The sequence below is a fragment of the Neorhizobium sp. 2083 genome (assembly GCF_031455615.1).
Lineage (GTDB): Bacteria > Pseudomonadota > Alphaproteobacteria > Rhizobiales > Rhizobiaceae > Neorhizobium.
Window position 1 is genome coordinate 1,059,408 of record NZ_JAVDTC010000001.1, and the last position, 56,513, is coordinate 1,115,920.

The 56,513-nt window shown below is 62.0% G+C and carries 55 protein-coding genes (2 of these 55 cut by a window edge); 20 read left to right on the plus strand and 35 right to left on the minus strand.

Annotated elements, in window-relative coordinates; all coding sequences use genetic code 11:
• On the minus strand, positions 1-1,911 hold the 5' portion of the coding sequence (locus J2X76_RS05455; RefSeq protein WP_113125596.1) for a methyl-accepting chemotaxis protein. The gene continues 132 nt to the left of window position 1, outside the view; the window shows 1,911 of its 2,043 coding nt (coding positions 1-1,911); its start codon is at positions 1,909-1,911; its stop codon lies off the left edge, out of view.
• 484 nt (positions 1,912-2,395) lie between these two features.
• On the opposite strand from J2X76_RS05455, the gene rpmH reads away from it, so the two are divergent.
• The 4 genes from rpmH to yihA all read left to right on the plus strand — a co-directional run bounded on the left by rpmH (position 2,396) and on the right by yihA (position 5,557).
• Complete coding sequence (gene rpmH / locus J2X76_RS05460; protein WP_080719113.1) at positions 2,396-2,530, plus strand: 50S ribosomal protein L34; 135 nt, start codon at positions 2,396-2,398, stop codon at positions 2,528-2,530.
• A gap of 28 nt (positions 2,531-2,558) precedes the next feature.
• On the plus strand, positions 2,559-2,951 hold the full coding sequence (gene rnpA / locus J2X76_RS05465; protein WP_113125595.1) for a ribonuclease P protein component: 393 nt from the start codon (positions 2,559-2,561) through the stop codon (positions 2,949-2,951).
• Positions 2,951-4,756: a membrane protein insertase YidC gene (yidC, locus tag J2X76_RS05470; RefSeq protein WP_310213898.1), complete on the plus strand. Its 1,806-nt coding sequence runs from the start codon at positions 2,951-2,953 to the stop codon at positions 4,754-4,756. The genes rnpA and yidC overlap by 1 nt, the downstream gene beginning before the upstream one ends.
• 153 nt (positions 4,757-4,909) lie before the next feature.
• Complete coding sequence (gene yihA, locus J2X76_RS05475; RefSeq protein WP_113125593.1) at positions 4,910-5,557, plus strand: ribosome biogenesis GTP-binding protein YihA/YsxC; 648 nt, start codon at positions 4,910-4,912, stop codon at positions 5,555-5,557.
• 83 nt (positions 5,558-5,640) lie between these two features.
• On the opposite strand, the gene J2X76_RS05480 is transcribed toward yihA, so the two are convergent.
• Complete coding sequence (locus J2X76_RS05480; protein WP_113125592.1) at positions 5,641-6,198, minus strand: fasciclin domain-containing protein; 558 nt, start codon at positions 6,196-6,198, stop codon at positions 5,641-5,643.
• Between the two features lie 351 nt (positions 6,199-6,549).
• Here J2X76_RS05480 and argB point away from each other — a divergent pair, with 351 nt between their 5' ends.
• Positions 6,550-7,437, plus strand: coding sequence for an acetylglutamate kinase (argB, locus tag J2X76_RS05485; RefSeq protein ID WP_113125591.1), 888 nt, complete (start codon positions 6,550-6,552; stop codon positions 7,435-7,437).
• 19 nt (positions 7,438-7,456) lie between these two features.
• Here argB and J2X76_RS05490 read toward each other — a convergent pair whose 3' ends face one another.
• Both J2X76_RS05490 and J2X76_RS05495 read right to left on the minus strand, forming a co-directional pair.
• Positions 7,457-8,230, minus strand: coding sequence for an isocitrate lyase/phosphoenolpyruvate mutase family protein (locus J2X76_RS05490; RefSeq protein ID WP_310213901.1), 774 nt, complete (start codon positions 8,228-8,230; stop codon positions 7,457-7,459).
• A gap of 71 nt (positions 8,231-8,301) precedes the next feature.
• A complete protein-coding gene (locus J2X76_RS05495) occupies positions 8,302-9,204 on the minus strand; it encodes a DMT family transporter (RefSeq protein WP_113125589.1) in 903 nt (300 codons plus the stop codon).
• A 105-nt stretch (positions 9,205-9,309) separates the two neighbouring features.
• Between J2X76_RS05495 and J2X76_RS05500 the strand changes: the two genes are divergently transcribed.
• A complete protein-coding gene (locus J2X76_RS05500; protein WP_113125682.1) occupies positions 9,310-10,023 on the plus strand; it encodes a pyrimidine 5'-nucleotidase in 714 nt (237 codons plus the stop codon).
• A 109-nt stretch (positions 10,024-10,132) separates the two neighbouring features.
• Positions 10,133-10,783 carry an EF-hand domain-containing protein gene (locus tag J2X76_RS05505; RefSeq protein WP_113125588.1) on the plus strand — a complete coding sequence of 217 codons (651 nt, stop codon included), beginning with the start codon at positions 10,133-10,135 and terminating at the stop codon, positions 10,781-10,783.
• Positions 10,784-10,874: 91 nt separating this feature from the next.
• Here J2X76_RS05505 and J2X76_RS05510 read toward each other — a convergent pair whose 3' ends face one another.
• The gene (locus J2X76_RS05510; protein WP_037079371.1) at positions 10,875-11,183 is read right to left on the minus strand and encodes a hypothetical protein; all 309 of its coding nucleotides are present in this window, start codon (positions 11,181-11,183) and stop codon (positions 10,875-10,877) included.
• A gap of 57 nt (positions 11,184-11,240) precedes the next feature.
• The gene (locus J2X76_RS05515; protein ID WP_113125586.1) at positions 11,241-12,101 is read right to left on the minus strand and encodes an LOG family protein; all 861 of its coding nucleotides are present in this window, start codon (positions 12,099-12,101) and stop codon (positions 11,241-11,243) included.
• Positions 12,102-12,237: 136 nt separating this feature from the next.
• Between J2X76_RS05515 and dapD the strand changes: the two genes are divergently transcribed.
• Genes dapD through J2X76_RS05535 form a run of 4 tightly spaced genes read left to right on the plus strand, consistent with a single transcriptional unit; the run spans position 12,238 to position 15,532 of the window.
• Positions 12,238-13,092 (plus strand): 2,3,4,5-tetrahydropyridine-2,6-dicarboxylate N-succinyltransferase, encoded by an 855-nt coding sequence (gene dapD, locus J2X76_RS05520; RefSeq protein ID WP_310213911.1) that lies wholly within the window; start codon positions 12,238-12,240, stop codon positions 13,090-13,092.
• A 9-nt stretch (positions 13,093-13,101) separates the two neighbouring features.
• Positions 13,102-14,298 carry a succinyl-diaminopimelate desuccinylase gene (gene dapE, locus J2X76_RS05525; RefSeq protein WP_310213913.1) on the plus strand — a complete coding sequence of 399 codons (1,197 nt, stop codon included), beginning with the start codon at positions 13,102-13,104 and terminating at the stop codon, positions 14,296-14,298.
• On the plus strand, positions 14,282-14,902 hold the full coding sequence (locus J2X76_RS05530; protein ID WP_310213915.1) for a hypothetical protein: 621 nt from the start codon (positions 14,282-14,284) through the stop codon (positions 14,900-14,902). The genes dapE and J2X76_RS05530 overlap by 17 nt, the downstream gene beginning before the upstream one ends.
• Positions 14,903-14,935: 33 nt before the next feature.
• Positions 14,936-15,532 (plus strand): hypothetical protein, encoded by a 597-nt coding sequence (locus tag J2X76_RS05535; RefSeq protein WP_310213917.1) that lies wholly within the window; start codon positions 14,936-14,938, stop codon positions 15,530-15,532.
• Between the two features lie 23 nt (positions 15,533-15,555).
• Here the strand turns inward: J2X76_RS05535 and truA are convergent, their stop codons facing one another.
• From truA to def, 3 genes are read right to left on the minus strand one after another with little or no spacing between them, the layout of a single operon-like run.
• Positions 15,556-16,311 (minus strand): tRNA pseudouridine(38-40) synthase TruA, encoded by a 756-nt coding sequence (truA, locus tag J2X76_RS05540; protein WP_310213919.1) that lies wholly within the window; start codon positions 16,309-16,311, stop codon positions 15,556-15,558.
• Positions 16,311-17,246 (minus strand): methionyl-tRNA formyltransferase, encoded by a 936-nt coding sequence (gene fmt, locus J2X76_RS05545; protein ID WP_310213920.1) that lies wholly within the window; start codon positions 17,244-17,246, stop codon positions 16,311-16,313. The genes truA and fmt overlap by 1 nt, the downstream gene beginning before the upstream one ends.
• Before the next feature lie 59 nt (positions 17,247-17,305).
• A complete protein-coding gene (gene def, locus J2X76_RS05550; protein WP_113125579.1) occupies positions 17,306-17,821 on the minus strand; it encodes a peptide deformylase in 516 nt (171 codons plus the stop codon).
• 111 nt (positions 17,822-17,932) lie between these two features.
• On the opposite strand from def, the gene J2X76_RS05555 reads away from it, so the two are divergent.
• From J2X76_RS05555 to J2X76_RS05565, 3 genes are all read left to right on the plus strand, one after another.
• Entirely contained in the window at positions 17,933-19,138 is a 1,206-nt protein-coding gene (locus tag J2X76_RS05555) for a DNA recombination protein RmuC (RefSeq protein ID WP_310213923.1), read from the plus strand.
• 49 nt (positions 19,139-19,187) lie between these two features.
• Complete coding sequence (locus tag J2X76_RS05560) at positions 19,188-20,087, plus strand: ribokinase (RefSeq protein ID WP_310213925.1); 900 nt, start codon at positions 19,188-19,190, stop codon at positions 20,085-20,087.
• 190 nt (positions 20,088-20,277) lie between these two features.
• Positions 20,278-22,644, plus strand: a complete 2,367-nt coding sequence (locus J2X76_RS05565; protein WP_310213926.1) for a methyl-accepting chemotaxis protein — start codon at positions 20,278-20,280, stop codon at positions 22,642-22,644.
• A gap of 70 nt (positions 22,645-22,714) precedes the next feature.
• Here J2X76_RS05565 and J2X76_RS05570 read toward each other — a convergent pair whose 3' ends face one another.
• Positions 22,715-23,656, minus strand: coding sequence for a nucleoside hydrolase (locus tag J2X76_RS05570; protein ID WP_310213928.1), 942 nt, complete (start codon positions 23,654-23,656; stop codon positions 22,715-22,717).
• Positions 23,657-23,853: 197 nt separating this feature from the next.
• Here J2X76_RS05570 and J2X76_RS05575 point away from each other — a divergent pair, with 197 nt between their 5' ends.
• Both J2X76_RS05575 and J2X76_RS05580 read left to right on the plus strand, forming a co-directional pair.
• Entirely contained in the window at positions 23,854-24,282 is a 429-nt protein-coding gene (locus tag J2X76_RS05575; protein ID WP_113285360.1) for an Hsp20 family protein, read from the plus strand.
• A 44-nt stretch (positions 24,283-24,326) separates the two neighbouring features.
• The gene (locus J2X76_RS05580; protein ID WP_038539224.1) at positions 24,327-24,584 is read left to right on the plus strand and encodes a DUF1150 family protein; all 258 of its coding nucleotides are present in this window, start codon (positions 24,327-24,329) and stop codon (positions 24,582-24,584) included.
• Positions 24,585-24,588: 4 nt separating this feature from the next.
• Here J2X76_RS05580 and trmB read toward each other — a convergent pair whose 3' ends face one another.
• The 16 genes from trmB to J2X76_RS05660 all read right to left on the minus strand — a co-directional run bounded on the left by trmB (position 24,589) and on the right by J2X76_RS05660 (position 38,674).
• Positions 24,589-25,290 (minus strand): tRNA (guanosine(46)-N7)-methyltransferase TrmB, encoded by a 702-nt coding sequence (gene trmB, locus J2X76_RS05585; RefSeq protein ID WP_113125574.1) that lies wholly within the window; start codon positions 25,288-25,290, stop codon positions 24,589-24,591.
• An 84-nt stretch (positions 25,291-25,374) separates the two neighbouring features.
• Positions 25,375-26,634: a methionine adenosyltransferase gene (gene metK / locus J2X76_RS05590; protein ID WP_113125573.1), complete on the minus strand. Its 1,260-nt coding sequence runs from the start codon at positions 26,632-26,634 to the stop codon at positions 25,375-25,377.
• A gap of 186 nt (positions 26,635-26,820) precedes the next feature.
• A complete protein-coding gene (locus J2X76_RS05595; RefSeq protein WP_113125572.1) occupies positions 26,821-27,240 on the minus strand; it encodes a helix-turn-helix domain-containing protein in 420 nt (139 codons plus the stop codon).
• Positions 27,241-27,392: 152 nt separating this feature from the next.
• A complete protein-coding gene (lnt, locus tag J2X76_RS05600) occupies positions 27,393-28,994 on the minus strand; it encodes an apolipoprotein N-acyltransferase (RefSeq protein ID WP_310213933.1) in 1,602 nt (533 codons plus the stop codon).
• Between the two features lie 95 nt (positions 28,995-29,089).
• Positions 29,090-30,277 (minus strand): hemolysin family protein, encoded by a 1,188-nt coding sequence (locus tag J2X76_RS05605; RefSeq protein WP_310213935.1) that lies wholly within the window; start codon positions 30,275-30,277, stop codon positions 29,090-29,092.
• A 9-nt stretch (positions 30,278-30,286) separates the two neighbouring features.
• A complete protein-coding gene (gene ybeY, locus J2X76_RS05610; protein ID WP_113125569.1) occupies positions 30,287-30,796 on the minus strand; it encodes an rRNA maturation RNase YbeY in 510 nt (169 codons plus the stop codon).
• Positions 30,797-30,814: 18 nt separating this feature from the next.
• On the minus strand, positions 30,815-31,870 hold the full coding sequence (locus tag J2X76_RS05615; protein WP_113125568.1) for a PhoH family protein: 1,056 nt from the start codon (positions 31,868-31,870) through the stop codon (positions 30,815-30,817).
• A gap of 24 nt (positions 31,871-31,894) precedes the next feature.
• Positions 31,895-33,307, minus strand: coding sequence for a tRNA (N6-isopentenyl adenosine(37)-C2)-methylthiotransferase MiaB (gene miaB / locus J2X76_RS05620; protein ID WP_310213937.1), 1,413 nt, complete (start codon positions 33,305-33,307; stop codon positions 31,895-31,897).
• A 43-nt stretch (positions 33,308-33,350) separates the two neighbouring features.
• Entirely contained in the window at positions 33,351-34,154 is an 804-nt protein-coding gene (locus J2X76_RS05625) for a 1-acyl-sn-glycerol-3-phosphate acyltransferase (protein ID WP_113125566.1), read from the minus strand.
• On the minus strand, positions 34,151-34,579 hold the full coding sequence (locus tag J2X76_RS05630; protein ID WP_113125565.1) for a Fur family transcriptional regulator: 429 nt from the start codon (positions 34,577-34,579) through the stop codon (positions 34,151-34,153). The genes J2X76_RS05625 and J2X76_RS05630 overlap by 4 nt, the downstream gene beginning before the upstream one ends.
• A 40-nt stretch (positions 34,580-34,619) precedes the next feature.
• The gene (locus J2X76_RS05635; protein ID WP_113285294.1) at positions 34,620-35,114 is read right to left on the minus strand and encodes a GNAT family N-acetyltransferase; all 495 of its coding nucleotides are present in this window, start codon (positions 35,112-35,114) and stop codon (positions 34,620-34,622) included.
• Positions 35,115-35,131: 17 nt separating this feature from the next.
• Entirely contained in the window at positions 35,132-35,797 is a 666-nt protein-coding gene (gene tsaB / locus J2X76_RS05640; protein ID WP_310213941.1) for a tRNA (adenosine(37)-N6)-threonylcarbamoyltransferase complex dimerization subunit type 1 TsaB, read from the minus strand.
• Between the two features lie 18 nt (positions 35,798-35,815).
• Positions 35,816-36,382 carry a NifU family protein gene (locus J2X76_RS05645; RefSeq protein WP_113125562.1) on the minus strand — a complete coding sequence of 189 codons (567 nt, stop codon included), beginning with the start codon at positions 36,380-36,382 and terminating at the stop codon, positions 35,816-35,818.
• 115 nt (positions 36,383-36,497) lie between these two features.
• Positions 36,498-36,977 carry a universal stress protein gene (locus tag J2X76_RS05650; RefSeq protein ID WP_113125561.1) on the minus strand — a complete coding sequence of 160 codons (480 nt, stop codon included), beginning with the start codon at positions 36,975-36,977 and terminating at the stop codon, positions 36,498-36,500.
• Positions 36,978-37,113: 136 nt separating this feature from the next.
• Entirely contained in the window at positions 37,114-38,178 is a 1,065-nt protein-coding gene (gene trpS / locus J2X76_RS05655) for a tryptophan--tRNA ligase (protein WP_113285292.1), read from the minus strand.
• A gap of 88 nt (positions 38,179-38,266) precedes the next feature.
• Entirely contained in the window at positions 38,267-38,674 is a 408-nt protein-coding gene (locus J2X76_RS05660; RefSeq protein ID WP_113285291.1) for a VOC family protein, read from the minus strand.
• 374 nt (positions 38,675-39,048) lie between these two features.
• On the opposite strand from J2X76_RS05660, the gene J2X76_RS05665 reads away from it, so the two are divergent.
• Complete coding sequence (locus J2X76_RS05665) at positions 39,049-39,489, plus strand: DUF882 domain-containing protein (protein ID WP_310214725.1); 441 nt, start codon at positions 39,049-39,051, stop codon at positions 39,487-39,489.
• On the opposite strand, the gene murJ is transcribed toward J2X76_RS05665, so the two are convergent.
• The 4 genes from murJ to mutS all read right to left on the minus strand — a co-directional run bounded on the left by murJ (position 39,486) and on the right by mutS (position 48,142).
• On the minus strand, positions 39,486-41,054 hold the full coding sequence (gene murJ / locus J2X76_RS05670) for a murein biosynthesis integral membrane protein MurJ (RefSeq protein ID WP_310213945.1): 1,569 nt from the start codon (positions 41,052-41,054) through the stop codon (positions 39,486-39,488). The genes J2X76_RS05665 and murJ overlap by 4 nt on opposite strands.
• A 275-nt stretch (positions 41,055-41,329) precedes the next feature.
• A complete protein-coding gene (locus tag J2X76_RS05675; protein WP_310213947.1) occupies positions 41,330-44,167 on the minus strand; it encodes a [protein-PII] uridylyltransferase in 2,838 nt (945 codons plus the stop codon).
• A gap of 111 nt (positions 44,168-44,278) precedes the next feature.
• On the minus strand, positions 44,279-45,310 hold the full coding sequence (locus tag J2X76_RS05680; RefSeq protein ID WP_310213948.1) for an AraC family transcriptional regulator: 1,032 nt from the start codon (positions 45,308-45,310) through the stop codon (positions 44,279-44,281).
• A gap of 183 nt (positions 45,311-45,493) precedes the next feature.
• Entirely contained in the window at positions 45,494-48,142 is a 2,649-nt protein-coding gene (gene mutS / locus J2X76_RS05685) for a DNA mismatch repair protein MutS (RefSeq protein ID WP_310214727.1), read from the minus strand.
• Between the two features lie 197 nt (positions 48,143-48,339).
• Here mutS and J2X76_RS05690 point away from each other — a divergent pair, with 197 nt between their 5' ends.
• The 3 genes from J2X76_RS05690 (at position 48,340) to J2X76_RS05700 (ending at position 51,336) form a co-directional block, all read left to right on the plus strand.
• Positions 48,340-50,637 carry an NADP-dependent malic enzyme gene (locus J2X76_RS05690; protein WP_310213950.1) on the plus strand — a complete coding sequence of 766 codons (2,298 nt, stop codon included), beginning with the start codon at positions 48,340-48,342 and terminating at the stop codon, positions 50,635-50,637.
• 67 nt (positions 50,638-50,704) lie between these two features.
• Positions 50,705-50,950, plus strand: a complete 246-nt coding sequence (locus J2X76_RS05695) for a type II toxin-antitoxin system prevent-host-death family antitoxin (RefSeq protein WP_310213952.1) — start codon at positions 50,705-50,707, stop codon at positions 50,948-50,950.
• Complete coding sequence (locus tag J2X76_RS05700) at positions 50,947-51,336, plus strand: type II toxin-antitoxin system VapC family toxin (RefSeq protein ID WP_310213954.1); 390 nt, start codon at positions 50,947-50,949, stop codon at positions 51,334-51,336. Before J2X76_RS05695 ends, J2X76_RS05700 begins: the two co-directional genes overlap by 4 nt.
• An 18-nt stretch (positions 51,337-51,354) precedes the next feature.
• Here the strand turns inward: J2X76_RS05700 and J2X76_RS05705 are convergent, their stop codons facing one another.
• From J2X76_RS05705 to J2X76_RS05725, 5 genes are all read right to left on the minus strand, one after another.
• Entirely contained in the window at positions 51,355-52,227 is an 873-nt protein-coding gene (locus tag J2X76_RS05705; RefSeq protein WP_113125552.1) for a GNAT family N-acetyltransferase, read from the minus strand.
• 99 nt (positions 52,228-52,326) lie between these two features.
• Positions 52,327-54,108: an ATP-binding protein gene (locus tag J2X76_RS05710; protein WP_310213957.1), complete on the minus strand. Its 1,782-nt coding sequence runs from the start codon at positions 54,106-54,108 to the stop codon at positions 52,327-52,329.
• Between the two features lie 54 nt (positions 54,109-54,162).
• A complete protein-coding gene (gene lspA, locus J2X76_RS05715; RefSeq protein ID WP_113125550.1) occupies positions 54,163-54,654 on the minus strand; it encodes a signal peptidase II in 492 nt (163 codons plus the stop codon).
• A complete protein-coding gene (locus J2X76_RS05720) occupies positions 54,651-55,511 on the minus strand; it encodes an RNA methyltransferase (protein ID WP_310213960.1) in 861 nt (286 codons plus the stop codon). Before J2X76_RS05720 ends, lspA begins: the two co-directional genes overlap by 4 nt.
• Positions 55,508-56,513 carry the 3' portion of a class I SAM-dependent methyltransferase gene (locus tag J2X76_RS05725; protein ID WP_310213962.1) on the minus strand. The gene runs 101 nt beyond the window's last position, so only the last 1,006 of its 1,107 coding nucleotides appear in the window; its start codon lies off the right edge, out of view; its stop codon occupies positions 55,508-55,510. The genes J2X76_RS05720 and J2X76_RS05725 overlap by 4 nt, the downstream gene beginning before the upstream one ends.

Consider the following 56,513-nt stretch of genomic DNA (forward strand, 5'->3'; position numbering starts at 1 on the left):
CGCCGTAACGACGGGCCGGGCGGTTTTGACTGGCTGGGCAACGCGTTCGCCGTCCTGGCCGATGTCGAAATTGGAGACGAGTGCAAACAGGCTGTCGGCCTCGGAGGACAATGTCTGCGTCGCTGCCGACGTCTCCTCGACCATGGCGGCGTTCTGCTGCGTGACCTGGTCCATCTGGTTGACCGCGGTGCTGACCTCGCCGAGCCCTGTCGACTGTTCGCGCGAGGCGACGGCGATCGAATGGATATGGTCGTTGATGCGCAGCACGCGGGTTTCGATTTCCGACAGCGCCTCGCCGGTCTTCTGGACCAGCATCACGCCTCCGGCGACTTCCTCGCCGGACTTGCTGATCAACCCCTTGATGTCCTTTGCGGCACTTGCCGAGCGCTGGGCGAGTTCGCGGACCTCCTGGGCGACGACGGCGAAACCCTTGCCGGCTTCGCCGGCACGGGCTGCCTCGACGCCGGCATTCAGAGCCAGAAGATTGGTCTGGAAGGCGATTTCGTCGATGACGTTGGTGATCTGGGCGATCTCGCGGGAGGCTTGTTCGATGCGGCCCATGGCATCGACGGCGCTGCGCACCACCTCGCCGGACTGGACCGCGCTCTGCTTGGCCTCTCCGACCATGACGGTCGCCTCGTGCGCCCGTTCCGTCGAGCTCTTGACGACGGCGGTGATTTCGGCGAGCGCGGCGGAGGTTTCTTCGAGTGCCGCGGCCTGCTGTTCGGTGCGGCGGGACAGATCGTTGGTCGCGCGGCTCAGCTCGGCGGCGCTGCCGTTGATGGAGCCGGTCGCGGTGCGGACATTCCGCATCGTGCCGCGCAGCGTATCCATCGTGCCGTTGACATTGTGCTGCAGCTCGGCGAACGCACCCTTGAAAGTGCCCCGCATGCTGTCGGTGAGATTGCCCTCGGCGAGGCTTTTCACGACGCGCCGGGTTTCCGACACCCCGGCATCGACGCTCTCGACAAGCATGTCCACGTCACGGGCGAAATGGTCGAGGCTCTCCTCACCCCACTGCATGTTGATGCGACGGGTGAAATCCCCCTCGGCCGCGGCTGCGACAACGGCGGCCATCCGTGCCTGCAGATCGTCGCTCTTGCCGCGCATGGTCGCTTCGGACGCATTCATGCGCGCGACTTCGATGCCGTTCCTGCGGAAAATCTCGATCGCAGCCGCCATGTCGCCAATCTCGTCGGCGCGGTTGGCGCCATTGACGATCGTATCGAACTTGCCGTCGGCGATGTGTTTCATCGCCCTGGTCAGGTCGGTGATCGGATGGCTGAGCTGCCGGCGGCCCAGGTAAAGGCCGAAGCCGGCACCAGCGGCAACGCCTGCCAAGGTGACTGCCGAGACGAGGATGAAAAGCGTCTGGGTGAAATTGTTGAGTTCTTCGTTCACGGCCGCGAGAACGGCCTTGTCGGTGGCGACGATCGCGTCGATCTCCACCTGGTAGGCCTTGCGGTTGTTGCGGTTGGCGTCGTTGTTGCCCTGTTCGTTGGCAGCGGCCGGGCTCACCTCCCGGCCAAGACGGGCTGTCTCGGTCCGGAAACCGGTGAACTCCTTGGAGCGGGCGAGCAGCTTGTCGAATGCGGCGCGCTCGTCAGCGGGAACGATCTTGTTCCAGTCATTGAGAAGCTTGCCCATCTCGTCGAGGTAACCGAGGATGCCATCCCCGAATTTTCCACCCTCCTTGGTATCCTTCGACATGTAGACGCCGCGGGATTCCATAACGACGGCAGTGACGAGGCGGTTCAGGTGTTCGCCCTTGTGCGCCCGGTCGGCGGCCAGTTCATATTGAACCATCATCTGGCGATATTCAGCCATGGCGAACAACGCCATTCCGCCGATAAAGCAGGCCACGAGGCTCATCAGACCGACGAGGAGGTTGATTTTCCCTCGAATTTTCATTGTTTTTCCTTCCAGACGCCACTTTACCGTGTGAGAAAGAGCGTGCTCGTAAACGACGCCTCTTCCATTCCATGCTAAAATTAGCCTTTAGAAATTAAAGAAATGCTTAGAGGTGAGGACGTGGCCGGCCGATAGGACATTGAACTTTTCCTGCAGGAGTTTGAGGCGGTCCGTGCGTGCAAGGCGAAGATCGCATCCGGTGTTTCGCCCCTGAATTCAAAGGGGCCTAGGGAGCGGCGACATTCCAACCACGCGGATATCTGTGGTGATGGCTTTGATCGAAGCTCGAGCGGCCGCGGGCCCGCATGCAAAAAACCCGGCGGCGATTGACTTTTCCGCCGGAGTCCTCCTATAAGCCGCCCACGTTCAGCTCCGGCCGGCTTGCACGCATGCAGCCGCTTGCGCAGATCGTTTTCCGAAGCGCTCTTGCCGTCGTGATGACGGCAAACTCCAAGAAGGGCCGCACACCGCGGTATTAAAATAAATGAAGCGTACCTATCAACCGTCCAAGCTTGTTCGCAAGCGCCGCCACGGATTCCGCACCCGCATGGCCACCAAAGGTGGTCGTCTGGTTCTTTCCGCACGTCGCGCCCGTGGCCGCAAGCGTCTCTCGGCCTAAGGCCTGAGATGCCCGAGACAACCGGGCGATGACGACTGAGAAAAAGAACGAGAAAACTGTCGGGCGGCTTCAGAGCCGGCCGCAGTTCCTTGCCGTCCGCGAGGGCGAAGCCCGCAGGGGCCGGAACTTCCTTCTGGAAGTCCTTGATCGGAACCAGCCGGACGAAGCGCCGCGCGTCGGTTTCACCGTTACAAAAAAACATGGCAACGCGGTCGAACGCAACCGCATGCGACGCCGGCTCCGCGAGGCGGTGAGGCAATCTGCCGGATTTGCAATGAAGAACGGACACGACTATGTGATTGTCGCGCGGCGGGAGGTGCTCAACGCCCCCTTTGCGGATATGACGGCTCAGCTTATCGAGCGTATCGAAAGCAAGCCGAGACCAAAGCGGTCCGAGGAGACCCGTTCCAGGAAAGCATGATGGAAAAGAACCGCAATTACTTCATCGCGATCGCGCTCTCGGTGCTGATCGTTCTTGCCTGGCAGTTCCTCTATATGAATCCGAGGATGGAAGCCCAGCGGCGCGCCGAGGAAGCGCAACGCGCGCTCCAGGGCGAAGCCGCCCAGACGACATCGCCGGAAAGCCCTGGTGCCCAGAGTGGTTCCGGCGTACTGGGGAACCTGCCCGGCGCGACCCCGGCAACTGCTGCGCTTTCCCGCGATCAGGCCATTGCCCGGTCGCAGCGCGTGCAGATCGAGACGCCTGCCCTGATCGGTTCCATCAATCTGACCGGCGCCCGTTTCGACGACCTCAAGCTGCGCGAGTATCACGAGACAGTCGACGACAAGAGCCCGATCATCACGCTGTTTTCGCCGTCCGACACCGCAGACGGCTATTTCACGGAAGTCGGCTACATCCCGAATGAATCGATCGGCACCGCTCCCGGCACCGGCACGCAGTGGACGCTCGCAAGCGGCGAAAAGCTGACCCAGCAGACGCCGGTGACGCTTACCTTCACCAACGACAAGGGCGTGACCTTCACGCGTACGATTTCGGTCGACGACCATTACATGCTGACCGTCGCCGACAAGATCGACAACAAGACGGCCGCTCCGGTGAAGCTGACGCCGTATGGCCGCGTGCTGCGCAACAACAAGCCGGCAACGCCCTCGGTCTGGGTCATCCACGAAGGCTTCATCGGCGTGATGGGCGAGAGCGGCAGCCTGAAAGAGAACACCTACGCCAATATCGAAAAAGAGCAGTTCACCAACGAAAAGGCGACGACCGGCTGGCTCGGCATCACCGACAAGTATTGGGCTGCGACCCTGGTGCCGCCGCAGACGCTGCCTTATGTCGGCCGCTTCTCGCATTTCAGCGGCGGCCAGGCGAGCTATCAGGCGGACTACAAGGGCGACGACCTGACGGTTCAGCCGGGTCAGTCCACCGAGCTCAAGAACCTCGTCTTCGCCGGCGCCAAGGAAGTGCCGCTGATCTCGCGCTACGAGACGGAGTTTGCCGTTCCGCAGTTCAACCGCCTGATCGACTGGGGGTGGTTCTACTTCATCACCAAGCCGATGTTCCAGCTGATGGACTTCTTCTTCCGTCACGTGGGCAATTTCGGCGTGGCGATCCTGCTGACCACCATCGTCGTCAAGGCGCTGTTCTTCCCGCTCGCCAGCAAGCAATACGCTTCGATGGCCAACATGAAGCGCATGCAGCCGAAGATGGAAGAGCTGAAGGCCAAGTTCGGCGACGACCGGATGGGCCTGCAGCAGGCGATGATGGCGCTCTACAAGGAAGAGAAGATCAACCCTATCGCCGGCTGCTGGCCGGTGCTGTTGCAGATCCCGGTCTTCTTCGCGCTCTACAAGGTCATCTACGTCACCATCGAAATGCGGCATGCGCCGTTCTTCGGCTGGATCCAGGACCTGTCCGCCCCCGACCCGACCTCGCTGTTCAATCTGTTCGGTCTGCTGCCCTACGACGTTCCGCATGCGCTGATGATCGGCGTTTGGCCGCTGGTGATGGGCGTCACCATGTTCGTTCAGATGCGCATGAACCCGACACCTCCGGACCCGACGCAGGCGATGATCTTCACCTGGATGCCGCTGGTATTCACCTTCATGCTGGCATCCTTCCCGGCCGGTCTCGTCATCTACTGGGCATGGAACAACACGCTGTCGGTGACGCAACAGGCGATCATCATGAAGCGCCACGGCGCCAAGGTCGAACTTTTCGACAACCTGAAGGGCCTGTTCCGGCGAAAACCGGCGCCGACGAAATAGCGCCCCGGCACAAACGAATGAGAAACCCCGGCCAGTCCGGGGTTTTCTTTTGGGAAAAGCGGCTGAAAAGCCCGAAAGCTTGACATTGCCGGCCAAAACCGTGAAGCCGTCCCCTTCGATAAAACAGGACGATCAGAACCGATGCCCGCAGACATGAGCACGGACGACAAGCCGTTATTCGGCCGCCCCTGGATCTTCATCCGGGGCGTGCCCTCGATGAAGTTCCTGCCGCCGGAAGGTCCCCTCGAAGTGGCCTTTGCCGGCCGCTCGAATGTCGGCAAGTCGTCGCTGATCAACGCGCTCGTCGGCCAGAAGGGTCTGGCGCGCACGTCCAATACGCCCGGCCGTACCCAGGAGCTCAATTACTTCGTACCGGACGGTTATTCGGGCCAAGGCGGCGACCTGCCGCCGATGGCGTTGGTCGATATGCCGGGCTACGGCTATGCCCAGGCGCCGAAGGAGACGGTCGATGCCTGGACCAAGCTGGTCTTCGACTATCTGCGCGGCCGCGCAACGCTGAAACGCGTCTACGTGCTGATCGACAGCCGCCACGGCATCAAGAAGAACGACGACGAGGTGCTCGACCTGCTCGACAAGGCCGCCGTATCCTACCAGATCGTGCTGACCAAGATCGACAAGATCAAGGAACCGGCCGTGGTGAAGCTGCTGGCCGAGACGCAGGAGAAGATCCGCAAGCGTCCCGCCGCCTTCCCGTTCGTGCTCTCGACCTCGTCGGAAAAAGGCAGGGGCATCGAGGAACTGCGCCAGGCGATCGCCGAAGCGGTCGGCCGGTCGCTCTGACCCAGCCCCGACAAGCAGATCCGGCCGCCCCGAAGAAAGACGACCGGATCCTGGCGTAAGAGCCTAATACGCGAAACCGGCTCTTACATTTTCGGCAAGAGAACCTTGTCGACCACGTGGATGACGCCGTTCGACTGCTTGACGTCGGCGATCGTGACATGTGCCACGCCGCCCATTTCGTCGGTGAGCGTGATCTTGCCCATGCTTTCCTTGGCCTTCAGGACGCAGCCACCGACGGTCTTGACGTCATGCGTGCCCTTGTCGTCCTTGATCATCTTCTCGATGGCCGTGGACATGGCATCCGCCGCGACCACGTGGCAGGTCAGCACCTTGGTGAGCTGTGCCTTGTTTTCCGGCTTCAGCAACGTTTCGACCGTGCCCTTGGGCAGAGCGGCGAAGGCTTCGTTGGTCGGTGCGAAGACCGTGAACGGACCCTTGCCCTGCAGCGTCTCGACCAGGCCGGCCGCCTTGACGGCAGCGACGAGCGTCGTGTGGTCCTTGGAGTTCATGGCGTTTTCGACGATGTTTTTGTTTTCGTACATCGCGGCGCCGCCGACCTTAGGATTGGCGGCGAAGGCTGTCACGGCGGTGGCGGACAGAACGGTCGCGACGGCGAGCGTGCGGAGTGCGGTCTTCAACATGGTGGCTTCCTCTCAACGAAACTGATTGCCCCGGCGCGTATCAGCGCCTCCAAGGCCTGGCGTCCCGACATCGGCGGAGACATCGCAAGAGACGGGAGGCGCGGGAAAAGAGTTTCAGCCGCGATAGGAAAGCAGCCGAAAAACTTTCAAGTCACTGTTTTCGTTGATGGATATTTGATGACCTGGCTGCCGCCAGCCCGTCCGATGCATTTGAGGCGGTATTGGTGCCGGGATGCGCCGCTCCAACCAGCCCTCGCCTCTTCGTCGATTGCGCGACAATCTCACGGACTGATTATTTCCTATGTCAAAAACATGCGCTAAAAGGCCCCACTCAATATTCAGGGGTATCCGATGACGGCTTCCGAAAGCGAACTTCAAGCCAAGCTTCTGGCGCAGGCGCTGCCCTATATGCAGCGTTACGAAAACAAGACGATCGTCGTGAAATACGGCGGTCACGCCATGGGCGATACGGAACTCGGCAAGGCGTTCGCAGCCGATATCGCGCTTCTCAAGCAGTCCGGCGTAAACCCGATCGTCGTTCACGGCGGCGGCCCGCAGATCGGCGCGATGCTGACGAAGATGGGCATCGAATCCAAGTTCGAAGCCGGCCTGCGCGTCACCGACCAGAAGACGGTCGAGATCGTCGAAATGGTCCTCGCCGGCTCGATCAACAAGGAAATCGTCGCGCTGATCAACCAGACCGGCGAATGGGCGATCGGCCTTTGCGGCAAGGACGGCAACATGGTCTTCGCCGAAAAGGCAAAGAAGACCGTGATCGATCCGGACAGCAATATCGAACGGGTCCTCGACCTCGGCTTCGTCGGCGAAGTGGTGGAAGTCGACCGCACGCTGCTCGACCTGCTCGCCAAGTCGGAAATGATCCCCGTCATCGCCCCCGTCGCCCCCGGCCGCGACGGCGCCACCTACAACATCAATGCCGATACGTTCGCCGGCGCGATCGCAGGTGCGCTGAGCGCCACGCGCCTGCTTTTCCTCACCGACGTTCCGGGCGTCCTCGACAAGGACAAGCAGCTGATCAAGGAACTGACCGTCGCCCAGGCCCAGGCCCTCATCAAGGACGGCACGATTTCCGGCGGCATGATCCCGAAGGTCGAGACCTGCATCGACGCGATCAAGGCCGGCGTGCAGGGCGTCGTCATCCTGAACGGCAAGACCGCCCATTCCGTTCTGCTCGAGATCTTCACCGAACACGGCGCCGGCACGCTGATCGTTCCCTGATCGCCTAAGGTTTCAAGATTCAGCCGGCGGCGGTGAAAACCGCCGCGGCGTCCTCCTTCAGCTTCGCCATCATCGCCCGGTAGGGACCCGGTCCGTAGCTGACGCGGCTGACGCCCAGTTCCCCGAGCCGCTTCGGCGACGGAACGCCTGCGAACATCATGATGTTGACCGGGAGCGGCGAGGCCTTGCATAGCGTCTCGATCAACCCTTCATCCGCCAGGCCCGGCGCGAAGAAGCCGTTGCCGCCGGCCTCGGCATAGGCCTTGGCGCGGCGGATCGCCTCGTCAAGAAGTGCGGCATGTTTGCCCTGATCGCCTTCCTGCAGGAAGAGATCGGTCCGCGCGTTGATGAAGAACGGCATGTCACGACTGTCCGCCAATGCCCGGATGGCACGAATGCGTTCGGCCTGCTGACCCACCGGATAGATGCCGCTGCCGCCGACGATCTGATCCTCGAAATTGATGCCGATGGCGCCGGCCTCGATGACCTTGGCGACATTCGCCGCGAGTTGGACCGGATCTTCCGCATAGCCGCCTTCGAAATCGGCGGTGAGCGGCAGATCGACGGCGGCAGCGATCGATTTCACCGTCGCGAGCAATGCGTCAAGCGGCAGGTTTTCGCCGTCGGCATACCCTTGCGCTGCGGCGACCGACCAGCTTCCGGTGCCAAGCGCCTTTGCCCCCGCATCTGCAACTGCCTTGGCGGTTCCGGCATCCCAGATGTTGTAGATGATGACCGGATTGCCCTTCCTGTGAAGCGCACCAAATGCAGCTGCCTTGTCGTTCAGAGACATGGATGATCCTCCCGTTGATCGCCCATCCTAGCCGGATTCGAAAACGGATGCCGCCGCAAATCGGGCGCCGATCAGGAAAAGATCAACCCCAGGATGCCACAGACGATCAGCAGGCAGCCGAAGACTTCCATGCGGTTCACCCGCTCGTGGAAAAGAAAATACGAGGCCATGAAGGTGAAGACGAGTTCGATCTGGCCCAGCGCGCGGACATAGGCCACCTGCTGCAAGGTCATCGCAGTGAACCAGCCGGCCGAGCCGACGACGCCGGCGACGCCCACGAGCGCGGACGAACGCCAGGAAAGAATGACCTGGACGATCTCTCGCTTGTCCTTCCAGAACATCCAGACGAGCATGAAGGCTGTCTGGAAGGTCGTGACGCAGGCGAGGGTCACGGCGGCCTCCATGACAGGCCCCGGTCCGCCGAGCGACAGCGAAGCCGTGCGGTACGAAACGGCGGAAATGCCGAAGACCGCGCCCGAGGCGATGCCGATCAGGGCGGTGCGGCTGGTCATTGCAACCAGCATGTTGCGCCAGGACAAAGGCATGCGCGCCATCGAGATGGTCATCACGCCGATGACGCCGACGATGATCGCGGCGACCGAGCCGGGCGTCAGCTTTTCGCCGAGCAGGATAAAGCCGAATATCGCGGCCTGTACCGGCTCGGTCTTGGAATAGGCCGTCCCGACCGCAAAGTTGCGTAGCGAAAAGAGATGGACCAGCATGATGGTCGCAAAGATCTGCGCCAGCCCGCCGATCACCGCCCATAAAGCGAAAGTCCAGTTCGGCACCGGGAACGGATAGCCGGCGAAATAATGCAGGCACAGGACGTACAGGATCGCGATCGGGAAACCGTAGCCGAAGCGCACGAAGCTCGCGCCGCGCGTGCCGAGCGAACCCTGCAGATGCTTCTGCAGGGCCGAGCGCAGGTTCTGCAAGAAGGCTGCGGCAATTGTGATCGGGATCCAGAGTTCCATATGCTGGCGGTATCATGCGTTCCGGCAGATCGCCAAGGCCGGCTTTGCCCTAAAGCGTTCGTCTTTTTCGTTTTCTTTGACGCCGAGCCGGTGCATAAAGCGACCATGGAAAAAAAGCCGCAGACCCTGCCCGATCCCGCCGATTTCGCCCATGTCCGCGACTGGGTGTTCGATCTCGACAACACGCTTTATCCGCATCACATCAATCTGTTCGCGCAGATCGACAAGAACATGACGGCCTACGTGCAGGAACTGCTGCAGCTGGAGCCGGCGGAAGCGAAGGCGCTGCAGAAGCGATATTACCACGAGCATGGCACGACGCTGCAGGGCCTGATGCTGAACCACGGCATCGATCCGGACGGTTTTCTCGAACAGGCGCATGCGATCGACTATTCGGCGCTCTTGCCGCATCCGGAGCTCGGCGCGGCGATCCGGGCGCTCCCGGGCCGCAAGTTCATCTTCACCAATGGCAGCGTGCGGCACGCGGAGGCGGCAGCCAGGGCGCTCGGCATCCTCGACAATTTCGACGACATATTCGACATCGTCGCGGCCGGCTACGTGCCGAAGCCGGCGGGCGCGACCTACGACAAGTTCGCCAGCCTGCACCGGGTCGATACCAAAAACGCCGCGATGTTCGAGGACCTGCCGCGCAATCTGCAGGTGCCGAAGGTGCTCGGCATGCGCACCATCCTGCTCGTGCCGCGCAATCTCGATGCGGTGCTGATGGAACGTTGGGAAAAGCTGACCGACGAGGACGATCATATCGACTACGTCACCGACGATCTGACGGGTTTCCTCACCGGTCTCGATATCGGCTAAGGTTTTATCGGCATTACGAAAAGTTCATCCACATTACGGATGTTTAAGTGGTTTTGACCGTCGCCGGCTCTATCTTCAGGCTATCGAAACAACCTGAAGGACCACCACGATGACCGCAAGAAAGATCGTTCTGGCGACCCTTGGAGCAGCACTGATCGCGGGCGCAGCCATTCCTGCATTTGCAGCCCCAGGGCGTGATCGTCCCGGCCGCCACGATGGCCCCGGCCGCGCGATGATGCAGGACGTGATGTTCGTCCGTCTCCTGAAGAATGCCGACGCCGACAAGGACGGCAAGGTCTCCAAGGACGAGATGACCGCCTTCCAGGACAAGCTCTTCACGGCCATCGACGCCAACAAGGATGGTTCGCTGACGCGCGGCGAGATGCTCGACTATCGCCAGGCGAAGATGGAAGAATTCCGCAAGAACAACCAGCCGGAGGTCGGCAATACCGCCGATAAAAAGGACGATCAGTCCGATCGTGACATGGCCGACCGGCGTGACGACCATCGCCGCGACCGCGATCATTCCGCATGGAACCGCGATGGCGAGGGCCGCCATGGCTGGGGCCGCGAAGATGCCCGTTGGGAACGACCGCATGGGCGCCCGGGCCAGGGCATGTTTCGCATGATCGATGAAGACAAGGATGGCAAGATCACCAAGGCGGAAGCGTCCGCCGCATCCGACAAGCTGTTCGCCCGAATGGACACCAACAAGGATGGAACCATTTCCATCGACGACCTGCCGGACCGCCCCCTCTAGTTCTCCGCCCCCTTGGAACTAGTTCCGACAGTCGTCCCAAGGACCCGCCCCCTTCCCACAGGGGCGGGTTCTTTTATTTTTGAGACTATATTCAGGATGGTCTGTGCTCGACCGCTGTCACCCGGTCGGCAACCTCTTCCACCTTATCCTCGATCCGGACAAGGGATTGTTCGATCGTCGACTGCATGTGAGACAAAGCTCCGCCAAGTTCGATTTTGATCGAGAGCTCCAGATCGTCCCGGATCTCCGCCTGGCGCCGTTCAAGGCGTTTCGAGAATTCATAGGTCTGAATCGTCAGCGTCCTGATTTCCGCGACTTCCTTGCGAAGCGCACGGATTTCGTCATTCGTCCGCTGCCCAAGCTTGGCCAGGAAATTCAGATCTACGACTTCATCGGTCATCGTTATCATCCTCTACCGGCAATTTAATCGCGAACTCCTCTACTTGCAATCAAGCCTTCAATGCTCGTAGAAATCCGAGATGATCTTCCACGCCTGCTCGGCGGTCTCCACAAAATTGATGAGGCCCAGATCATCCGGCGCGATGGTGCCGAACTCGGCGAGCGCGCCAAAATTGATGATGCCGCGCCAGAAGGCTTCGCTGAACAGTATGAGCGGCATGCGCTCCATGCGCTTGGTCTGGATGAGGGTCAGCACCTCGAACATTTCGTCCAGCGTGCCGAACCCGCCCGGGAAAACGACGACGGCCTTGGCCCGCATCATGAAATGCATCTTGCGGATGGCGAAATAGTGGAAGTTGAAGCTGAGCTCGGGGGTCACGAAACGGTTGGGCGCCTGCTCATGCGGCAGCATGATGTTGAGGCCGATGCTCGGGGCGCCGGCATCCGCAGCGCCACGGTTGCCGGCCTCCATGACGCCCGGTCCGCCGCCGGTCACGACCACATATTCCTGGTGATTGTAGCCCGCCGAATGCCTGCCGCACAGAGCGGCGAATTTGCGCGCCTCTTCGTAGTAGACGGAAGCCGCTTCGAGATTGTGCCGCTGGGTCTCGTTGCGGGCGGCCCAGGCGCTCTGGCCGGGGGCCGGGATGCGCGCACCGCCGAACAGCACGACGGTCGATCGGATGCCGCGCTCGGCGAGCGCCATTTCCGTCTTCATCAGCTCGAGCTGCAGCCGGACGGGGCGAAGCTCCTCGCGGCTGAGGAATTCGTCATCCGCATAGGCGAGGCGATAGGAGTGCGATTCCGTCTGCGGCGTCTTCGGCTGGACGGCGGCTGCGCTCTTGTCCGCCTTGTTATCCTTCAGCGGATCCCAAACCCCGTCCTTGCGCCGCGGTCCGTCCTTCTTCACCCTTGCCATTCGCATGATCCTTTCGGCGTCAAATGCATTGACGCCAATTCACATTGACGCTTGAGTGGCGGTCGCTTAGATCAAAAGACACCAAATGGCCACCTCTCCCACCATCACGATACCGAGTGACGTTTAAGGATTTCCCATGAGCAGCCCCGACTTCTCTTCCCTTGAAAAGACCATCGAGACCGCCTTCGACAATCGCGACAGCGTCACGGTGTCGACCAAGGGGGAAATCCGCGATGCGGTCGAGGAAGCGCTCAACCTGCTCGACGACGGTAAGGCGCGGGTTGCCAGCCGCGGCGAAGACGGGAGCTGGACGGTGCATCAGTGGCTGAAGAAGGCCGTGCTTTTGTCCTTCCGCCTCAACGACATGGAAGTCGTGAAGAACGGCCCCGGCGCTTCCACCTGGTGGGACAAGGTGCCTTCAAAGTTCGAGAACTGGGGCGAAAACCAGTTCCGCGCCGCCGGCTTCCGCGCCGTACCGAACGCGGTGGTGCGCCGCTCCGCCCATATCGGCAAGAACGTCATCCTGATGCCCTCCTTCGTCAATCTCGGCGCTTATGTGGACGAAGGCACGATGGTCGATACGTGGGCGACGGTCGGCTCCTGCGCCCAGATCGGCAAGCACGTGCATCTCTCCGGGGGCGTCGGTATCGGCGGCGTGCTGGAGCCGATGCAGGCCGGCCCGACCATCATCGAGGACAATTGCTTCATCGGCGCCCGCTCGGAAGTCGTCGAAGGCTGCATCGTGCGCGAAGGTTCGGTGCTCGGCATGGGCGTGTTCATCGGCAAGTCGACCAAGATCGTCGATCGCGCTACCGGCGAGATCAGCTATGGCGAAGTGCCGCCCTACTCGGTCGTCGTCGCCGGGTCCATGCCGGGCAAGCCTTTCCCCAACGGAGAGATGGGACCGGGTCTCTATTGTGCCGTGATCGTCAAGCGTGTCGACGAGCAGACCCGCTCCAAGACCGCCATCAACGAACTGCTGCGCGACTGATCCGATCCGATGCCTGTTGCCGATCCTATCGCCAATCTCCAGACGCTCATCCGCTGCCCCTCGGTGACACCCGCCGAAGGCGGCGCGCTTGCGGCACTCGAGGCCATGCTGCTTCCGCTCGGTTTCAAGGTGGAGCGCATGGTGGCGACGGAGCCCGGCATGCCGGATATCGAGAACCTCTATGCCCGGCTCGGCACTGACGGCCCGCATCTGATGTTTGCGGGGCATACGGACGTGGTGCCGCCGGGCGACGAGACGTCGTGGAGCCAACCGCCGTTTGCCGCCGAGATCGTCGGCGGCGAGCTTTTCGGCCGCGGCGCAGTGGACATGAAGGGCGGCATCGCCTGTTTCGTTGCGGCAGTCGCCCGCCATATCGAGCAGCACGGGGCGCCAAAAGGCTCGATCTCCTTCCTGATTACCGGCGACGAGGAAGGCCCGGCCGTCAACGGCACCGAGAAACTGCTGAAATGGGCCATCGAAAAGGGCGAGACCTGGGATGCCTGCCTGGTCGGCGAGCCGACAAATCCCGATGTGCTCGGCGACATGATCAAGATCGGCCGCCGCGGCTCGGTCTCCGGTAAGGTGACCGTCTTCGGCGTCCAGGGCCATGCGGCCTACCCGCATCTTGCCGATAACCCGGTGCGCGGCCTCTTGCCACTCGCCTCTTCGCTGATGGATCCACCCTTCGACGGGGGTACGCCGGAATTCCCGGCCTCGAACCTGGAAGTGACGTCCGTCGATGTCGGCAATCCGGCGACCAACGTCATTCCGGCCAAAGCCAGCTTTGCCTTCAACATCCGTTTCAACGACACCTGGACCGCGGACACGGTGAAGGCTGAGATCGTCCGGCGGCTCAATGAAGCGGCGGTCAAAAGCCCGCTTCGCCCGGACCGCGACCCGGCTCGCTACGAGATCACTTGGGCCGAACGCCCGAGCCACGTGTTCCTGACCCGCAACAATGCGCTGATCGCCTCGCTTTCCGGCGCAGTCGAAAGCGTGACCGGCAAAGTGCCCAAGCTTTCCACGACGGGCGGCACGTCGGACGCACGGTTCATCAAGGATTATTGCCCGGTCGTCGAATTCGGCCTGGTCGGGCAGACCATGCACATGATCGACGAGCGCGTGGCCCTTGCCGATCTGGAGACGCTTACCCAAATCTATGGGACCTTCATCTCCCGCTGGTTCGATAATGCCCTCCTATCATGACGTCAGGCTCTATCTCGGCGGCCTTTGGCTGCTGATCCGCGGCGATGCGCGCGGTCTGCGGCCTTTCGACATTTCCGACCAGGGCATCCTTCGGTCCTTCTGGGCGATCGCCTGGTGTGCGCCGGCGCTGATCATCGGCTGGATATTCCAGCGGATGGAATATCTTCGCCATTTCCCCCAGCGCGAGGATTATTCCTTCATCTTTTTCCTGAAGATGCTGGTCCTGAGCGCGGCACAGTGGATCATGCCGGCCGTGACGCTCATCGCCCTCGGTTTCATCCTGCGCTTCATGCCGCTCGTGCGGATCCTGATCGTTGTGCGCAACTGGTTTGCCGTACCGCTCGCCTATGCGATCTATGTCGTGTTGACGCCTGTCGCCTTCCTGACCGGTCGGCACGGCGCCACTGCAAGTCTGGCCGGCTATGGCTCGATCTTGCTGGCTGCCGCCATTCTGATCGTCGCCCTCGCGCTGGCCTGGCTCATTCTCAGAACGGTGATGGGCGGCCCGGCGATGATCCGAGTGGCGACCCTCGGATTCGTGGTCCTGTCGGAAATCATCGTCGTTCGCGAACTGCAGGCGATCATGGGGGTTTCCATAACCTGATGCGTGATTTCACCGTTTCGCACGGAGGCCGTCTTGCCCTCCTATCCTGAAGTCAGGTTGTATCTCAGCGGCCTCTGGCTGCTGATCCGCGGCGATGCGCAAGGTTTTCGCCTGCTCGACATTTCCGATCGCGGCATGATGCGCTCCTTCTGGGCATTCGTCTGGTGCCTGCCGGGTGCTTTCATCTCGTGGCTGTGGTGGCGCGACTATCTGCTCGAAGGCATGCCGTCCGGCGCCCGGATCGGCGGGATCTTCTTCGTCCGTATGGCTATGCTGGAAATCTTCAACTGGATCGTGCCGCTCATCCTTGCCGGAGTGCTCTGCTCGCTTCTCGGCATAACCCGGAAGTTTCCGGCCGTCGTCGTCACCGTCAACTGGCTCTCGGTTCCATTCGCCTACCTCTACGGCCTGCTGAGCCTGCGCTTCCTGCTGCCGTCCAGGCTCGATACCGTGCTGGCCCTGGTCCATTTCGCACTTTTGATCGTCATGATCTTCTCGGTATCGCGGGTGATGCGGATGATCTGCGGGCCGCAGCCGCTGATGATCACCACGCTGGTGCTGGTTCTGATCGTACCAGGCATGATTTTGACCGAAGCGCTACAGCGTTTCCTCGGCATCTATCCGCTCTGACGGGACCCGAAGCCTGTCGAGAGCTAGACGTCGCCGGGATAGTCCACCTTCATGAAATAGAGCCCGTCCGGCGGGGCGACCGGCCCGCAGGCGGAGCGATCCCTGGCATCCAGCGCCGCCCGCACATCCGCCGGCGTCATCTTGCCGTCGCCGGCCAGTTTTAGCGTTCCCGCAAAGGAGCGGATCTGGTTGTGCAGGAAACTCTGGGCGGTAGCGCGGATTTCGATCAGATCGCCCGTGCGCGTCACGTCCAGCCGGTCGAGCGTGCGCATCGGGCTCGTCGCCTGGCAGTGCGCCGAGCGGAAGGTCGTGAAATCGTGGTGGCCGACCAATGTCTGTGCCGCGGCATGCATGGCTTCGTGATCGAGCTCGCGCGCCACCCACCAGGCCCGCCTGGATTCGAGCGCAAGCGGCGACGGCCGGTTGAGGATGCGATAAAGATAATGTCGGCGCAAAGCCGAGAACCGGGCGTCGAAAGACTCGTCCACCGCCTGCACGTCCAGAACCGCCACCTTTTCCCCCGCCATCATCAGATGGGCATTGAGAGCATTGCGCAGCTTGTAAGGTTTCCAGTCGCGGGAAAGGTCCGCGTGGATGACCTGCCCCGTGGCATGTACGCCGGAATCGGTGCGGCCCGCCCCGCGGATCGAAACGGTCTCGCCCGTCAAAGACAGGATAGCCGCCTGCAACGCGGCCTGCACGGAATGTCCGTTCTCCTGCATCTGCCAGCCAACATAGGGCGTGCCGTCATATTCGACGATCATGCGGAAACGGGGCATCAGGCGAACCTCGTGCCTGCCGTAAAGGGTGTGCCGCGTAGAAACTCGGTGGCATCAAGCGGCTTGCCGCCAGCCTTCTGAAGCTTAACGAGCCGCACCGCGCCCTCGCCACAGGCCACTGTCAGCATATCGTCGACCACCATGCCCGGCTGGCCGCTGCCCTGCCCCAGTTCGGACGCCAGAACCTTGATCCGCTCCGGCTTGCCGCCGATCTGCGCCTCGAACCAGGCACCGGGAAAGGGGGACAGGCCGCGGATATGATTGTGAACGTCACGGGACGGCTTTGAAAAATCGATGCGTGTCTCGCCCTTGTCGATCTTGGCGGCATAGAGCACGCCTTCGGCCGGCTGCGGTGTCAGCGGCAGAGCGTTGGCTTCGAGCTTGCCCATCGCCTCGACCATGGTACGGGCGCCGACCAGCATCAGCTTGTCATGCAGCTCCCCGGCGGTCATGTTATCGCCGATTTCGACTTCCTTTGTCAGCGCGACGGGACCCGTATCCAGGCCCTTCTCCATCTGCATGACCATCATGCCGGTTTTCTTATCGCCCGCCATGATCGCACGCTGGATCGGCGCGGCTCCCCGCCAGCGCGGCAGGAGCGACGCATGGCCGTTGTAGCAGCCGAGCCCGGTGCCGGTCAGGATCGCCTCCGGCAACAGAAGGCCATAGGCAACGACCACCGCCACATCCGCATTGAGCGTGCGAAATTTCTCGCGCTCTTCGGGTTCCTTGAAATTGACCGGCGTGAACACGGGAAGGCCGAGCAGCTCGGCTGCCTGATGCACCGGCGACTTCACGAGATCGAGCCCCCGCCGGCCACCGGGGCGAGGCGGCTGGGTATAGACGGCGACGATCTCGTGGCCGGCGTGCTTGAGGCTTTGCAGCGTCGGCACGGAAAACTCCGGCGTTCCCATGAAGATAATGCGAAGCGACATGGATGTTCCGCGCCCCAAAAAGACCGCGCCTTCTTGACCCGGATCGCCCGAGCGACGGTTCAGACAGCCTTGGCCTTGGCGGCCTTGGTGAATTTCTTGATCACCATCTCACGCTTCAGCCGGGAGATATGATCGATGAAAAGCACGCCATTCAGGTGATCGATCTCATGCTGCAGGCACGTGGCGAGCAGGCCATCGGCCTCCACCACATATTCCTTGCCGTCGCGGCCGAGATGCTTGACGCTGACGATTGCCGGGCGTTCGACCTCTGCGTAATATTCCGGGATGGAGAGGCAGCCCTCTTCATACACCCCAATTTCGTCGGAGGACCTGACGATCTCCGGATTGATAAAGACCTGCGGCTGTTTTTCCTCGCCTTCGCGAGCCACGTCCACAACGAGAAGGCGCCGCGGCACGCCGATCTGGATCGCTGCCAGGCCGATACCCGGTGCGTCATACATGGTCTCGAGCATGTCGTCCGCGAGCTTCAAAAGCTCGGCGTCGATCCGCTCTATCGGCTTGGAAACCTGGCGCAGGATCGGGTCAGGCAGAATAATCAGAGGCTTGATCGTCATGGCTTCCCATAACCCATCTTTTTTTCCGAAGAAACAGAAATTACGGACCGGGGAAGCCAAATGTTCACGTTTTGATCTTTTCAAGCGGGAAAATTCTGTTAGCTTTCAGCCATGAATAATCCCGTTGCAAGCCTTTCCCGTTTTTTCGACGATCCGCGCGCTGCCGTCGTGGCGATGGTATGTGGCGGCGCGCTGCTGCTGTTCTGGCTCTTTCTGTCTTGGCGGGCATCGCGTCGCGCCCGGGAAGACGCAGCCTTGCAGGCCATGGAGAGTGAGGCCCGGCTTTCCGAGCTTCTGAGAGCACAGAGCGAGATGCAGGGCCGGCTGTCGGCCATGGCGGAGACGCTTTCGACGCGACAATCGGAGCTCAACCAGTCGGTCAGCCAGCGGCTCGACGGGATGACGCACCGGATCGGGACGACGATCACCGAACAGACCAAATCGACGCATGAGAACCTGCGGCGGCTGCAGGAGCGGCTGGCGGTGATCGATGCCGCCCAGAACAATATCCAGACGCTGGCTAAGGACGTCGTCGGCCTGCAGGCGATCCTCTCGAACAAGCAGACGCGCGGCGCCTTCGGCCAGGGCCGCATGGAAGCGATCGTCGCCGATGGATTGCCGATGGGCGCCTACGGCTTCCAGACCACGCTTTCGAACGGCACGCGTCCGGACTGCACGATCAGGATGCCGAACGGCGCGCCGCCGCTGGTGATCGATGCCAAGTTTCCGCTCGAAGCCTGGAACGCCTTTCGCGAGGCCGCTGCACCTGAAGCCCGGCGAGCTGCCGCCCAGGCCTTCAAGCGCGATCTCGAAGTGCATATCCGCGATGTCTCGGAAAAATACCTGATCCCGGGCGAAACGCAGGAAATGGCCTTCCTTTTCGTGCCGTCGGAATCGATCTTCGCGGAGATCCACGAGCATTTCGAGACCTCGGTGCAGAAAGCGCAGCGTTCTCGCATCGTCATCGTTTCCCCCTCGCTGCTGATGCTCTCTATCCAGGTCATTCAGGCTGTGCTGAAGGACCAGCGGATGCGCGAGCAGGCGCATCTCATCCAGGGCGAAGTGGCGCTGCTGATCGAGGATCTTTCGCGGCTTGACGACCGTACCCGCAAGCTGCAGGCGCATTTCTTTGCAGCGCAGAAGGATGTCGAACAGATCCTTACCTCCGCCGACAAGCTCAACCGCCGCGGCGGCAAGATCGAGGCTCTCGAACTCGAGGCTCCGGTGGAGGCTGAAGCGGCCCGCGACCTGCCGCAGGCTAAGGTGGTCGAAAGCCGCACCGGCCTTCTCAAGCTACGGGTGGTTGACGAGGAGTGACGCTCTGGGGCAGTGTCGCGCCACTTTTATCCAGCAGGCGGGCCTCCCCATGATCACTGTTCTCGGCTCCATCAACATGGACCTCGTCGCCACGACCGAGCGTCTTCCCCAACCGGGCGAGACGGTTGCGGGATCGAGTTTCGCGACGGCGGCGGGCGGCAAGGGTGCTAACCAGGCGCTGGCGGCGCGCCGTGCCGGAAGCGCCGTACATATGGCGGGAGCCGTCGGCGAAGATGGTTTTGCCGCGCCGGCGCTGGCGCTTCTTGATGACGCCAAGGTCGATCTTTCCGCAGTCGCTCGCGTCGGCGAACCTACGGGCACGGCCCTCATTTTGGTCGGCGGCACCGGCGAAAATATGATCGCTGTGGTGCCTGGCGCCAATGGCACCGTGGATGCAGTGCAGGCCAAGGCGGCAGTCGAGGCCATGAAGACCGGCGACATCCTGATGCTTCAGCTTGAAATCCCGGCCGGGACGGTGGAAGCGGCGCTCAACGCGGCCCGCGCCAAGGGCGTCCTGACGATGATCAACACCGCGCCCCTGACCGGCGATGCGGCACGGCTCACCCTGCTGGCAGATATCGTCGTCGCCAATGAAACGGAATTCGAGTTGCTGGCGGGAGGTTCTGTCCCGGACGCTGCAGCACGCCAGGCCACGTTGAAAAAACTGCATGGGGAAACCGGCCAGACATTCGTCGTCACGCTCGGAGGCGACGGCGTGATCGCGATCCGCGAAGGAGAGATCGTCACCGCCGAGGGGCTGAAGATCGAGCCGGTCGATACGGTCGGCGCCGGCGACACGTTTTGCGGTTATCTGGCCGCAAGCCTCGAACAGGGGCTCGATTTTGCGAAAGCACTTCGCCGCGCCGCGGTGGCCGGATCGCTCGCCTGCCTCACCCGTGGCGCCCAGCCGTCCATCCCGCCTGCCGAAGCGGTCGACGCCAGGGTCTGAGACGCTCCGATCAGGCACCCGCCTGTCTTTAGTCTCGGCCAGAGCTGGCCCTTACAATTTTAGCTAAAGTTAAGATATCCCTCTTAGGGTCGCGATCGATATCTCTGCGGGGACAGGATTCGATCGCGTATCCGCCTCGCGGGCAGCTCCATGAAGGGGCCTCACCTCTGTCCGCAATGCGAGGCAATCGATGTTTTCGCTCAAGATCAAGTCGCTTTCGACCAAACTCATACTGGTAACGAGCCTGGTCATCGCCGTCGTTCTGGTTCTCTCCAATTTCTTCCTGATTTCCCAGACCCGCAACCGCGTGTCGACGCTGACGATGGCGCAAGCGCAGGCCGAAGCGCGGTCGATCGCCAACGAAGTGGCCGTCGACATGGGCCAGCTTGCCGGCGCAGCGCGGTCGATCGCAGGCGTGATCGGCCGTGGCCACGCCGCCGGCTATCTCGACCGCAAGGGCGTGACCGACGCTCTCAAGGCCAATCTGGAGCAGAATGCCTTTGCCTATGGCAGCTGGTTTGCGGAAGTGCCGGGCGTATTCGACGGCAAGAACGCCGACCTTGTCGGCAACAAGGACATGGGCGCCAACAGGAAGGGTGAACTTGCCCCCTACTGGACCAAGAGCCGTACCGGCGACATCGCCTACAGCGTCTTCGACATCGATACCAAGGCGGAATGGTATTCGCTGGCGGCAACCTCGAAGAAGGGGGCGCTTACCCAGCCCTATACCGAAAGCACGACAGGCGACGCGGTCGCGATGAGCTCGGTTGCCTATCCGGTCATGTCGGGCTCGAAGTTCATCGGCGTGGCCGGTCTCGACGTCTCGCTCGCAACCCTGACGAAGAAGCTCCAGGCGATGCGGCCGTTCGGCTCCGGCCGGGTTCTTCTGGTGTCTCAAGGCGGCAACTGGATCGTGCCGATCAAAGCGGACAAGCTGATGAAGCCCGTCGAGGGCGAGAAGGCGAGCCAGCTGCTTTCCGCGCTGAAGTCCAACCAGCCCGTCCAGCTCGACAACCTGACTGCCGATGCGGCGGAACCCTATGAACGCGTCGTCTATCCGTTCACGGTCCCGGATCTCAATACCAGCTGGGCGATCGTCCTCGACGTGCCGCAGAGCGTGATCGCCGCGCCGGTTCAGGATCAGACCCTGATGATGGTGCTGGGCGGCATTGTGATCATGGGCGCCTGCATCGCGACCCTCTATTTCGGCAGCACCGTCTTCGTTCGGCGGCCTCTCGCCGCATTGCTCGGCAGCGTCGATACCCTGAGCAAGGGCCGTTTCGAACAGCCGGTCGAGGGGCAGGACCGCACCGACGAGATCGGTTCGCTCGCCGGAGCGCTCGAAGGCTTCCGCCACACGCTGGCTGACGGTTGCAGACTCGAAACGGAAGCCGAGGCGCAGCGTCATGCGGCGGAGCGCGAACGCCACCGTTCGGAAGACGAGCGTGAAGCGAATGCCCAGCAGCAGCAGCGCATTGTCAGCTCGCTTGCCAATGGCCTGGCGGAGCTCTCCAACGGCAATCTTGGCTATCGCATACAGGACGAGTTCCCGGGCGAATATGCCAAACTGAAGGTCGACTTCAACAAGGCGCTCGAAAGCCTCGAGGACACGATCGCGACGGTGAGCTCCACCGTCCACAACATCGGCAATGGCAGCCGGGAAATCACCACCGGCGCGCAGGACCTGTCGCGCCGGACGGAACAGCAGGCAGCCAGCCTCGAGGAAACCGCAGCCGCGCTTAACGAGCTCACCGCGCAGGTGAATTCAAGCGCCGAGAACGCCAGCTCCGCTGCCGCCACGGTCAACCTCGCCTGCGAGGACGCGGAGAAATCCGGCGAAGTGGTGCAGAAGGCCGTCGCCTCGATGCAGGGCATCGCCCAATCCTCTCAGGAGATTTCGCGCATCATCGGCGTGATCGACGAGATCGCCTTCCAGACCAACCTCTTGGCACTCAACGCCGGTGTCGAAGCAGCCCGCGCCGGCGAGGCTGGCAAGGGCTTTGCGGTCGTCGCCCAGGAAGTTCGCGAACTCGCCCAGCGCTCCGCCAACGCCGCCAAGGAGATCAAGGCGCTCATCAACGCCTCGACCAGCCAGGTCGGTGACGGTGTGGAACTGGTCGGCAAGGCCGGCGACACGCTGCAGAAGATCGCGGTGCAGGTGATGCAGATCAACGGGTTGATCCGTCAGATCTCGGCTTCGGCAAGCGAACAGGCCGTCGGTCTCAAGGAAGTCAACTCGGCCGTCAACCAGATGGACCAGGTGACCCAGCAGAATGCCGCCATGGTGGAAGAGACCACAGCCGCAAGCAGCGTACTGAGCACGGAAGCGGAGACGCTGAAGACTTTGGTCGCCCGGTTCCGCGTCTCCGCGCATGCTGCGGGCCACACCCAAAATGCGCCGCAGGCACTGCGCCAGGTGGCCCAGACCATGCGGGCGCCGCGGGCAAGCCAGCCGGCACCGACTCCGGCCCCGGCTCTGCGTGCCAAGCCGGCGCCAAGGGCTGCGATCTCCCATGGTTCAGCCGCCGTCGCATCCGACGACTGGCAGGAATTCTGATCGCACCTGAAGCCGAGATGCAAAAAGCCGCCGCGTAACCGGCGGCTTTTTTCTTGCGACTTTTCCCGCCTCAGAGGCGGGCGACCCGTTCCGTCAGCAATTCGAAAAAGCCGTCAGCATCGACATCGCGCATCACCTTGGCGTTCGGCTTGCGGCCGGAGACACGCCACCAGTCGACCACCGTCATGCCGACCGTCAACTCCGACTGCGTCTCGATCTCGACATTGCAGTCGCGTCCCGAGAAAAGCTGCGGCTTGAGAAGGTAAGCGATAACCGTCGGATCATGCAGCGGCCCACCATCCGAGCCGTATTTTTCGATGTCGAAGCGCTCGAAAAAGGCGAGCCAGGCGACCAGCACTTCGGCAGGGCGGGTGCCGAGCGCGGCGATCTTCTCGACGCGGGCTTTCGTCGTCAGCAATTGATGCGTGACGTCGAGCGGCATCATGACGATCGGCATGCCCGATGCGAATACGGTCTTCGCCGCTTCCGGATCGACATAGATGTTGAATTCGGCAGCCGGCGTGATGTTGCCGCCCTCGAAAAAGCCGCCGCCCATCATCACCAGTTGCTGGACGCGTGCCGCGATATCCGGTGCCTTCTCGAGGGCGAGCGCGATATTGGTAAGCGGCCCGAGCGTGCAGAGCGTCACCGTCCCTGCCGGCTCCCTACGCAGGGTCTCGATGATGAAGTCGACCGCATGCGTGTGTTTCACCGGCATGGCCGGCTCAGGAAGTTCGATGCCGTCGAGGCCGGTCCTGCCGTGAACGTGTTCCGCAGTCACCTGTGGCCGCATGGTCGGCTGCAGCGCACCTTCATAGACCGGCGCATCCGGCCTGCCGCAGAGTTCGCAGATGATCCGGAGGTTGCGGCTGGTGTAGGAAAGCGGAACGTTTCCGGCAACCGCGCAGAGGCCAAGCACCTCGATCTCGTCGGGACTTGCCAGGGCAAGCATGATCGCCGCGGCATCGTCCTGGCCCGGATCGGTATCGATGATGATTTTCCTGCGCTGCATGGATGCTCCCGTTTCTCCGCGGCTGTTATTTCACAACCTTGCGTTCTGTCAGGTATTGCATGGCCTGCATAGAGCAATCGTGACCATCTGGCCCGGTGCCCGTCCTTGCGGTCGCTGCAGCAACCTCCCATATAACGGCTAGGTTGGCGGGCCGCATGGCGGGCGTCGACATGGTCGCTTGTTGCAAGGACTGGACGATGAGCCGAATGACGCCGTTTGCGAGCCCTTTGTTGCTGGGCTTCGACGCCATGGAGAAAACCCTCGAACGCCTTGCCAAGGCGAATGACGGTTATCCCCCCTATAACATCGAACGTATTCGCGAGGACGCTTCAGGCGCACCCGAACGGCTGCGAATCACGCTGGCCGTCGCCGGCTTTTCCGAGGCCGAGCTGGATGTGACGACGGAAGAAAACCAGCTTGTCATCCGTGGACGCCAGACCGAGCAGGGCGATCGCGACTATCTTTACCGCGGCATTGCGGCGCGGCAGTTCCAGCGCGTGTTCGTGCTCGCCGACGGAATGCAGGTTTCCGGCGCCTGGCTCAAGAACGGCCTGCTCTCCGTTGACCTTATCCGGCCGGAGCCCGCCCGCATGGTGCGAAAAATTAACATTTCCGTCTCAGAGTAGGTCAACGGCGCCAATGCCGTTGCCCCTCAATGCTGGAGGCTGGAATGCTCCTGAAAGAAGCGAATACGCGTTTGACGCTGTCCGAACTTGCTCATCTGGGTGCTGGAGAGGTCGGATATATTCGCAAGATGCGGTCGGACGAAGTGTCCCGCTGCTTCCCCGAAGCCCCGGATATCGATCCCAGTCTCGATCTTTGGGCCCTGTTCGGCGCAGATGGCACGCCGATTCTTCTGACCGACAATCGCTCCAGCACCTTCTTCAAGGCAGCTGAAGACGACCTGAAGACCGTCAGCCTCCACTGACCTTTCAGGTTCTCCTGAACGTCAGATAGGCCGAGGAGCGGCCCTCCCGGCGAGCCTTGTTTTCGTATCGCGTACCGGGCCAGCCGGCGAAGGGCGTCAGCCAGTCCGAGGATTGCTCCGCCTGCCATTGAAAACCGCCATGGTCGCGGCAATGGGTCAGCGTCCAGTTGACATAAGTGTCGATGTCGGATGCGAACAGAAATAGACCGCCCGGCTTCAGCACGCGGTGGAAGCGGTCGAGATTGACCTCAGAGACAAACCGCCTTTTCCAGTGTTTCCGCTTCGGCCAGGGATCCGGATAAAGCAGGTCGATACGATCGAGCGAGGCATCCGGCAGCCAGTCCAACACCTGCGTCGCGTCGTCGTCATAAACCCGGATGTTCTTCAGTCCCAGTTCGTCCACCCGTGACAGAAGTTTCGCCATGGAATTGACGAAGGGCTCGACGCCGATGAAACCCGTCTGCGGGTTTTCCTGCGCACGGTGGACGAGGTGTTCGCCGCCGCCGAAGCCGATCTCCAGCCGCAGTTCCTCCACCGGAATGGGAAAAATCTCTGAAAGCGTTGCCGGTGCGGGAGCCTGAAGATCGAGCTTCAGCGCTGGCAGCAGGGTAGCGATGCCTTCCGCCTGGCGCTCGCGGAGCTGCTTGCCCTTGCGGCGTCCGAAAAAGGCTTCGGTGCTGCGGCTCGGGTGCTGCGGTTCGGTCATAGGCTGGTCTCTCACGATAAAAGCGGGCGTCTCCGTCAGGAGGCACCCGCTTTACAGTTTTATGGAGCTATCCGTAAAGGCCGATCAGGCGGCCTTGAGGGTATCTTCCTTCAGGGCGTCCTTGAGCGGCTTCACCAGATCCGTCTTCTCCCAGGAGAAGGAGCCGTCGCGGCCGGACTTGCGGCCGAAATGACCGTAGGCGGAAGTCTTGGCATAGATCGGCTTGTTGAGGTCGAGATGGCGGCGGATGCCGGTCGGAGAGAGGTCCATGACCTTGCGGATAGCGGTTTCCACCTGGTCTTCCGTCGTGCCCTTGCCAGTGCCGTGCAGGTCGACATAGATCGACAGCGGCTGGGCGATGCCGATTGCGTAGGAAATCTGGATCGTGCAGCGGTCGGCAATGCCGGCAGCGACGACGTTCTTCGCCAGGTAGCGGGCAGCATAGGCGGCCGAACGGTCGACCTTGGTCGTGTCCTTGCCGGAGAATGCGCCGCCGCCGTGGGGAGCCGCACCGCCGTAGGTGTCGACGATGATCTTGCGGCCGGTCAGGCCAGCGTCACCATCCGGGCCGCCGATGACGAACTTGCCGGTCGGGTTGATGTACCACTTGCAATCCTTGTCGATCGGCAGGTCACCGAGGGCTTCGCGGATATAGGGCTCAACGACCTGGCGGACCTTCTTGGAATCCCAGCTGCCGTCGAGGTGCTGGGTGGACAGAACGATCGAGTCGACGGCGGCTGGCTTGCCGTTCTCATAGCGTACGGTCACCTGGCTCTTGGCGTCCGGACCGAGCTTGCCGGCGTCACCCTCGCCCTTCTTGCGGGCGGTGGCGAGCAGCTGCAGGATCTTGTGGGAATAATAGATCGGCGCCGGCATGAGGTCCGGCGTTTCCTTGCAGGCGTAACCGAACATGATGCCCTGGTCGCCGGCCCCTTCATCGCCCTGCTTGTCGGCAGCGCTGTCGACGCCCTGCGCGATATCTGCGGACTGGGAGTGCAGCAGCACGTCGATCTTGGCGGTCTTCCAGTGGAAACCGTCCTGCTCGTAGCCGATGTCGCGGATCGCCTTACGGGCGGCCGACTTGAACTTCGAGGGATTGATGACGTCGTTGCCGTCCTTGTCCTTCTTCATCAGGCTCGGCGGCAGGCGGACTTCGCCGGCAATGACCACGCGATTCGTGGTTGCGAGCGTCTCGCAGGCAATGCGCACGGTCCAGGGATCGACGCCGGTCTTGGCCGCTTCGCGGTACACAAGATCTACAATTTCATCGGAGATACGATCACAAACCTTGTCCGGATGGCCCTCGGCCACGGACTCGCTGGTGAACAGATAACTTGCGCGCATTACGGGATTCCCCTCAAAGAAACGAACGCACCTTTGTTAGTGATTTCCAGCGAGAAAAACAAGCGTACAACGACATAAATATATCTTTATGTGTGCAATCCGGACATTCCCGCAACACTCCGATCTGTGCAGCAGGCAACAAAAAAGCGGCCCTGAGGCCGCTTCCATGCTGCTATCGAAGGAGCGTTACTCGCCCTCGGCGTCCGCTGCCAGAGCCTTGACGAGATCAACCACACGCCGACGAACTTTCGGATCGGAAATCTTCACGAAAGCCCGATTGAGTTGCAGGCCCTCGGAAGACGAAAGGAAATCGACCACGTAGTTGGAGCTCGAGGCTTCCGCCATGCCGCCCTGGCCGCCGCCCTGATCGCCCGGCGCATCCTCGAAGAAAAAGGACACCGGCACGTTGAGAATGCTGGAAATGTTCTGCAGACGGCTGGCGCCAACGCGGTTGGTGCCCTTCTCGTATTTCTGGATCTGCTGGAACGTAATGCCAAGGCTTTCACCCAGCTTTTCCTGGCTCATTCCGAGCATGGTCCGGCGAAGGCGAATCCGGCTCCCGACATGAATATCGATCGGGTTCGGCTTCTTTTTGTTTTCAATCATAACGATGTCCTGACGACGTTTGTTGTTCAATCCTCACAACCCGGTCTGCGTGTGGAGATACACTTCGTGCGGCTGGTCACAACAGGCTCAACGTTTGAAGCATACGGCGAGACGAAAGGCTGGGACCACTATGCAATTTTAGGGGTTTTTGGTCAATTCGTCCGAAAATTAAAACCAACGCGCGAGACGGCTGCAATCAACAACATGAGCAAAAGAACCAACCAGAAGTGCTGTTCCCGAGCGCGCGCATCCCAATGCGGGATCGAAATACTTCCCAAGGTTGCGTCTATCACGCCTTTTTGATTGTAATCCATAGCGCGTATTAGCCTTCCGAAGGGGTCGACAACCGCCGAAACCCCGGTATTTGCCCCGCGAATCAGTGGCAGGCCGTTTTCGACCGCACGGATTCTGGCCTGCTGGAAGTGTTGGTAAGGCCCCGGCGTCGCTCCAAACCAGCCGTCATTGGTGACGTTCAGCAGTGCGCTCGCGCGCTCCACCTCCTGCCCGATTTCGTTCGGGAAGATCGCCTCGTAACAGATCAGCGGATAGAAGGTCCTGCCGCCAGGCAAGGTCAGCATGGCGCGTACCGGCGCGGCACTGAACCCGCCCGGCATGGCGATGGCATCGGGGATTCCGAGATTGCGCAGCAGATCCTCATAGGGGACGTATTCCCCGAACGGGACGAGATGCACCTTGTCGGACGCCGAGACGATCTGGCCTTCGCTGTCGATCACATAGATGGAATTGTAGAAACGCGGCGCGGAGCCCGCACCTGCATCTTCCGAGCGGACCGCACCGGTGATCAGAACCTGGCCGTCCTGCAGCACCTCGGCGATGCGGGTCAACGCGTCCGGGTTCTGGGTCAGAATGAAGGGCACCGAGGTTTCCGGCCAGACGACGATATCCGGTCGCTTGCCACCGTCTTGCGGCGGCAAGGCGGATAGCGCCAGATGCTCCTCGAAGATTGCCGCGCGTTCGGCATCGTCCAGCTTTCGCGCCTGGTCGATCACCGGCTGCACGATGCGGACGACAGGCTGGCTGTCGGCGGACGGAGCCGGAGCGGCATCGGCGACGCGAAGCCGATAGGCGCCATAACCGAGATGGGCGGCCAACAGCAGGACCGCCAGCGTCAAACCGATCTTCATGCCCTTTCCGGTGGCGATCAGGGCGGGGGCTGAAAACACGAAGACGGCGAGCACGGTCACGCCGAAAATGCCGAGGAAGGCTGCAGACTGCATCATCAGCGGCATGGGCATTGCGCCATAACCGATCGCATTCCAGGGAAAGCCGGTGGCAACGAAGCCGCGCAGCCATTCGGCAAGGCCGAAACCGAAGGCGAGCGAGGCGATCCGCCCGAAACCGTCGGACCAGAAGATGCGCGCGACCGCCGTCGCTAGACCATAGAAGAGGGCGAGATAGGCCGGCAGGCCGAGAACCGCGAGCGGCAGGGCCCAGGCGAATTCGTCCGCTTCCACCAGGAGCGCATTGCCGAGCCACCAGAGGCCGGCGACGAAATACCCGAAACCGAAGACCCAACCGATCCAGAAGGCCGAGCGGAACCGCGCAAACCAGCCTCCATCCGGATGGCCGGTCGAACCGTCGATCAGCCAGACAAGCAGCGTGAAGGAGACGAAAAGCGCCGCAAAGAAGCCGAAGGGCGGTAGCGCGAGCGCGCCGAGCGCGCCTGCCAGGAAAGCGACGACGATGCGCGGGAAGCCCCAGAGAAGCATGATCCTGCCCGCCAGCCGCACCATTTATGTTCCCTTCCGCCCCGAATCAGCCGCTGCAGTCTTTCAAAAAAAGGGGGGCTTGTCGTGAGGTCAAAGCGGCGTGGACGCCTGCGGGATCATCATCCGGCCTGATGATTGGGCCGATCGGCATCCTGGGCGGATGGGGCGGGTAGCAAGACGGTGGTCGGTGTCTGATCGGTGAGCAGCATTTCGCCCTCGCCTTTCTGACGGCGGCGGGTGAGTGCCCGCTTGCGCAGGATCCGCACGCGCTTGATGCGGCGAGGGTCGGCTTCCAGGATCTGGAATTCGAAGCCCGGCACCGCCTGCACCACTTCGCCGCGCACCGGAATACGGCCAAGGGCAGAGAAGATCAGGCCGCCCAGCGTATCGACGTCTTCGAGGCGATCGCGAATGTCGAAATCCGGACCGATCGCTTCCGCGATCTCTTCCAGTTCGATACGCGCATCGGCCAGGAACACATCCTCGCCGGTGCGGGAGAACAGGGCTTCGTCGTTGTCATGCTCGTCCTCGACGTCGCCGATCACCATTTCGACGATATCCTCGTGGGTGACGAGACCGTCGGTGCCGCCGTATTCGTCGATGACGAGCGCCAGCTGGGTGCGGGCGGCCTGCATGCTCTGCATCAGGTCGGATGCAAGCATCGAAGGCGGCACGAACAGGATCTTGCGGATCAGTCCGGCTTCGGCAACCGTCTGTTCGAGATCGACACGGCCGAGATCGAAGGCAGGCCGCGGCGTGCGCACGGTCTTTTCAGCCTTTTCCGGCTTGTCTGCGGCAAGCGGCATCGGCTGGGCGGGCGCCGCACGCCCACTGGTGCGCCGCTTGTTGCGCGCCTGCTTGGCGAGATAGGACAGAAGATCGCGGATATGGACCATGCCGCGCGGGTCGTCGAGCGTATCGCTGTAGACCGGCATGCGCGAGCGGCCGGTTTCCTCGAAATGGATCATCAGCTCGCCGATGGTCATGGTCATATCGACCGCCTCGATATCGGCGCGAGGTACCATGATGTCCTCGACACGGATCTCACGGAAGCGGAGGATGTTGTGCAGCATCGCCCGTTCCTCGGGCGAAAACGCATTGCTGACATTGGCGTCGGTCATCAAAGCATCGGCGAGATCCTCGCGGAGCTTCTCACCCTGCGACGGCCTGAGCAGCCTGACCGCGCGCGACCAGAAAGAGCTTTGGTGTTTTTGGGCTTCCGCTCGAGACGGACTACTGCCCTCTTCCGAGGAACTCGAGTCGGCGTCCTTGCCCTCGCGGGCGGGATTTGTCGAAAAGTCGTTCATTGGTCCAGACTATACTATCGGGTCTTGCCCCGCATAGGGGTCAGATAGGCCAAGCACGGCCAAAATGCGAGTCTCCAACGCTTCCATTCTTTCCGCTTCGTCCGTTTCCATATGGTCGTAACCGAACAAATGCAGGAAACCATGGACGAGCAGATGGGTCAGATGATCCTCGAAACTCTTGTCAAGATCAACCGCCTCCCGCTCGACCGTCTCGCGGGCGATGACGATATCGCCCAGCATCGGCCCCGGCATCTTGCCGGGTTCGAGCGGAAAGGCGGGGAAAGACAGCACGTTGGTCGGCTTGTCCTTGCCGCGCCATTCGGCGTTGATTTCCTTGATCGCCGCGTCGTCGGTAAAGACCAGCGACAGTTCCGGGGCGATTTTGGGGAAAGGCTGCTTTTCCTGCCTCGCCAGGAATTCGGCCGCTGCTTCGAGCGTCTTTTCGCTCAAGGCCATAAGGGCCGGCTCTTCGGGCCAGCCCTCGTCTTCAATGCTGATCTGTATGTCGAGTTGGGGCATGAGGTCTGGAGCCGACCGTTACCGGTCGACTTCCTCGCTTTCCTCATGGACGGCATATTGCGCGTCATAGGCCCGGACGATGCGGCCGACCAGCGGATGGCGGACCACGTCGGTATCCTTGAAGCGGATCACCGAGATGCCCTCAACGCCCTTCAGGATCTGCAGCGCTTCCACCAGGCCGGATTTGACGCCGCGCGGCAGATCGACCTGGCTCGGGTCGCCGGTGACGATCATCCGGGCATTTTCGCCGAGACGGGTCAGGAACATCTTCATCTGCATGGACGTGGTGTTCTGCGCCTCGTCGAGAATGACGGCGGCATTCGCGAGCGTGCGGCCACGCATGAAGGCAAGCGGCGCGATTTCGATGACGCCGGCGGTAATCGCCCGCTCCACCTTGTCGCCGGGCATCATGTCGTAGAGGGCGTCATAAAGCGGCCGCAGGTAGGGATCGACCTTGTCCTTCATGTCGCCGGGCAGGAAGCCCAGGCGCTCGCCGGCTTCGACGGCCGGGCGCGACAGGATGATCCGATCGACGGCACCGCGTTCCAGAAGCTGGGCAGCGTGCGCAACGGCAAGATAGGTCTTGCCGGTACCGGCAGGACCTACGCCGAAGACAAGCTCCGAGCGCTCGAGCGCCCGCATATAGGCGTCCTGGGTCGGGGTGCGCGCGACGACCGTCTTCTTCTTGGTGGAAATCTGGCTCATGGAGAGCTTGGCTTTTTTCTCGAGCGTCGGCAGCTGCAGCTGGTCGTCCGCCGCCTGCGCCATGCGGATCGCGCCATCGACATCGGAAGTATCGACCGAGCCGCCCTTCTGGATCCGCTCGTAGAGGAAATCCAGCGCACGGCGCGCCTGGTTGGTCGCGACGAGATCGCCGGAGATCGCCACCGAATTGCCGCGTGCCCGGGCATCGATATGAAGCCGCTCTTCGAGAAGTTTGAGATTCTGATCGAACTGACCGAAAAGCTCGCTGGCGAACCTATTGTTCTCGAACGTCAGGACAAAGTGATTGGCGTCGGTAGCGGCGGTGCGGGGGTGGCGCGCGGATGAAGAAACCAATTCATGTCCGTTCAAGTAGGCAAGCTCCTCGATGTTAGCTCAGGCTCCTATTAAACTCCCTGCCGGGTCGGCAAACAAGCTGTTCGGGCCGGTTCCACTGATTCGTACCTGGATAATGTCACCGATTTGCGATGTTTTTGCATCAACATTCACAGACTGGAGCCAGGGAGAACGTCCGATGACCTGTCCCGGCATGCGACCGGGCTTTTCCAGCAACAGGTCGATGACCTTTCCGACGCAGGATTTGGCGAAATCGGCCTGCTGTTTCAAGAGCAGGGCCTGCAATCTTTCGAGCCGCTCCGCCTTTACCTCTTCCGCCACCTGATCGGTCAGATCGGCGCCAGGCGTGCCCGGGCGGGTCGAATATTTGAAAGAATAGGCCTGGGCGTAGTTCACGTCCTCGACGAGGCGGAGCGTATCTTCGAAGTCCTTGTCCGTCTCGCCCGGGAAACCGACGATGAAATCGCCGGCGATGGCGATGTCCGGCCGGGCCTCGCGGATGCGCTCGATCAGGCGCAGATATTCAGCGCCGGTGTGGCGGCGGTTCATAGCCTTCAGGATACGGTCCGAACCTGCCTGGACCGGCAGATGCAGGTAGGGCATCAGGGTGCGCAGATCGCGATGAGCCTCGATCAGCCGGTCGTCCATGTCGCGCGGATGACTGGTCGTATAACGCAGACGCGCCAGGCCCGGAATTTCCGCCAGACGATACAGCAGGTCGCCGAGGCTCCATTCGCCGCCATCTGGGCCTTCCGCCCGCCAGGCATTGACGTTCTGGCCGAGCAGCGTGATCTCGCGCACGCCGCCGTCAACGAGCCGCCAGGCTTCGTCGACGATCTGCTGGACGGGACGGGAAACTTCCGACCCACGGGTATAGGGCACGACGCAGAACGTGCAGAACTTGTCACAGCCCTCCTGAACGGTGAGGAAGGCGGTGACGCCGCGGGCGCGGATCTTTGCCTTTTCCGTTGCAGGCAGATGCTCGAACTTGTCCTCGACCGCATATTCCGTATCGACCACCGGCTTGCCGCCGCGGGCCTGTTTCAGCGCCTGCGGCAGGCGGTGGTAGGTCTGAGGGCCGATCACCACGTCGACAGCCGGCGCGCGGCGGATGATTTCCTCGCCTTCGGCCTGGGCAACACAGCCGGCAACGCCGATCATCAGTTCCCGGCCTTCGGCGGCGCGCGCCTTTTTCATGTCGCGCAGGCGGCCGAGGGCCGAATAGACCTTGTCTGCCGCCTTCTCGCGGATATGACAGGTGTTGAGGAGGATCAGGTCGGCCTCCCCCATCTCCTCGGTCGGCACGTAACCTTCGCTCGCCAGCGCATCGCTCATGCGGCCTGAATCATAGACATTCATCTGGCAGCCGTAGGTCTTGATGAAGACCTTGCGGGAATTCGGGCGGTGGACCGGCTCGTCGGCAGGCAGGGGCAAGGAGACGTGTTCGTTCATGGCTCGCTCCATACCGCAAGAAGACCCGGAAATGAAGCGTTTCCTAAAGCGCTTCGTAGTCGCGGCCCCGCAGGTGGCGGATCAGCATGAGGCGCATGCGGCTGGTCACCGCCTGACTGAGATGCTTGCGATTGTCTCCCGCACGGAATTCCACCGTCTCGCCGAAGGCCACGTCCACGTCGAGGGCCCCTTCCTTCAGGATGCCGAGCAGATGCGGCATGAGCTCTATATCGCCCGGCCACGCGGCAATCGGGCGGTGATAACGGCCCATAGCCATGCCTTGGATCCGGGTATAGGCGATCGCCACCGGCTGAACATGCACGACACCTTCCGGCGAATGCTGGACGGCCGCGGCGGCCGCGCCGAACAACGACGACTTTACCTCCAGAAGCCGGTTGCCGTCGGATGTGGTGCCTTCGGGAAAGAGGACGACGATCTCGCCGGCCGCCATGCGCTCGGCGATCTCGTTCACCTGGTCGCCGGCGCGGCGCTTCTGTTCGCGGACCACGAAGATGCTCTTCTGCAGCTTGGCAAGCGTGCCGAAGACCGGCCATTCCGAGACTTCCATCTTGGCAATGAAAACGACGTCGGCGATCGCCCCCAGCACGAGAATGTCTTTCCACGATGCATGATTGCAGGCGAGCATCAGCGGCCGGCGGTGCTCCAGCTTGCCGTGGATATGAATACGGATGCCAAGCAGGAAACAGGCGCTCCTGTGCCAGTAGCGCGGGATATACCGGCGGATTTTAAGATCGAGGGCGAGCCCCAGGAGCTGAAACGGCCACAGGATCAGCGTCACTGCGAAAAGAGCGACAATAACGAAGCCGATCCGGGCCCAGGTAATCACTTATCGTCCTTGTCCAGCGGGATACCGTAAAGCTCCAGCCGGTGGCCGACGAGACGGAAGCCGTGCTCGCGGGCAATACGCTCCTGCAGCGCCTCGATCTCCGCCGAGCGGAACTCGATGACGGTACCGGTGTTGAGATCGATCATATGGTCATGATGCTCCTCGGGCACCGTCTCGTAGCGCGAGCGGCCGTCGCGGAAATCGTGACGCTCGATGATCCCCTCGTCCTCGAAGAGTTTCACCGTGCGGTAGACCGTCGAGATCGAGATGCGCGAATCGACCTTGGACGAACGGCGATAGAGCTCCTCGACATCCGGATGGTCATCGGATTCCTGCAGGATACGCGCGATGACACGGCGTTGATCCGTCATTCGCATACCCTTTTCGGCACACAGCTCCTCCAGGGTTTTGGAAAGGTCTGTCATGTCGTTTTGGCCTCGAAACGTTCGCGTAGAAACTAACGGACTAGCGAAGAACGCGGCTCATGACAAGCGCCGTGGATCGCCTGCCATCCGGCCCGGCATAATAGGCTGGCCTTTCGCCGACTTTCTGGAATCCAAGCTTGCGATAAAGCTCGACGGCGGGGCGATTGGCTGTCTCCACTTCCAGGAACATGCTCTCCCCGCCCCGTGATGCCGCCTCGCGCAAAGCCGCCTGCATCAGGCGCCAGCCAAGCCCCACACGGCCGAATTTCTCGTTGACGGCGACCGTCAGGATCTCCGCCTCGCCGGCCGCCTCACGCGACAGAACGAAACCGCCGAGCGGCTTCGAAAAGAACGCATTGGTCTGGCGGGCAACAAAACCGAAGACGTTGTGCTGCAGAAGCAGGTTCTGGAATTCGCCATCGCTCCATTGGCGGGGAAATCGCTGGCCATGCAGCTCGGAGATTTCCAGGCAATCGCCGGCCTCCATCGGCACGACTTCGAAATACGGCTTCCAGGTCAGGTAATCGTCGAACATCGGCGCAGTCTGTACATTCACGAACGGGCAAGGGCGAAACCGGTCTGCGGTTTCGCATCAGGTCCACGAAGATACAACGGTTTAGGGCGTTGCGCATCCGCAGGTTTTTCGGCGGCGATACGGGCAACGACGGTGATGTCGAAGCGGTCCCGCCCCTCGTACTCAGCCTCTCCCTTGCCAAGGGAATGCTCGACCCAGGAACCGATCGCCGTTGCGGAAAGAGACTTTGTAAGCTCCGAAGCACCCTCCGGCGAAAGCGCTGCAGGATGGCTCAATGCCTCGGCCCTTGCGGAAAACGCCTGTGTGTAGACTTCGTCGCGCTTGGCATCCATGGCAACCACGACCGGCCGGCCCGGATGTTCGTCGAGAAATTTGCGCGCCAGCACCTCGAGCGTGGTCACGCCGACCGTTTCGACACCGAGTGCGAGGCCGAGGCCGCGAGCAGCCGCAACGCCGACGCGAATGCCGGTAAACGAGCCCGGGCCGATGACGACCGCCACGCGCTCGACGGCTTTCAACGGAAGAGTGGCGGCGGCGAGCGCTTCGTCGATGACGGCCATCAGCCGTTCGGCATGGCCCTTGCCGATCGTCTCAGTGACGGCCGACAGCACTTTCCCCGCGGCGCTGTCATAGAGCGCTGCGGAGCAATCCACCCCGGCGGTATCGATGGCCAGAACAATCATTCAACGGTGCCGGCGAACTCAGAGCGCTTCGACGGCCTGCACTTCCGGAACGAAATGCTTGAGCAGGTTCTGGACGCCGTGCTTGAGGGTCGCCGTCGACGACGGGCAGCCCGAGCATGCGCCCTTCATGTTGAGGTAGACCGTACCGTCGCGGAACCCCTTGAAGGTGATGTCGCCGCCATCCTGGGCGACCGCCGGGCGGACGCGGGTTTCGAGCAGTTCCTTGATCGTCGCGACGACGGTTTCATCGTCCTCGTCGAAGAACTCGCCCTCCTCGTCAGAGGCTTCGGCCAGCGTGGACGCACCGCCCATGACCGGGGCGCCAGACATGAAATGCTCCATGATCGAACCGAGGATCGCCGGCTTCAGGTGCTGCCATTCGGCGCTTTCCTTGGTGACGGTGATGAAATCGTAGCCGAAATAGACGCCGGTGACGCCGGAAATGCCGAACAGACGCTCGGCCAGCGGAGACGCTTCCGCCTCGCCCGCATTGCGGAAATCGGCGGTGCCCTTGTCCATGACGACTTTACCGGGCAGGAACTTCAGGGTCGCCGGGTTGGGGGTGGCTTCCGTCTGAATGAACATCTCGTCTCTCCTGGGGCGGAGCGCCCCTCGCAAATTTAGAATTCTTCAAAAGAAGATAAGCCGTATCAGCTTTTCGTTCAAGTGCTCCTTTGCCCGCGCAAGATCAAGCCCGCAATCAGGCCAGCGCGTCAATTTCCTCGGCGGTCAGCGTGTCGGGCAACACGGTGACCGGAATCGGGAAGGCAGCAACGGCGGATACCAGGGGTCCGGGCCCTTCCTTGGTGGAGCCGGCCGCCAGGACGAGGACCGCGATGTCACGGTCCTCGTCGACCAGCTGGATGATCTGTTCGCTGGCGTTGCCTTCACGGATGACGATTTCCGGATCGATACCGATCGTCTCGCGTACCTTCTGGGCGGTTTTCGCCATGACCGCATCGGCTTCCTCGCGAGCCTCGGCGCGCATGATCTGCTCGACGCCCAGCCATTGCTGGAAGTCACCCTCGGGGATGACGAACAGCAGGACGAGGCCGCCGTTGGAATTTTTGGCGCGGCGTCCGGCGTAATGGACCGCCTTTTCGCATTCCGGCGTGCCATCGATGACCGCCATGAACTTGCGCCGGTGCCCTTCAAGCCGCGAAAGCCGTTTCGAAACCATGCCGCCCCTCCTTCGCATGTAGTCGACCGAAGCGGTCGTGATGCGGAACTTATACCAACCGAAAAAAATGAAAACCCGCCACGATTGCCGTGGCGGGTATGCAATCTTTGCGTGGCGTCAGCCGTGCCGGAAGATATCAGCGCAGGAAGCCGACGATATCGAAGACGTCGCCCATGACCTTTTCGGCGCGGGCGCGGGCGCGCTCGCCGCCATCCTTGAGGATGGCATCGATATGGGTCGTGTCGTCCATCAGGCGGCGCATTTCGGACGTGATCGGCGCGAGCACATGCACGGCGAGATCGGCAAGCGCCGGCTTGAAGACCGAGAACTGCTGGCCACCGTATTCGGCGAGAACGTCGGTCTTGGTCCTGTCGGCAAGGGCCGCATAGATGCCGACGAGGTTGTCGGCTTCCGGCCGGCCCTTCAGGCCTTCGACATCGCTCGGAAGGCCTTCCGGATCGGTCTTGGCCTTGCGGATCTTCTTGGCGATCTCTTCCGGATCGTCCATCAGGTTGATGCGCGAGAGGTCCGACGGGTCGGATTTCGACATCTTCTTGGTGCCGTCACGCAGCGACATGACGCGTGGCGCCGGCCCTTCGATCAGGGGCTCGACCAGCGGGAAGAAGCCGTGGATCGGCTCCTCGCCGACGACCATGTCAACACCGGTGCCTGCGGCGCGGATCTTTTCCTGGAAGTCGATATTGAACTTCTGGGCGATGTCGCGGGCAAGTTCCAGATGCTGTTTCTGGTCGTCGCCGACCGGCACGTGGGTGGCACGATAGACGAGAATATCGGCCGCCATCAGGCTCGGATAGGCGAGCAGGCCGAGCGAGGCGTTCTCGCGGTCCTTGCCCGCCTTGTCCTTGAACTGGGTCATGCGGTTCATCCAGCCGATGCGGGCGACGCAATTGAAGACCCAGGCGAGTTCCGCATGCTGCGGCACGGCCGACTGGTTGAAGACGATATGTTTCTTCGGGTCGATGCCCGAAGCGATGAAGGCGGCGGCGATCGAGCGGATCTGGCCCCTCAGGTCGTCGTGGACGAGCTGGGCGGTGATCGCGTGCAGATCGACGACGCAATAGATGCAATCGTTGTTTTCCTGGAGCGCCACGAATTTGCGGATCGCACCGAGGTAGTTGCCGAGATGGAGATTGCCGGTCGGCTGGACGCCGGAAAAGACAAGCGGCTTGAAGCTGTTCATATCGTCCTCAATTAGGCTGGTGGAGGGCCCCAGACCCGAAGGGTCATGTTGCTAACGCGCGGGCTTATGCACGGCCAAGCGCAGAGTATCAAGAGGCTCGGGAAGCGGCGTGCTCAATCAGATCCCAGGTGTTGCCGTAGGGATCGGCAAACACCGCGACCGAACCGTAAACCTCGTGCCGCGGCTCCTCCAGGAACCGGACGCCCTTGGCGGTCATGGCGGCATGATCGCGGGCGAAATCGTCGGTCTTCAGGAAGAACCCGACCCGGCCGCCGGTCTGGTTGCCGATGGCTGCTTTCTGGGCGTCGGTGGCGGCCTTGGCCAGCAACAGGGCCGCGCCTTCGCCACCCTTCGGCTTTACCACGACCCAGCGCTTGCCCTCCGGCTGCACGCTGTCCTCAAGGCATTCGAAGCCGAGCACATCGCAATAAAAGTCCTTCGCCCGGTCATAGTCATCGACGATCAAGGCTACGAGAAACAGCGATTGTACGGGCATGCGGAAGCTCCGGATTCGGGTGATTTTGATCGTCTGCAGATCGCCTATTTTGGCGGTTTCGGCGCAGTGCGAAACCCCATTCAGGAGGTCTCGCGAAACACTACAGCGACAAAAGAGCTGCCACCATAACCATTCGAGGTAAGGCCGGGAAACGGCTACCTCATTCGACGTACTGCTCCTAAGTCAATACGCCTAAAGGCAAAATTTTTCCTTAGGCATCTCCGAATAGATTAACGAATGTTAGTCTTTTAGGCAGCCGCATTCCCATTTCCGAGCAAAAGTCTCCTTATTGGCGCCTCTTTTGGAAAAGAAATACCCAAGCGCACCACGGTTAACCGGTCATGAACGACACGGTCTCATCTCGGGGGATTACCATGCGCATCCTATTTCGCGTCGCGCTTACCTGCCTATTGGCGCTAGGCCTCAATGTCACCGCCGAAGCCGGCGAAACTCAAAAACGACGGAGCTCCTCGTTCAAGCACGATTACTCGGCGTATTATACCGTCCAGCGGATCAGCGTTCGCACGAGCTGCTTTCCGGAAAAGCTGGGAGCGATCCTGGCGCATATCGCGCAAAAGACCGGGCATAAGCCGATGGTCACGTCCGGCCACCGACCGCATTCGGGTACATCGCAGCACAGCCATTGTTATGCGGCGGATATCCGGGTTCCGGGCGTTTCAGAACGAACCATTCTCGCGGCGGCGGCCAGCGCGCCTGGCATTGGCGGCATCGGCCGCTATTGCAACGGCATCGTGCACGTGGATGTCGGACCGCAGCGGCAATGGGCCCATTGCGGGCGACGCAAGCGGGGCTAGGTCTTCGGCTTCCGCTTGATGTTCCGGCGCAGCATGCCGATGTCGGCTCCGCCGATCAGGAAGGCGCTGGCGAAATAAACGACCATCGCCAGGAAGAGCAGGCAGGCGAGCGCTGCGACCTGATGGACCAGCAAGGCATCCGGGGTCAGCCACGGCCCGGCATACCGGAGCGTATAGATCAGCGCTGCGGACATGATGCCGGTCGAGACGAGCAGCAGGACCGTGCGTCTCGCCAGTGCCCATTCCCAGGTCAGATGGCCGCGCCAGACGAGCGTCGCGAACAGCAGGACGGTGTTGGTCCAGCCGGCCGCAGCTTCAGCCGTCGCGATGCCACGTTCGGCGATCAGCGGGAAAAGCGAAATTGCCAGGCCCGAATTGATTACCACCGAGACCATGGTGAACCGCATCGGCGTCCTGGTGTCTTCGCGGGCATAAAATCCGGGCTGCAGCGCCTTGATCAGCACGAAGCCCGGCAAGCCGATGCCATAGATCGCGAGGATGGAAGCTACGATCGAGGTGTTTTCGGCGGAGAAGGCGCCGCGCTCATAAAGCACGCGGATGATTGCGTCGGACAGTATCCACAGGCCGGCAGCGGCCGGCAGGGTGAGGAACAGCACGAATTCGATCGAGCGGTTCTGGATATTGGCAGCTTCCTTGGCAAAACCGCCCTTCAAGGCGCGGGCGAGCTCCGGCAGGAGTACGACGCCGACGGCGACACCCACGACGCCGAGCGGAAGCTGGTAGATGCGGTCGGCATATTGGAGGGCGGCAATCGCCCCTTCCTTGCCGGACGCGATCGCCTGGCCGATGATCTGGTTGATCTGTGTGATGCCGCCGGTGACGGCCGCCGGCACCGCCAGCACCAGGAGGCGCTTGACGTTCGGCGTCATCTTGGGGCGGCGGAAGCCGATATTGATACCGGCGTGACGCACACCGGCGTAAACGACCGCGAGCTGCAGGATACCCGCCGCCAGCACGCTCCAGGACAGATACCAGGCAATCACCCGCGGCTCCGCTCCGATCCAGAGCCCGTAAAAGAGCGCGGCGATCATCACCACGTTCAGGAAGACCGGAGCGATGGCGGCGGCGAAGAAATGATGCAGCGAGTTGAGCATGCCGCTCAGCATCGCCGTCAGCGACATGCACATCAGATAGGGGAACATCACCGCCGCCATGCGGATGGTGAGCGACGTCTTTTCGGGATCGTCGGCGAAGCCCGGCGCAATGATCCATTCGACCAGCCAGGGCATGGCGAGTTCCATCACGATGGTGATAAGGAGCAGCGCGGAGAAGAGAACGCCGAAAACCTCCTCCGAAAACCGCTTGGCGCCCTCGACGCCAGTCGCCTCGATTTCCTTGGAAAACAGCGGCACGAAGGCGGCATTGAAGGCGCCCTCGGCAAACAGCCGGCGGAAGAGGTTCGGAAAACGGAAGGCCGCATAAAAGACGTCGGCCATCGGGCCGGTGCCAAGCGCCGCCGCCATGAAGGTCTCGCGGGCAAAACCGAAAATGCGGCTGCCGAGTGTCGCTCCGCCGACGGTCGCGAATTTCTTGACGAGGCTCATCGGGCAGGTTCCGGCATGTGAGTTATGCCGGACAAGCGGGGCTGTGGCCTGTGGCTACCCCCCTCTGGCCTGCCGGCCATCTCCCCCTCAAGGAGGGAGATCGGCAAGGCGCGCCGGCATACCACCAAATGAGCGGCTACATTCTTCATGACTGCAATCTCCGCCGATTGCAGGAAGCGAGGCACTTCCGCGATGGGATCTCCCCCCTTGAGGGGGAGATGGCCGGCAGGCCAGAGGGGGTGAGCCACGGGCGCAGGGAGCGCATCAAACCTGCCTCACGCGCTTGCCTTGGACTTGCGCGGCTGCGGCGCGTGATCCGGATTGGGGGCCGGCGCGATGATGCCGGCCGGCATGCCGCTTCGCAGTTCGTCCTCCTGCTCGGACATCACAGCCTTCAGCCGCGCCGCGATATTGCCCTGGCGGTTCTCGTTCACGACCTTCTGGCCGACCAGATCGGTGACGTAGAACGTGTCGATGACCTTTTCGCCAAACGTCGTGATGCGCGCTGAATGGATGTCGAGCGAGAGATCGGCGAGCACGGCGGTGATATCCGCCAGCAGGCCGGTGCGGTCGAGGCATTCCACCTCGATAACCGTGAACTTGTTCGACAGGCCGTTCGAGAGAATGACGGATGGCGGGATGGTGAAGGTCTTGTTGCGCTTGCGCGACTTGGCGCGCGTCGCAATGACTTCCGGCAGCCGCTTCTTGCCCGACAGCACGTCCTCGATCATCCGGCTGATCGTGCCGGCGCGGCGCAACTCGTCCTCGTCCACCGGGAATTCCCGGTTGACTAGGATCGTATCGAGCGCCCGGCCGTCGGAAGTGGTGAAGATCTGTGCGTCGGCAATGTTGGCGCCGGCCGCGGCACAGGCGCCGGCGATGATCGACAGCAGGCGCGGATGGTCCGGTGCCAGAACGGTGATCTCGGTAATGGCATGGAAACTGTCCGTCCGCACCATGGTGGCAAGCGCCTGGCCGGCCTTGTCCGTGTCGCGGATGAACTTCGTGTGGCGGACCTGGTCGTCCAGCGAGACCGACAGCAGATAGGGCTGGTAGTGGAGTTTCGAATAGGTCCGGCGGTCCTTGGCGCTCCATTCGCCCAGAGCCTTGACGAGCTCCTCTTCGGCCACCTTGGCGCGCTCCTTGCGCGACACTTCGGAAAAACCGCCCGAGAGCAGCAGCTCGGTCTCATAATAGAGCGTACGGAGCAGTTGCCCCTTCCAGCCGTTCCACACGCCCGGACCAACGGCGCGAATATCGCAGATAGTCAGGATCAGGAGCAGCTTCAGCCGGTCCATCGACTGCACCTTTTCGGCGAAATCGGTGATCGTCTTGCGGTCGTGCAGGTCGCGGGTCTGGGCGGTCATCGACATCAGCAGATGCACTTCGATCAGCCAGACGACGAGCTCGGTCTGCTTGGCATTGAGGCCGAGACGCGGGCAGAGTTTTCGCGCGATGCGGGCGCCGGCGATCGAATGATCTTCCTGGCGGCCCTTGGCGACGTCATGCAGCAGCACGGCGACGTAAAGCGCCTCGCGCTCCTCGATGCTCGGCATCACCTTGTTGGCAAGCGGGTGGATATCGGCGGCCTTGCCCTTGTCGACTTCCGACAGGGCTTCGACCGAGCGGATCAGATGCTCGTCGACCGTGTAGTGATGATACATGTTGAACTGCATCATCGCCACGACCTTGCCGAATTCCGGAATGAAGCGGCCGAGCACGCCTGCCTCGTTCATCCGGCGCAGCATGAGAGCCGGGTCACGCCGCGAGGTCAGCATGGAGAGGAACAGCCGGTTCGCCTCCTCGTTCTCGCGCACATCGTTGTCGATCAGCGAAAGCGAGCGGGTCATGCGCTTCAGGGCATCGGGATGAAGCTCCAGCCCGTTGATATCGGCCACATGGAAAAAGCGGATGATATTGACCGGATCGCGCTTGAAGACGTTCGGATCGGCAAGCGTGATGCGGCCGCGATCCACGACGAATTCCACGGTGCCGGGGATCTTGTGAAGACGCTTGGTGAAGCGCGAGATGACGCGGGTGGTGAGGCCGGGGGCGGCCTTCGCCTGCGTTTCCTCCAGCGCCGCGCAGAGAATGCGGGTCAGGTCGCCGACATTCTTCGACACGAGGAAGTAGTGCTTCATGAAGCGCTCGACGGCGGAAAGGCCGGGGCGCGAATGGTAACCGAGGCTCTCGGCGATCTCGCGCTGGATATCGAAGGACAGACGCTCCTCCGCCTTGCCGGTCAGGAAATGCATCTGGCAGCGCACCGCCCAGAGGAAGTCGTCTGCCTTTTCGAACGAGCGCGCTTCTTCACGGGAGAGAACCCCGAGCTTCACCAGTTCGGTCGTCTCGCGGACGCGGTAGTAATATTTGGCGATCCAGAAGAGGGTGTGGAGGTCGCGCAGGCCACCCTTGCCTTCCTTGACATTCGGCTCGACCAGATAACGCGTATCGCCGGCCTTCTCGTGGCGATTGTCGCGTTCGGCCAGCTTGGCGGCGATGAATTCCGGGCCGGTATCGGCAACGATTTCCTTGTCGAAACGGCTCTCGAGCTCCTTCACCAAGGCCTCGCGGCCGCAGATGTAGCGGCTTTCGAGAATGGCGGTGCGAATGGTCATGTCGGTCTTCGACAGGCGGATGCATTCCTCGACGGTGCGGGTCGCATGACCAACCTTGAAGCCCATGTCCCACAACACATAGAGCAGGAACTCGACCGCCTTGCGCATGGTCTCGGTATTGCGCGCCGGCAGCAGGAACAGGAGGTCGATATCCGAACCGGGAGCCAGCGTGTCGCGGCCGTAACCGCCGACCGCCGCCACCGCGATATCGGTACCCTCCGCATAGATGCCATCGGCGATCGTCTCGTAGAGAACGCGGATCAGCTGGTCCTGAAGCCAGGAGATGCGGCGGGCACAATTCAGCCCGCTGCCGTCCCTGGCAAGAAGCTGGCGCGCCTTTTCGCGACCCTCAACGCTTGCCCGCCGCAGCAGCGGCAGCAGCGCCGCGCGCATTTCCAGCTGGGGGCGATCCTTGTCTTTGACGATTGCCCGGCAATCGGCCCGGAGACGGGCCACGTCGAGAAGTTCGGAAAAATCGATGTCGTGTCTGGCCATGTTATCCTGCCGGTGCCGGCCTGCGGAGGGAGGCTATAATCTTTTTGGGGCACCTTGACCAATGATTATCATCATCGGACGTTTCAAAGTTGTTGCTTGGCGCTTCGAAGTTCAAGCCCGCGTTTTCTTCCCACCGCCGTCTTGCGCGGCCCTTGCCTCGCCCCTCCATTGTTTGGGGCTCATGCCCGTGGCACGGCGGAATTCGCGGTTGAAATTCGACTTCGTGGAGAAGCCGACATCCAGCATGATCTGGATCACTGTCCGTTCGGTCTCCCCCAGAAGACGGCAGGCTTCGGCAACGCGGCGGTCGTTGACGAACTGCGAGACATTGAGCCCCGTCGCACGATTGATCACGGCGGAAACCTCGCGAGCGGGAAGCTTCGCCTTGCGGGCAAGCTTCGCGAGGCTCAGGTCCTCACTCCGGTAAAGCTCGCCATCTTCCAGCGCCGCCTTGATGCGGGATAACGCGCCCCCGTCCTCTTCCGTCGGCTCGACCGGGGACGAAGCGGAGAGCGCCTTGGCCGGTGAAAAATCGGGTAGAAAATAATAGACGATCACAGCCGCGATCGCGGCGAGATTCATGATGGTAACGGCCAATGGCACATGGCCGGAGCCATGGATATCGGTGTAGACCGCCAGCGCGGCGTCGCTCACGGCAAAGAACAGCATCAGGCCGGCGGTCAACCGGGCGGCGCGCAGGGCCGGTCCCATGCGCGGAAGCGAGGCTTGCGCCATCACGTCCGCACCGCCTGAGAGCGTCAGGCGCCAGAGCGCGATGCCATAACCGAAGAAGATCACCAGCAACAACGGATCGACGAGATCGCGGAAAAACCCCACAGCGACAGCCGCCGCCAGGGGCGGCAGGATATGCAGCCAGGGCCTTTCGAGGCGCTCATCCATCAGAGCCCGGAATGCCAGGAATGCAAGCGGCGGCATCATTGCCGCCGTAACCGGCTGGACCGGCGCGAGCGCCTTGACGCCATAGCCGAAATGCAGGCCGACGATCACGCCCTGCAGGGCATAAAGAATGAGGAAGGCGAAGAAGTAACGATGCGAGCCAGGCGCTTCGACACCCTTCAGATTGCGGTAGAGCGTCAGCGCGAAAACAAGGCCGGCAAGAAAAGGCAAGGGAACGGACAGCACGCGGAGCCCCGGTGAAAGCGGCCTAAATCATGATCGCGAAGGCCTTTATCACGTTCGACGACGAAAGGCATGCGGATCGAAAGGTTGTTGCGAGATATCGACGAGCCCCGCAAGGACAACGCTTCCCTCCCTTCTCCGCGTTCGTCAAGGTCGCCGTGTTTCCCAGGAAAACGCCGGGGAACGTCAGGCCTTGAGCTGTTTCTTCAACATATAGAGGGCGTCGAGCGCTTCGCGGGGCGTCATGTCGTCCGGGTTGATGGCCTTCAGCGCGTCCTCGACCTTGGAAGGCCCCGCGCGTTTCGCCTCCTCGCGGCGGACCGCGACCTGGAAAAGCGGCAGATCGTCGATCAGCTGGCTCGCGGGGTTCTTGCGGTCGGAATCCTCCAGCTTGGTGAGCACGTCCCGGGCGCGGGCGACCACGGAGTCGGGAAGACCGGCAAGCCGCGCGACCTGGATGCCGTAGGAGCGGTCGGCAGCGCCGGGACCGACTTCGTGCAGGAAGATCACCTCGCCGTCCCATTCCTTCACCCGCATCGTGGCGTTGGAAAGCCGGTTCAGCTTTTCCGACAGCACGGTCAGCTCATGGAAATGGGTCGCGAACAGGCCGCGGCACCTGTTTGCCTCGTGCAGGTGCTCGACCGCCGCCCAGGCGATCGACAGGCCGTCGAAGGTCGCCGTGCCGCGGCCGATCTCGTCGAGGATGACCAGCGAACGGTCGCTCGCCTGATTGAGGATGGCGGCCGTCTCGACCATCTCGACCATGAAGGTGGAGCGGCCGCGCGCCAGATCGTCCGACGCGCCGACACGCGAGAACAGCCGGTCGACGATACCGATATGGGCAGAAGCGGCGGGCACGAAGGAGCCCATCTGCGCGAGGATCGCGATCAGAGCGTTCTGGCGCAGGAAGGTCGATTTACCGCCCATGTTCGGGCCGGTGAGCAGCCAGAGCGCCCCGAACTCGCCGCCATTGTTCGGAGAGAGGTCGCAATCGTTGGCGATGAACGGGCCGACGGACTGCTTCCGCAGCGCCTGCTCCACCACCGGATGGCGGCCGCCCTCGATCGCGAACATGCGCGAGGCATCCACGACCGGGCGGCGATAGCTCCATTCGTCGGCGAGCATGGCAAGGCCTGCCGCGACATCGATCACCGCCAACGCCCGGGCGCCGGCCTTGATCGCCTCGGCCTCCGAGGTCACGGCCGCGGCCATCTTGTCGAAGGCTTCGAGTTCGATGGTCAGCGCCTTGTCGGCGGCGTTGGCGATACGGCTTTCGAGATCTGCGAGTTCCGTCGTGGTGAAGCGCATGGCGCTTGCCATGGTCTGGCGATGGATGAAGCGCGCCTTGCCTTCCGGCGTGTCGGTCATCGTGCCGGAATTGCCGGCGGTCACCTCGATGAAATAACCAAGCACGTTGTTGTGCTTGATCTTCAGCGACTTGATGCCAGTCTCCTCGGCATATTGGAGCTGGAGCGCGGCGATGACCCGGCGCGACTGGTCGCGGAGCGCCCTGACCTCGTCGAGCTCCGAATGAGCGCCTTCGGCAAGGAACCCGCCGTCGCGCTTGAGGAGCGGCAACTCGTCAGCCAGCATGTTGCCGAGCATGGATTCCAGATGCAGCGGCAGAGCCTTCAGGTCGTCGAGCGCCTGTCCCAGTTCCTCGGGCAGCATGGCCTTGTCGAGGAAGGCCACGACACCGCGGGCCGCCTCCAAGCCCTGCAGGATGCTGCCGAGATCGCGTGGGCCACCGCGCTCAAGCGCCAGGCGCGACAGGGCGCGCGGCATGTCCGGCACGTGTTTCAGTCCGGACCGCAGCTCGCTGCAAAGCGACGGCTCTTCGAGCAGGAAGGAGATGGAATCAAGGCGCCGGTTGATGCGGTCTGGATCGGTCAGCGGCGACATCAGCCGTTCGGCGAGCAGGCGGGCTCCGCCGCCGGTCACTGTGCGGTCGATCGCCTTCAGAAGCGTGCCTTCGCGCTCTCCCGACAAGGTCTTGGTCAGTTCCAGATTGCCGCGGGTCGCCGGGTCGATGAAAAGGGTCGAGGCGCCGCTTTCGCGCTCCGGTCGGCCGAGCGGCGGACGTTCAGCGATCTGGGTCTTTTCCACATAGGCGACGGCGGCGGCGGCAGCGGCGAGTTCGGCGCGGGAAAAGTTGCCGAAGCCGTCCAGCGTGCCGACGCCGAAATAACGGGTAATGCGGCTTTCCGCACTCGCACTGTCGAAGAGCACGGACGGCTGCGGCACCGCGACCTTGCCGAGCACATCGAAGACAGGCTTCAGTTCGGCATCGTGAAACATCGTGTCCGGCAGGATCAGTTCGCGCGGATCGATCCGCAGGATATCGGCGAGGAGCCGCGATTGATCGGTTTCGGCAAGCCGGAAGACGCCGGTCGAGATATCGATCCAGGCAAGCGCGAGCAACGGTTCGGCCGCCCCCTTGATGCGGGCGAGCGCCATCAGGTAGTTCGATTCGGAGGGTGAAAGCAGCTTTTCCTCGGTGATCGTGCCGGGCGTCACCAGCCGCACGACGTCGCGTTTCACCACCGATTTCGAGCCGCGCTTCTTGGCTTCGGCCGGATCTTCCACCTGTTCGCAGACGGCGACGCGGAAACCGAGCGAGATCAGCTTCTGCAGGTAGTCGTCGGCGGCATGCACCGGCACGCCGCACATGGGGATTTCGCGCCCGAGATGCTGGCCGCGTTTGGTGAGCGTGATGCCGAGCGCCCGCGACGCATCGACCGCGTCCTCGAAGAACAGCTCGTAGAAATCGCCCATGCGGTAGAAGAGCAGCGAACCCGGGTTGTTCGCCTTGATCTCGATATATTGCTCCATCATCGGCGTGGCAGATGCACGGCTTTCCTCCGAGGCGAGCTCGGCGGCGTTCAAGGCGTCGATGGCGAATCTTTCAAACTGTGTCACGGAACCGATTTTTTGTTGCGCGCTGGAACTTGCGACACTATCGATGAAGGCACCTGAAACACAACATCTGCCGCGGCCTAGAGGACGGCTGCCCACAAAAAGCTGGAGGAGACATGCCTGCCAAGGACAAGGCCACGGAGAAGGCCGCACGTTCGCGCGCTTCCGTCACCGAACAGGAAGCACTGGATTTCCATTCGGAAGGCCGCCCCGGTAAACTCGAAGTGGTTCCCACCAAGCCGATGGCGACCCAGCGCGACCTGTCGCTTGCCTATTCGCCGGGCGTCGCGGTGCCGGTCTTGGCAATCGCCGCAAACCCGGCAACCGCCTATGACTACACGACGCGCGGCAACATGGTGGCCGTCATCTCCAACGGTACGGCGATCCTCGGCCTCGGTAATCTCGGGGCGCTTGCCTCGAAGCCGGTCATGGAAGGCAAGTCCGTTCTCTTCAAGCGCTTTGCCGACGTCGATTCGATCGACCTTGAAGTCGATACCGAGAACGTCGACGAATTCATCAACTGCGTGCGTTTCCTCGGCCCCTCCTTCGGCGGCATCAACCTCGAGGATATCAAGGCGCCGGAATGTTTCATCATCGAAAGCCGACTGCGCGAGCTGATGGACATCCCGGTCTTCCATGACGACCAGCACGGCACCGCGATCATCGCCGCCGCCGGCCTGATCAACGCGCTGGAGCTGACCGGCCGCGACCTCAAGACCACCAAGCTCGTCTGCAACGGCGCGGGTGCGGCAGCGATCGCCTGCATCGAACTCATCAAGGCGATGGGGTTCAGCGCGGAAAACATCATCCTGGTCGATACCAAGGGCGTCATCTACCAGGGCCGTACCGAAGGCATGAACCAGTGGAAGTCCGCCCATGCGGCAAAAACCACCAAACGGACCCTGGAAGAGGCGATGAAGGGCGCCGACGTCGTGTTCGGCCTGTCGCAGAAAGGCGCCTTCACCGAAGCGATGATCCGATCCATGGCCGACAAGCCGATCATCTTCGCGATGGCCAATCCCGATCCGGAAATCACGCCGGAGGAAGTGGCGCGCATCCGCGATGACGCGATCATGGCCACCGGCCGTTCGGACTACCCGAACCAGGTCAACAACGTGCTCGGCTTCCCCTACATCTTCCGCGGTGCGCTCGACGTGCGGGCCAGCCAGATCAACGACGCGATGAAGATCGCCGCCGTCAACGCGCTCGCCAATCTCGCCCGCGAAGACGTGCCGGACGATGTCGCCGCCGCCTACCAGGGCAACCGCCCTCGTTTCGGCGCGCAATACATCATCCCCGTCCCGTTCGACCCGCGCCTCATCTCGGCGATCCCGGTCGCCGTCGCCGAGGCGGCGATGGAAAGCGGCGTCGCCCGCAAGAACATTGCCGATCTCGCCGCCTATGGCCGCGAGCTCTCGGCTCGACGCGACCCGATCGCCGCGACGACCCAGGGCATCTACGAACGCGTCCGCCGCTTTCCCAAGCGGGTCGTGTTCGCCGAGGCCGAGGAAGAGCAGGTCATGCGCGCTGCGATTTCCTTCACCAGCCAGAAGCTTGGCACCGCCATCCTTCTCGGCCGCGACGACGTCATCCGCGCGACGGCGGAGAAGGCCGGCATCGATCTTGACCGTCCCGGCATCGAGATCCTCAACGCCCGTCTTTCGAACCGTGTCGATGCCTATATCGATCATCTCTATGCGCGCCTGCAGCGCGAAGGTTTCCTCCATCGCGACGTCCAGCGCCTGATCCACAACGACCGCAACCATTTTGCCGCGACCATGGTGGCGATCGGCGATGCGGACGCGATGGTGACCGGCACGACCCGCAACTACGCGACGGCCCTTCAGGATGTCCGCCGCTGCATCGATCCGAAGCCGGGACACAAGGTGATCGGCGTTTCGCTGGTGATCGCGCGCGGCCGGACGATCTTCGTTGCCGACACGGCCGTCCATGACATGCCGAACGCGGAAGATCTTGCCGATATCGCCGTCGAAGCCGCCCGTGTCGCCAAGCGCATGGGTTATGAGCCGCGCGTCGCCATGCTCGCCTATTCCACCTTCGGGCAGCCGATCGGCGAGCGTTCGGAGCGGGTCCGCGAGGCGGTCAAGATCCTCGACCAGCGGCGCGTCGATTTCGAATATGACGGGGAGATGGCTGCGGACGTGGCGCTCAACCCGCACCGGATGGAGCAGTATCCGTTCTGCCGGCTCTCTGGAACAGCCAATGTGCTCGTCATGCCGGCGATCCACTCCGCGTCGATCTCCACCCGCATGCTGCAGGAACTCGGCGCCTCGACCGTGATCGGCCCGCTGCTCGTCGGCCTCGACAAGTCCGTGCAGATCACATCGATGGGCGCCAAGGACAGCGATATCGTCAATATGGCCGCTATCGCGGCCTACAATGCCGGAACGTGAGTTTCCTTGAACGCGGGCCTCAAGTGGACTAAGTTCACTGAACTAAGTCCACTTGAGGCTGCTGATCATGAAGATCGTCAATATCCACGAAGCCAAAACGCATCTCTCGCGTCTTGTCGAGGCCGCGGCAAATGGCGAAGCTTTCGTCATCGCCAAGGCGGGCAAGCCTATGGTGAAGGTCGTGCCGCTAGGGGAAGAGCCGAAGAAGAAGAGGCGAATCGGTGCCCTCGATGGTCAATTTTTCATTCCCGATGATCTGGACAAGGGAATGGACAAAGAGATCGAAGAGCTGTTTTACGGCGATCACGAATGAGGATATTGCTGGATTCTCATCTTCTGGTCTGGCTTGTGGGGGCATCCGAGCGGTTGCCTTCGGCGGCGCGAGAAATCATTGAAAATCCCGACCACGAAATTTTCTTCAGTTCAGCCAGCATTTGGGAGCTGTCGATTAAGTATTCCTCCGGAAAAATCGGACTGGAGCTTCCGCCCCGCATGCTCCATCGGGTGCTTATCGAAGGTGATTTTAGAGAATTGGCCGTCAGTGCCTCTCATGCCCTCGAGGTGGACTCACTTGAACAGATCCACAAGGATCCGTTCGACCGGATCCTCATCGCCCAGGCCATGTCCGAAGGCATGCTGTTGCTGACTTCGGACGAGACAATAGCACAGTATGACGGCCCGATCCGGCTGGTCCGCTGAAAGCATCCAGCCGAGCCTTCAGCTCGCAAACCGTCCGGCGTCGGCGCCAAAGTGGCTGATGTAGCGATCAGAGATCGAGGCGATCGGCAGGACGATCAGCACGTCGGTGGTGTTGAAAGCGTGGTCGATGACCGCACCGTCGCCCACCATGGCGCCGAGGCGCAGATATCCCTTGATCAGCGGCGGCAACAGGGAGAGCGCCTTGCGGGCGTTGAGACCCTCCATCGGCATCAAATCCATCGAGCGATAGAGTTCCGGCAGCGCCGAAACCGCCCAATCACCCTTGGTCAGGACAGAATGGTGCAGGAAGGAGAGCGCCATCGCGTGCTCTTCGGGCAAAACGCCCGGGAAGGACGCGCAGCCGAACATGGCGTTCATGCCATGTTTCAGCGAGTAGGCCCAATTGCCCTGCCAGAGCAGTTCGACGGTGCGCTTAGTGCGATAGTCGGGAAGCACGCAGGATCGGCCGAGCTCCATGAACTGCTTGTCGGGATGACGGGCAAGCAGCGGCTCGATGTCGAATTCGGATGCCGAATAGAAGCCATTATTGGCCAGCGCCACTTCCTGGCGCAGCAGACGATATGTACCGACGATCTGGTCTTCGATATCGCCCTCGATTGCGTTGTCGACCACCAGAAGATGGTCGCAGATCGCGTCGAAGGCATCGACGTCGCGGCGGCTGCGCATGGCTTCCGGGCTCAAGGTCGCATGCATTTCCTCGACGAAAACGCGATAACGCACCGCCTGCGCGGCATCGATCTCGCGCTCGCTGCGGGCAAGCCGCGTTTCGAGCGTGCCAATGCGGCCGAAGACATCGCCGCTTACCGGAGCAGAGGCCGGCGCCTGGGTTGTTTCAGGTATCACTTCACGGTTCAGGAGTTCAATTGCCAAGGTGATTCTCCCCGTCCCGGTTTGATCACCGCCTTAAATCACTTCTCTGCGACAAGAACGTGACATTCACTGTCACAATAGGTTCCAGGAATGATCGCGTCAACGCGCCTGTTGGCGCTCGGCGGAGAGAACTCCCAAAATTCGCACTTCCTCAAGAAGCGCCAGCGGATCGGCGGGCTTTGCCAGGACGCGGCTCGCGCCGTTCAGAAGCGCTTCCCGGTGTGTCGCTTCGCGGCTCTCTCCCGTCAGCACAATGACCGGGACCGGCGACCGGACACCGTTCTCTTCGTCGGCGCGCAGGGCCGCCAGAAGGCTGAACACATCTCCTCCGGGCATATGCATGTCGGAAATGATGAGATCGAGCGGCATGTCCCGGTCGAGCGCAGCCTTGATCAGAGTGGGAAAATCCTCGATCAGGCGGACGCGATGGCCTGCCTTTGTGAGGACCGAGCGGATGATCAGCGCATTGACGGGATCATCCTCGCCAAGCAGCACGTCGAGCCCTTCCGGATGTTTTTCAATGACGGGCGGCGGCGGCATGGCCTGATTATCGTTCAGCGCATCCCGCGTGCCAAAGCCGCGAAGGCGCCCGCTCAATACGTCGATCAGGGATTTTTCCCGGAGCGGGCGGATGAGCCAGGCATCGAAGAAATCCTGCGGCTGCGATGCACGCTCCTCGGGATTGACGAGCAGAATGCGATGGACAGGCGCATGCGCCTTCTCATTGGCATAGTTGGATGCCAGCCGATGATCGACGATCAGGTCGGTATAGGGCATAGGCCCCGCCTCGGCGCGGTCGATCAACACCTGGGCATCGGCTGTATTGGCGATATGCCGGCAGCGGCCGCCAAGCGTTTCGATCGTCGCAACCGTCGCTTTTGCCGCAGGCCCTTCCGGCGCCAGAAGTAGAACCCGCGACATGGCGAGCAACTGTCCGCGCTCGCCGGCACCCGACTGGGCAGTTTCCGCAAAGCGGAGAGGAAAGCGGATCGTAAACGTGCTGCCGGCACCCTTCTGGCTGGTGACGGAAAGGGAACCGCCGAACTCCGTCAGGATGCGGGACGCAATGCCGAGCCCGAGACCGGTGCCGCCGCTGCGAGCCTCGGCAGAGCCAGCCTGCTCGAATTCGCCGAAAACCCGCGCCAGTTCCTCGGACGCCATTCCGGGACCGGTATCGATGACGGCGATGGAGACATTGCCCTCCTCCACCAGAGCTCTGACCAGGACGCCGCCATGAGCCGTGAACTTCACCGCATTGCCGATGACGTTGAAAAGCACCTGCCGGATGCGCCCGGGATCGAAATCGAGGAGATCGGGCAGATCTGCAGCCATCGTGGCGGCGATCTCGATGCGCTTCTCATGCGCGCGCGGGGCCAGCATCTCGACGACGTTTTCGATCAGGTGGCGAAGGTTCTCCGCCCGGTTGTTGAGCCGGAAGCGACCGGCCTCCAGCGTCGAATAATCGAGCAGATCTTCGACGAGCTGTACCAGCGCGTAACCGGACTGGCGGATACCGCTCAGATAGTTCTGCTGCTCCGCCGTCAGCTTGGTCTGGCCGAGAAGATGGCTCATGCCGAGAATGCCGTTGAGCGGCGTGCGGATCTCATGGACGACGGTGGCAATCTGCCGGGATTTCGCGGCGCTGGCCGCCTCGGCATTCTTCAAGGCATGCTGGAGCCGGGGCACGGTGCGCTGGCGGCGCCATTCGGAGATCCGTGAAAACAGCGAGGCGAATGCGTTGCGCGGTGCCTTGCCTTCCTCGCCCTGCCGCAATCCCAGCGCGGGCACGACCTGTTCCGCCACCGGTTCGGCAATATCGGCCGCGGCGGAGGAAGAGAACGCCTTGGAGATACGTTCATGTATGTCGGCGATATCTCGCATTGGGAAAGACTAACGAGGTTTCTTTCCCAATCCATAGAGCAATCAGGTAAAATTTTACTGATCAGCCTTTTTCGGCCCGAACAGCTCGTCGAGGATCACCAGGCCGGCCCCGACGGTGATGAAACTGTCCGCCAAATTGAAGACGGCAAAGGACCAAGTCTCGGTATGGACCAGGATATAGTCGATCACGTGGCCATAGGCGAAGCCGTCAATCAGATTGCCGATCGCGCCGGCGATGATCAAGGCGAAGCCTGAATGGGCGAAAGGTCGGTCCTTCGGCGTGCGGCGCCAGAGCCACACCACGAAAGCGACGATCAACACACGCATGCCGACGATGAATTCCCTCTCCATGCCCGACAGCAAGGAAAACGCGACGCCGAGATTGTAGGTGCGGTAAAGCGCCAGGACCGGCAGGAGCGGTACCGCCTCCTGCATCGGAAGATAATTCTCGACAGCGATCTTTATTGCCTGATCGAGAATGACCGCGACGACGATGACGATCAGTGCCACCGGAGGCCGGGAAAGCAGGGCTATGCGTGTCGTCATTTCTTCTCGTCCAGGGTCAGCAGATGGCGCCGGGCTTCAAAAAGCATCACGGTCGAGGCGACGGCGAGGTTGAGCGAATCGGCCCTTCCCTGCTGGGGAATGCGAACCGTGCGATCTGCGGCCCTGGCAAGATTGTCGGGCAGGCCGGACTGCTCGTTGCCCATCAGCAGCACCGCCGGCTTCTTCGTATAATCCACGGTGCGGTAGTCGACCGCGCCGGCGAGATGGGTGGCCACGACCTGGACGCCGGAGCGCTTCTGCCAGTTCAGGAACTCCTCGGCCGAACACTTGACCACCGGTACTGCGAAAACCGAACCCATCGTGGCGCGCACGGTTTCCAGTGAAAAGGGATCCGTGCATTCGCCGATCAGGATCACGCCGGAAGCGCCGGCCGCGTCTGCCGTGCGGATGATGGTGCCGAGGTTGCCGGGGTCACGCACCCGGTCGAGCGCCACCAGCGTCTCGTCCCTGCCCGGCCTAAGATCGTCGAGCTTTTTCCAGCGCTGTTCGAAAATGCCGACGACCATCTGCGGATTGTCACGGCGGGTGATCGAGGAGAGCACCTTCTCGCTGACCTCCAGCACCAGCCCGCCATGGGCGACGGTCTTTGCCGCCACCTGCTCGACCAACGGTTTGCCCTTCGCCGCCTTGGCATAAACGAGCGTCCGGATCGACCAGCCGAGTTCGAGCGCATCGATGACGAGTTTCAGGCCCTCGGCCATGAAGGTGCCGCTCTCTTCGCGGTCCTTCTTGTTGGTGAGCGCCTTGATGTCCTTGATGATGGGGTTGGAAAGCGAGGTGACTTCCTTCACCTGGCCGACCCGTCGTGGTCCGGATTTCTGATGTTCGTCGGTCATGCCGGCACCCAGCGACTGAAAAGAGAGGTGGAAAGCGCGCGGCCCGGCGTCTTGCCGTCCAGCCCCGCCTCGCGGATGACGAGCTCGCCCGATTCCACGGCGCCGCCCGCACCGCGCATCGTCTCGCGCATCAGCTCGTGGATGGAATAAAAGCTGGCGCGGATCGAATAGGCGGTCAGCACCAGGCCGATCGCCTTCGGCGACAGCAGTTCCCGGCAGATGTCGAGCATCAGCGGCAGGTGATCGAAAAGCTGCCAGACTTCGCCATTCGGGCCTCGGCCGAATTTCGGCGGGTCGGTGAGGATGATATCGTAGCGGTTGCCGCGCCGCTCCTCGCGCAGGATGAATTTCATGGCATCCTCGCAGATCCAGCGGATCGGCGCCTTGTCGAGGCGGGCAAGCACTTGGTTCTCGCGTGCCCAGCCGATGGCCTTCTTCGAAGCGTCCACATGGGTCACTTCCGCGCCGGCGGCGGCCGCCACCAGCGATGCGACGCCGGTATAGCCGAACAGGTTCAGCACCTTCACCGGCCGTTTCGCTTCCTCGATGCGGTTCTTCATCCACCCCCAGTGGACGATCTGTTCGGGGAAAACGCCGACATGGCGGAAGGAGGTGAAGCGGCCGAGGAAATCGATGCCGAGCAGCGACAACGGCCAGGTTTCGCCGAGCGCCTCGGAAAATCTCCAGCGCCCCATGCCGTCCTCGTCCGTGTCGCCGGTAAAGACCGCATCGGCCTTTTCCCAGACATGGGCGGCAAGCGACGGCTGCCAGAGCGCCTGGGCTTCCGGCCGGACGATGCGATAAGGGCCGTACTGCTCCAGTTTCAGCGCATTGCCGCTGTCGATCAGGTGGAAATCACCGGCGCCGGACGATTCGAGAATGACGGGCACGCGTTCCGGCGGGCGCTCGCCGCTGCGGGGCAAAAGCGCGCGGGTTTCCGCAGGCGCTGTGGCCGGCGCCTGTTTTATCGTCTTTTCCTGAGAACGGCCCGTTTGCCTGACA

Excerpts from the sequence above, each read along its gene's own strand:
- murJ (WP_310213945.1), bottom strand. The coding sequence starts at position 41,054 with ATGAGCCTCGTCAAGAAATTCGCGACCGTCGGCGGAGCGACACTCGGC.
- argB (WP_113125591.1), top strand. The coding sequence starts at position 6,550 with ATGACGGCTTCCGAAAGCGAACTTCAAGCCAAGCTTCTGGCGCAGGCG.
- J2X76_RS05605 (WP_310213935.1), bottom strand. The coding sequence starts at position 30,277 with ATGAACGACTTTTCGACAAATCCCGCCCGCGAGGGCAAGGACGCCGAC.
- J2X76_RS05720 (WP_310213960.1), bottom strand. The coding sequence starts at position 55,511 with ATGACCGACGAACATCAGAAATCCGGACCACGACGGGTCGGCCAGGTG.
- J2X76_RS05505 (WP_113125588.1), top strand. The coding sequence starts at position 10,133 with ATGACCGCAAGAAAGATCGTTCTGGCGACCCTTGGAGCAGCACTGATC.
- yidC (WP_310213898.1), top strand. The coding sequence starts at position 2,951 with ATGGAAAAGAACCGCAATTACTTCATCGCGATCGCGCTCTCGGTGCTG.
- truA (WP_310213919.1), bottom strand. The coding sequence starts at position 16,311 with ATGCCCCGTTTCCGCATGATCGTCGAATATGACGGCACGCCCTATGTT.
- metK (WP_113125573.1), bottom strand. The coding sequence starts at position 26,634 with ATGCGCGCAAGTTATCTGTTCACCAGCGAGTCCGTGGCCGAGGGCCAT.
- mutS (WP_310214727.1), bottom strand. The coding sequence starts at position 48,142 with ATGATGGAGCAATATATCGAGATCAAGGCGAACAACCCGGGTTCGCTG.
- ybeY (WP_113125569.1), bottom strand. The coding sequence starts at position 30,796 with ATGCCCCAACTCGACATACAGATCAGCATTGAAGACGAGGGCTGGCCC.
- J2X76_RS05530 (WP_310213915.1), top strand. The coding sequence starts at position 14,282 with ATGCCCTCCTATCATGACGTCAGGCTCTATCTCGGCGGCCTTTGGCTG.
- lspA (WP_113125550.1), bottom strand. The coding sequence starts at position 54,654 with ATGACGACACGCATAGCCCTGCTTTCCCGGCCTCCGGTGGCACTGATC.
- J2X76_RS05690 (WP_310213950.1), top strand. The coding sequence starts at position 48,340 with ATGCCTGCCAAGGACAAGGCCACGGAGAAGGCCGCACGTTCGCGCGCT.
- J2X76_RS05580 (WP_038539224.1), top strand. The coding sequence starts at position 24,327 with ATGCTCCTGAAAGAAGCGAATACGCGTTTGACGCTGTCCGAACTTGCT.
- fmt (WP_310213920.1), bottom strand. The coding sequence starts at position 17,246 with ATGTCGCTTCGCATTATCTTCATGGGAACGCCGGAGTTTTCCGTGCCG.
- tsaB (WP_310213941.1), bottom strand. The coding sequence starts at position 35,797 with ATGATTGTTCTGGCCATCGATACCGCCGGGGTGGATTGCTCCGCAGCG.
- J2X76_RS05630 (WP_113125565.1), bottom strand. The coding sequence starts at position 34,579 with ATGACAGACCTTTCCAAAACCCTGGAGGAGCTGTGTGCCGAAAAGGGT.
- trpS (WP_113285292.1), bottom strand. The coding sequence starts at position 38,178 with ATGAACAGCTTCAAGCCGCTTGTCTTTTCCGGCGTCCAGCCGACCGGC.
- yihA (WP_113125593.1), top strand. The coding sequence starts at position 4,910 with ATGAGCACGGACGACAAGCCGTTATTCGGCCGCCCCTGGATCTTCATC.
- J2X76_RS05700 (WP_310213954.1), top strand. The coding sequence starts at position 50,947 with ATGAGGATATTGCTGGATTCTCATCTTCTGGTCTGGCTTGTGGGGGCA.
- J2X76_RS05635 (WP_113285294.1), bottom strand. The coding sequence starts at position 35,114 with ATGTTCGACGATTACCTGACCTGGAAGCCGTATTTCGAAGTCGTGCCG.
- J2X76_RS05650 (WP_113125561.1), bottom strand. The coding sequence starts at position 36,977 with ATGGTTTCGAAACGGCTTTCGCGGCTTGAAGGGCACCGGCGCAAGTTC.
- J2X76_RS05695 (WP_310213952.1), top strand. The coding sequence starts at position 50,705 with ATGAAGATCGTCAATATCCACGAAGCCAAAACGCATCTCTCGCGTCTT.
- J2X76_RS05565 (WP_310213926.1), top strand. The coding sequence starts at position 20,278 with ATGTTTTCGCTCAAGATCAAGTCGCTTTCGACCAAACTCATACTGGTA.
- J2X76_RS05515 (WP_113125586.1), bottom strand. The coding sequence starts at position 12,101 with ATGGCAAGGGTGAAGAAGGACGGACCGCGGCGCAAGGACGGGGTTTGG.
- lnt (WP_310213933.1), bottom strand. The coding sequence starts at position 28,994 with ATGGTGCGGCTGGCGGGCAGGATCATGCTTCTCTGGGGCTTCCCGCGC.
- trmB (WP_113125574.1), bottom strand. The coding sequence starts at position 25,290 with ATGACCGAACCGCAGCACCCGAGCCGCAGCACCGAAGCCTTTTTCGGA.
- J2X76_RS05570 (WP_310213928.1), bottom strand. The coding sequence starts at position 23,656 with ATGCAGCGCAGGAAAATCATCATCGATACCGATCCGGGCCAGGACGAT.
- J2X76_RS05645 (WP_113125562.1), bottom strand. The coding sequence starts at position 36,382 with ATGTTCATTCAGACGGAAGCCACCCCCAACCCGGCGACCCTGAAGTTC.
- J2X76_RS05510 (WP_037079371.1), bottom strand. The coding sequence starts at position 11,183 with ATGACCGATGAAGTCGTAGATCTGAATTTCCTGGCCAAGCTTGGGCAG.
- rpmH (WP_080719113.1), top strand. The coding sequence starts at position 2,396 with ATGAAGCGTACCTATCAACCGTCCAAGCTTGTTCGCAAGCGCCGCCAC.
- def (WP_113125579.1), bottom strand. The coding sequence starts at position 17,821 with ATGACGATCAAGCCTCTGATTATTCTGCCTGACCCGATCCTGCGCCAG.
- rnpA (WP_113125595.1), top strand. The coding sequence starts at position 2,559 with ATGACGACTGAGAAAAAGAACGAGAAAACTGTCGGGCGGCTTCAGAGC.
- J2X76_RS05660 (WP_113285291.1), bottom strand. The coding sequence starts at position 38,674 with ATGCCCGTACAATCGCTGTTTCTCGTAGCCTTGATCGTCGATGACTAT.
- J2X76_RS05495 (WP_113125589.1), bottom strand. The coding sequence starts at position 9,204 with ATGGAACTCTGGATCCCGATCACAATTGCCGCAGCCTTCTTGCAGAAC.
- dapE (WP_310213913.1), top strand. The coding sequence starts at position 13,102 with ATGCCTGTTGCCGATCCTATCGCCAATCTCCAGACGCTCATCCGCTGC.
- J2X76_RS05480 (WP_113125592.1), bottom strand. The coding sequence starts at position 6,198 with ATGTTGAAGACCGCACTCCGCACGCTCGCCGTCGCGACCGTTCTGTCC.
- J2X76_RS05595 (WP_113125572.1), bottom strand. The coding sequence starts at position 27,240 with ATGATTGAAAACAAAAAGAAGCCGAACCCGATCGATATTCATGTCGGG.
- J2X76_RS05665 (WP_310214725.1), top strand. The coding sequence starts at position 39,049 with ATGCGCATCCTATTTCGCGTCGCGCTTACCTGCCTATTGGCGCTAGGC.
- J2X76_RS05710 (WP_310213957.1), bottom strand. The coding sequence starts at position 54,108 with ATGCGAGATATCGCCGACATACATGAACGTATCTCCAAGGCGTTCTCT.
- J2X76_RS05500 (WP_113125682.1), top strand. The coding sequence starts at position 9,310 with ATGGAAAAAAAGCCGCAGACCCTGCCCGATCCCGCCGATTTCGCCCAT.
- miaB (WP_310213937.1), bottom strand. The coding sequence starts at position 33,307 with ATGAACGAACACGTCTCCTTGCCCCTGCCTGCCGACGAGCCGGTCCAC.
- J2X76_RS05575 (WP_113285360.1), top strand. The coding sequence starts at position 23,854 with ATGAGCCGAATGACGCCGTTTGCGAGCCCTTTGTTGCTGGGCTTCGAC.
- dapD (WP_310213911.1), top strand. The coding sequence starts at position 12,238 with ATGAGCAGCCCCGACTTCTCTTCCCTTGAAAAGACCATCGAGACCGCC.
- J2X76_RS05555 (WP_310213923.1), top strand. The coding sequence starts at position 17,933 with ATGAATAATCCCGTTGCAAGCCTTTCCCGTTTTTTCGACGATCCGCGC.
- J2X76_RS05675 (WP_310213947.1), bottom strand. The coding sequence starts at position 44,167 with ATGGCCAGACACGACATCGATTTTTCCGAACTTCTCGACGTGGCCCGT.
- J2X76_RS05560 (WP_310213925.1), top strand. The coding sequence starts at position 19,188 with ATGATCACTGTTCTCGGCTCCATCAACATGGACCTCGTCGCCACGACC.
- J2X76_RS05490 (WP_310213901.1), bottom strand. The coding sequence starts at position 8,230 with ATGTCTCTGAACGACAAGGCAGCTGCATTTGGTGCGCTTCACAGGAAG.